The organism is Chryseobacterium pyrolae, from assembly GCF_025153485.1.
Taxonomy (GTDB): Bacteria; Bacteroidota; Bacteroidia; order Flavobacteriales; family Weeksellaceae; genus Chryseobacterium; species Chryseobacterium antibioticum.
Map to the genome: position 1 here is coordinate 1 of NZ_JANZQH010000009.1, position 57,671 is coordinate 57,671.

A 57,671-nucleotide genomic window follows, 5' to 3' on the forward strand; every position below is an offset into this window, starting at 1 on the left:
AAGCAAAAACAAATTTGCTCTGGTTTAATTATTTATTTTTGTCCTGTAATATGTATCGGATTTTCAGGACTAGTCAACTGACCCCATGAAATAGCAGACTTTTGGCCGAAACAGTATCTTTTTTGTCATTGCGGACGAATGGCTTTATCTGTACATTTGTACCCTACAGAATCAGGGATGAAGACAGAACGTAATACAGGAACGAAAAATATAGTGCTTTTGGTACTGCCGCAGGTACAGCTGCTGGACATTGCAGGCCCCTGTGATGTATTTACGTCAGCCAATCGTTTTATGATGAATGAAGATCCTGATTCTGGTTACAGGATTCATTTGGTTTCGGGAACTTCAGACAAAATACTGTATTCAAGTTCCGGAATGCCAATGGTGTGCAGTCATACGATCTACGATATTGATTTTCCCGTAGATACCCTGTTGGTAGGAGGTACCGATCTTACCGTTCTGGATGATATTAATGCTGATATCTACACTTTTCTCCAGAATATAACCACAAAAGTAAGGCGTATGGGATCAGTCTGTACGGGTGCATTTGTACTGGCAGAAGCAGGTCTGCTTAATGGAAAGCAAGTAACCACCCATTGGAAATTTGCAGATATTTTACAGAAGTCTTATCCTGAACTTGAAGTGAATGTCAATCCGTTTTTTATCCGTGATCAGCAGATATACACTTCAGGGGGTGTCACTTCCGGAATGGATCTCGCATTAGCTCTATTAGAGGAGGACTTTGGTAAACCTGTTGCATCAGAAGTGGCCCGTCATCTGGTTTTGCATTTACACAGGCCGGGAATTCAGACCCAGTTTGGAAATGCCCTGCCGGATTACGATATGATGAGTCCATTCATAAAAGAAGTACGCAATCTGCTTAAGCATAGGCTTGGAGAAAGCATTTCAATAGAAAATATAGCTGAAGCGGTGAATATGAGTGTGCGGAACTTTTCCCGGGTGTTTGTGAAAGAATCCGGAGACACTCCCGGTCGGTTTCTCGAAAAAATGAGGCTGGATCAGGCGAAAAATATGCTGGAATATACCGATATGAGTCTTGATATGATCGCTGCTCAATGCGGTTTCGGGAGTGCTATGTCTTTGCGAAGGTTGTTTCTGAAACACATTTCCCTTTCTCCGGCGCAGTACAGAAAAGCGTTTAAAGGAACAGAGTAATCATTTTTACTTTTTTGATATACAATGGCTGCTCATCACAAATGATCGGTGTGGAAGAACCTTGTCTTTATTTTAAACATAAATTTTAACTATAAATATCACATTATGAAAGATGTAGAAAACGTGAAGGCAATGAATATTGCATTTTTAGTGTATGATCAGGTAGAAGTTCTTGATCTGAATGGTCCGCTGGATGTTTTTGTGAAAGCTAATGCTTTATACCCCGGAAGTTACCATTGCTATACAGTTGGGAAAACTAAAGATCCTGTATATGTGGAAGCCAATACCATGGCTATTGTTCCAACTTATGACCTGCAAAATTGCCTTAAACCTGATATGATTGTCGTTCCCGGAACCAATCCGGAATATATTATGAAATATCTTCAGGATAACGATTTCCAGAATACAGTATTGAAATGGGTAAAAGAGGCGTATGACAGCGGAGCGGTAGTCTTTACAGTGTGTACAGGATGTATGTTATTGTCAAACACAGGTATACTTAACAATCATGATATTACGACGCACAGTATGCTGCTGGATGCGCTGGAAAAGCACAACCCGGAAAGCACCGTTAAAAGGGGAGTACGTTATGTAGATCAGGGGCAACTCATTACTACGGCCGGAATCACAGCCGGAATAGATGCTGCATTATACCTGATCGGAAAGCATCAGGGGCAGGAAGCTGTAGATACGATCGTGGAACTTTTTGAATATCAGTACACGGATTCGGATAAATAATTTCAATTAAGCAAGAAACATGAATGAAAAGCCGATTATCATAGTTGTTTAGATTTATTATTATTCTGGGAGCGCTTGTAATTCCTGTAGTACACTCTTTAAGCACTCAGATTGTTGAGAGCTGATTATAATATTCGGAAGACTATGGATGATTCCAGAGATGAGATCCTTGGTAATTCCAGCTAGTAATATTGATATAGGAAATGATGATCCATGGCCATTAGCTACGGAAACTTTGATTTTTGTAATTATTACAGTGTACATGGGCTTAAGAATGACCAAAATGGAAGCAATGCTCTGACTTATAAGAGCTTGATTCCCTGAACTCTTTAAGCATATATTTGCATTGTTTACGATACTTAATAATTGCGCATACTTGTCAGAAGGTAATAGAGTAAGTATGCCTAAATCAATTAAGATAGAGCTTAAATCAATCGGATCATTTACGTAGGTAAACGTATTGAAGAGAGCAGATGCTTCGTGCATATTACCGGAAGGTTGGCTAACAAAAATAAAAGGGGAGATATTTTTGTCATTAATCGTTTTGTTTACTGATGCTATATCTTTTCCAAAATACATTGAGAAAATAAATAATGCAACGAAAAAATAAAATTTGGTTATAAAGTTTGTTTTCATAAGATTTCATGGTTTTTTGTGATTAAAATAAAGGTATGATGATCTGCGTTGAGTACAGAACTGTAAATAATCGGCTGTTATTTATGATAAAATAGTCATAAGCTTTATTTATATAAGAGATTTATAATTGTATTTCTTATATTAATTAGTTTTTTATTGTTGATAGTTGTGTCATAATGTAATATGTTTTTGGATTTAATTCTAAATATAGTGAATTTTATAGTTTAAAATTTTTTTTTAAATGCTAAAATTGTTTTAAATGTATTTAAAGAAAAATGCATTTAGTCTAAAAGCAAAAGATTGTGAAGGATTTTAACATAAAATAAGTTCCCGAAATAAGTAAGTTTCGAAACGATCTCGAAATGAGTAAGAATAAAAAACAATTTTATTTCACCAGGTTGAACAGGCTATCTATTTTCTTGTTTTTCCTGATCTCTAGCTGCGCTAAATCGGGTAAAAAATAAAACAACAACGACAAAAGAAATTTCTGTTTATAAATAATTGAAAATGTCTTGGCAAGCGCTCCGCATCACTGGTCAGGAGCGCTTGCTTTTTTAATGAGTCTTCTTGGAAGCCATGTGGTCCGCTGTATGTAGAAAAAGTTGTGTATTGCACCCTGTTTCTTTCTTTTCTGCATTATCAGTTACTTCTACAAACCCGATTTTTCTGTACAGGTTGTATGCTTTTTCATTTTTATCGGTTACTCCAAGGAAAATAGTGATTCCGTCAAATCTTTTATGAGCTTCGTCAATGACAGCCTGAATCAGTCCCAAACCTATATTCTTCCCTTGGAAACTCTCTCTGACATACATCTGATAAATATTTCCGGTATTATTTTCGTCTTTCACAAAAGCACAAATTCCTATAAGCGTATCATCTGCAAATGCTCCCATGGCAAATCTATCTTGAGCCTGGCTTTCGATGTCACTTTCCAGTCTGAATTTTTCAATTTTAAGCGATTCCTGATAATTGGCCCCGAACGATTCCGGAAACTTTTCTAAACTTTCCAGCCGGATGATTCTATAATTCCTGCTTTCGTGGGGTAGAAGTATGCGGTAGTGAATATTCATGATAATGAAATTTTGAATTGGTATTTTTTCGTTATATCCATTAAATTTGTGAAAATGTTTTTTAAATAAACTCTTTTTTTTAATGAAAAATGAATTTTTGTCTTTTTTTATTAAAATAACTAACAAGAATGTTTCTAATTAATATTTTGTTTTTATGTTTTTTATTCAGTTTAACGTTGGAATTTGTGTATATTTATAACAAACTAACAACTATTTCGTTAATGTATTCAATTTTTACTTGTTCTGCTTTGTAAAAAGGAGAAACATAAAAGAGAGTATACAGATCAAAAATAACTGATAAATTATAGATGAATAACATCGTATTATGAAAAAGTTGATAGTCCGTATCATGCGGATGATGATATTGTTTATTATTATTTCATGCAGCCAGACTTCTCCCTATCATCATACAGAAGACTTTGATCAGCCTTTGATTGAACAGAATAATGACATGAATTCTTCAGGGAATTTTGAAGCACTTGTTAAGCTTAATGGAGAATATTTTAAAAAAGCAGGTAAAATTGGATACGAAGAAGGTAAAGGCCTTTGTCTTCTCAATATTGCCAATGTCAATTCTACGGAAGGCGATTACGAGAGGGCACACATTCTTTTAGATAAAGCCGGGGAAAGCCTTAAACATTCAAAAAATAATTTTCACAGGGCTAAATTTTATGACAGCTATGCCCATTATTATTCCCATCTTAAACAGTACGATAAAGCAATCATCTATAGCGATTCGGCATTGCATGCTTTAAAAAAAGCACCGGATTCAGAACTTAAAAAGAAGCTCCTGCCCAGGATTTATACTAACAGAGGTACCTATTTTGCATGGAAAGGGCAATTGGGAAACTCATTGAAAAATTTTCACAAAGGAAATGCCCTAGAGAAATCAGCTTATTCTACCTGTATGATTGCCCAGTATCATCTCTATACCGAAAGGCTGGATTCAGCAGGAATATATGCTTTACGTGCAGAAGAAATGATGAATCATCAGAAAACACCCGATATTGAAAAGCTGTGGATCTATTATACGGTAGGGTACTACAATAACGAAATCGACCATGATGATGAGGCTGAAAAAATGCTTAAAAATGCATTGCAGATGAGTGCTAAAACCAGACTCACCTATTCCTTCCATATAAAAGATATCTATAAAGCTTTGGCGGATCTGTACAAAAAGAAAAAAGATAAAGAAAAATCATTCTACTATTTGTCCAAATATTTGGAGGAAGACAACAGATTGAACGAGTCAAGATTTGCAGCGATCAATAAAACGGCAGATACTTTTATATCAGAAGCTAAAAAGGAAGCGGACCAACGGGAAAATGACTTATGGATTATGGGAATCTTATCTTTTGTCATCCTTTCTGTATCAGGATTATATACCCGGAAAAAAATACATCTTTTAAGACTGAAGAAGAAAAGCATGAAGACAGAAACTGATACATTAAAGAATAGCGTATACGAAAAGAAACTTCAGGAAGTTACTGAACTGGCAAAGAAAAATGATTCGTCATTTCTAATGAAGTTTAAAGAGCTGAACCCTGAGTTTATCAGGAGATTGCTAACCATTAATCCTGATCTTGAGAACTCTGAACTTGCTTTCTGTGGACTGCTGAAACTCCATTTTACTTCCAGGGAAATTGCAGACTATACATTTGTTCAGCATAAATCTATTCAGCAGAAAAAGTACAGAATCAGAAAGAAACTGAATATTGAAGGCGATCAGGATATCTATGAATTCTTTGATCACATAGAAAAAATATCTCATGAAGAATTTCAGAAGAAACCTTACATTTGAAAGTAGGATTTTAGCCTCTCATTCCTCTTGAAAAAATCTAATTAATTATAAAAACGTACATGATACGCTGCTCTATTTTCGCTTTGCTCTTTATTTTGACATCATGCACTAAGGATTTTCATAATGAATATGAGAATGATTTTGACTCTCCTTTACTCACGCAAAATGAAAAACTTCGTCTTTCCGGTGATTATGATGCTCTTGTGAAGCTGAACAAAAAATATTATCAGAAAGCAGAAAAAATAGGATATGAAGACGGAAAAGCCTTGTGCTATCTGAACCTCGCCAATGTCAATCTGCTGCTGGAAAATTATCAGAGGGCAGAATTCTTTCTTAGTAAGGCAGATAAAATTACTAAACGTTCAAAAAATAACATTCATAAAGCCAAATTCAATAATGATTATAGCAATTTTCAGATGCACCTTAAGCGGCTGGATAAGTCATTTGAATACAACGCATTGGCAATGAATTATATAAAGGGTACTCCGGAATCTCCGTTCCGGAATGATGTTCTCTTTAAAATCTATTATAGACAGGGGGATTATTTTTACCGAAAAAATCAGTACACTCCTGCATTGGACTATTTCCGTAAAGCTGAAAAATTAGACCATTCGGGACGCACAGAGTGCGCTATTGGAGATCTCTATTTATATGGATTCAAAAATATGGATTCCGCCCGGATCTATCTGTCAAAAATAGCTGAAGCATGTAACCGGCAGGGCAGAACAGATGGGGTAGCTCTTAATGCAAATACCGTTTTGGGAGAATATTATTTGATCACCAAACAGTATAATAAAGCAGAAGAATCACTGTTAAAGGCATTGGAAATCAATAACAAAACAAAATATGTCTTTGCGCAGTACACCAAATACATTTATACGGACCTTAAATCCCTGTACGAAAGCAAAGGAGATAAAGAGAAAGCACTGATGTATCTCCAGGCCTACACACAGGAAAGGAGCAGATCCGATACCGCTTTACTGGAAGCGATAAATCATGATATGGAAGGCTTTATTGCAGATACAGACACAAATACCCAAAACCACAGGTATAATATCCTGGTCATTGTTATTGTTTCAACATTGGTTTTCGGACTGCTTGGACTGTATGCGTGGAAAATAATAAAACAGCTGCAAAATAGAAGAGAGCAGCTTAAAGATGAGACAGAGGAACTGAAAAATCAGATCCATAATACCAGTCAGGAGAATGTCATTGAACTGGCTAGAAAAAATGACCCCTCATTTTTAGACAATTTTAAGGAGGCTTATCCCGGTTTTATTGAAAAAGTACTGGCTGTGAATCCCGATCTTGAAAATTCTGATCTGGTTTTCTGTGCCATGCTGAAACTTCATTTTACTTCTAAAGAAATTGCCAGCTATACCTTTGTGCAGCCAAGATCCATCCAGCAAAAGAAATACAGGCTCCGCAAAAAGCTCAACATTCCAACGGAGACAGATATCTATCAGTTTTTTGACGGTCTGATGTGATTCGTCCGGGTATTCCATTTTGGTCTATTTGTTGGGAATTCACTTGAGTAAATACAAATTATTTTAAAATAAAAAAACTGCCTGATTACATCAGACAGTCCTCGAAATATTTTTTTTCATCATAACTGAAAACCAATTTCATCAATTGTTGTTATAATTTCAAATTTGCACTTTTTATTGGGAAACGAAAAAAAACAATATACTACACAGGTACTACGGTGCGATTTTTTTTTCATTAATTTTCAATTTCTACTTAATTTTTAATACAACGGTTAAGTCGAATTTTCTAAATATAATCTATTGATTTTCAATATTTTAATTTTGTTTTGGTGTTGTTTTATGCATCATAATTGGATGATTTCAAAAATTAATGAGTCCCATTAATCATTATTTTGCTTTTTACAAATGTTAGGATTTGTATTTCGAGGTAGTACATAAGTAGAATGTCTATTTTTGGTTTTAAATTTTATATGTAAGAATTTTGAAGCGGATAATTTTTCAATTGTTCTCGTTAGTAAAAATTAGGAATAGCTGTCTGACTTTGTCGGGCAGCTTTTTTTATGGCGCTATCTGCAGAGCTTTATATTTAAAGTTGAAAAGATTAAAATCATCAAAATCATTAAAAAGTTCAGGCATTATGATATTCTCATTTATACTATCCTTATTCACAATAATAATAAGTGTTTCCCATAGAAAAATTTCAAATTATGTTAAATAGGTTTGAAGAAATTTGAATTTTAATTATCTGTAAATCAGTTTTTTATATTTAAGAAGTATCTGAGTAGTATCTGATTTTATCTAAGTATTTAGATGATAGTCATAGTTTTATTACCCTAAATGAGTCTTCATTATTCAATGCGTTTATCTCAGATAAAACACTGAAGCACTGAAATTTTGATATGCTTTGAATGTGATGATAATCAACAATGAATGAAGCTTCATTTAAAATTAAATCAACTATTATATTAATCCATTTTATGAAAAAAAGAATTCTATTAGTGAGTGTTTTGGCTGCCGGATTTACAGCTGTTTATGGCCAAAGATGGGAGCCGGTAGGTCAGAAAGGATCCGAAATCAGAAAAGAGGTAGAAGTAAAGCAGGCGTACAGAGTAGATCTTACAACTCTTAGAAACCTTCTGAAGGATGCTGTAGAAACAGGAAAGAACGCAAAACCTGTGATTATCTCTTTGCCAACAGCAGAAGGTAAAATCGAAAGATTTGCCGTATACAGTAATCCAGTGATGGCAAAATCTCTGGCTGAAAAGTATGAATTAGGTTCTTATGTAGGGGCCGGGGTAGATGATCCTTCCAAGTATGTAAGGTTCAGTACTTCTCCTACAGACATGCAATCCATGATTATCAAAGATGGTGTGTTCCAGTTTATAGAGCCTGTTTCTGCAGATAAAAAAACGTATGGGGTATTCTATAAAACAAAGAAGACGGCAGGAGAGCATGGCTTCGAATGTGGAATGGATGAAAAAGAGGTAAAAGAAATAAAATCATTAGAAGCTAACGGAAAAAAAAATCTTTCTAACGTAGGGATTACCAGCAGACCTGCCAGTACAAAATACAGAACATACAGGCTGGCACTATCCGTTACAGGTGAATATACCCAGTTCCATGGTGGAACACCTGCTGGAGCTCTTACGGCAATGAACAATACCATGAGCCGGGTGAACGGGATTTTCGAAAAAGATTTTGGTATTCACTTGACTGTTCAGGATTTACCAGGAATTATTTATACCAACGCAGCAACTGATCCTTATTCAGACTCCGGACCTGGCGTTGATGACGCATTATGGAGTGGTGAATTGATGAATACCCTTAGTACGAATGTAGGAAGTGGGTTATTTGATATCGGTCACCTGTTCGGAGCTTCCGGCGGCGGCGGTATGGCGGGCTGCATTGGTTGTATATGCAGTGACGATACAGCTTTGGATAGTGATGGTATCCCATCAAACTATAAAGGAGCAGGATTTACTTCTCCCGCCAATGCAATTCCTCAGGGAGATTCATTTGATATCGATTATGTTGCCCATGAAATGGGGCACCAGTTCGGCGGTAATCATACATTTTCACACAATTCTGAAAACAGCGGAGCCAATGTTGAACCGGGAGGCGGAACAACCATTATGGCTTACGCAGGAGTTACTAACGATAATGTTCAAATGGTAAGCAATCCTTATTTCCATTATAAAAGCATCGATCAGATTTTGACGAATATGGAGGGAAAAACTGGATGTGGTGCATCAGTAGAGATTGATACAAACACGGCGCCGGTTATTTCTCCGCTTGCCCCTTATACAATTCCAAAAGGAACAGCTTACTATCTGGAAGCTGTAGTAGTAGATGCAGAAAATGATCCTATAAAATATACCTGGGAGCAAAATAATAGCGTCAATACTTTAGCTACTATTTCAGGAGACAGCGGTTGGGGGTATAATCCTCAGGGAGCTCTGACAAGATCTTATACAGGGACAGCCAGTGGTAGAAGATATTTCCCTAAACTGGAGACCGTAATGGGCGGTTCATTGACCAATAAACAAGACTGGGAAACGGTTTCTTATATTCCGAGAACCCTTAATTATGCGGTAACGGTAAGAGATGAAAATCCACAACGTCCTATGCTTTCTTCTTCAGATGTGACAGTGACAGTAGGAAACGACGGACCGTTCAAATTTAATGGACTTACAGCTGCCAGTGTATTGTATAACAATTCAGCCAATACAATCAGTTGGGATGCAGCCAACACCAATAACGCACCTTACAATGTTGCCAATGTAAAAATAGACTATACGGCTGATAACGGAATCACCTGGACAGATCTTGCAGCTTCTGTACCTAATACAGGAAGTTACTCAGTACAGATGCCGGGTAGCCTTTCGGGGACAGTAAAGCTGAGAATATCTGCAGTAGGAAATGTATTTTATGCAGTATCTCCATCTATTACAATCGGAACAGCTCCTGCTTCTGCAGCAGCTGCTCCCACTGGAGTGTCTACCATAGATAAAGAAGTGTTCAAAACAACAGCCAGAATTTCATGGAACAGTATACCGGGTGCCAATACCTATTCTGTTAATTATAGAAAACAGGGTGAAACGAACTGGCAAAACGCTACAAGTACAACGAATTCTGTAGTATTGAGCAGTCTTGAAGATGAAAAGAATTATGAAGTACAGGTAGCAGCGGTTGTTAACAGCGTTCCTGGAAGTTTTTCTACCAATTATGCCTTTAAAACAAAAGGCTTAAAAACAGGGATAGACTATTGTATTCTTAATTCAGGAAAATCAAATTATGCAGCAGTAAGAAGTGTTAAAGTAGCCAATGTTGATTATCAGGATGCTACGTACAGATCGTATAAAGACCTCAGCGAAGATTTTACTAAAACAATTAACCTGACTAAAGGAACACAGTATACTTTAGAAACCAGCCTGCGCTCATCTCCAGGATATACGGGAAGATCTATCAATGCATCTGCATGGATTGATTATAACAGAAATGGAGTGTTTGAAGCCACAGAGAAAGTAGGACAGGTAGCCGGAGGACTTCCCAATGGATCTTCAACGATTACGGGGATCAATATCAACTTTACGGTGCCAGCTGCGGCATATTCCGGAGATAAGTTGTTAAGAATGAGAATTGTAATTAAAAATGGAACAGGGGCTTTAGCTGATCCATGTGGCTCAATTGCTGGAGGCGGAATTATGGATCTGCCTGTAAAAATTACAAGCGGATTGGCCGTAAGAGAAACTGAAAATACAAAATCAGAAATATCTATTTATCCGAATCCTGCCGATACCTATATAGAAGTGAAGAACATCAAAGGGAAAGCAGAGTACAAAATCTATAGTGCAGACGGAAGACTGGCACAGGAAGGAAAACTGGATGAACAGAGAATCAATGTAGCAGCGTTGGTAAAAGGAGTGTACATCATCTCAATTACAAACGAAACTGATACGTACAGCACCAAGCTGATCAAAAAATAAAATGAGATGCTTTAGATTTGGAGACAGATGATTGATCTGTCCTGAAATAGAGACTAATTTCATGGTACCTTTTGTGAGGAAAGAGCCCGGCACAGCCGGGCTCTTTCTGTTTTTTTAATTTTCTAACCAATGGGTTCCCAAAGCTGAATCTTGTTTCCTTCAAGATCCAGAATATGAAGGAACTTTCCATAATCGTAGGTTTCAATTTCGTCAAGAATTGTAACGTTTTCCTTTTTTAATTCCTCTGTCAAAGCCTCTAGATTTTCCACTCTGTAATTGATCATAAAATCCTTAGCGGAGGGCTCAAAATATGTTGTATTTTCAGAAAAAGGAGCCCACTGAGTCAGTCCTTTTTTTGTGGTGTCTTCATTTTCACGCCATTCGAAGCTGGTTCCGTAAGGACTTGTTTCAAGGCCAAGGTGAGTTTTATACCATTCGTTCATGGCGTTTGGATCTTTTGATTTGAAAAGGATACCTCCAATTCCTGTTACTTTTTTCATGTCTATTTTTTTATTGTTAGAATAAGGATCATCGGGAAGCTGATGTATTCTTCCGGTTGCTTTCAAATATATGTAAAACTTTTTCACCGGAATATTCTTTTCATTCCAAATGATAAGCTTTATTATGTGGAATAATGTAAATACCTGTAGCATAAAGGCTGTAGGTTTGTGAAAAATACAATTCCGTGATTTACATACAACATTCGTCATTATGCATACATTGGCTCCATCATTTCTTCTGAATTTTGTACTTATAAAAATCAACAATATGAATTTGAATCAGGTACAATTAGGAAGTCAGGGTTTAACCATACCCAATATAGGTTTAGGGTGCATGGGGATGACAGGTTTTGAAGATGCCCATATGTATGGCGAAGCAGATGAAAGAGAAGCCATTGCAACGATCCATCGTTCTCTGGAACTAGACGGGAATTTTCTGGATACAGCTGATCTTTACGGACCTTTTAAAAATGAACAGCTTATTGCTAAAGCTATTGGGACCAGTCGGGACCAGTATATTATCGCAACAAAATTCGGCTGGGAAATAGATGATAACAACAAGGTGACCTGGGCGATCAACGGAACCAGAGACTATGTGAAAAAAGCAGTAGAACGATCTCTTAAAAATTTAAAAACAAACTATATCGATCTTTACTACATGCATCGCCTCGATAAAAATACTCCAATCGAAGAAACTGTGAGTGCGATGAGCGATCTGGTAAAAGAAGGAAAAGTAGGATATATAGGCTTGTCGGAAGTATCTTCGGAAACAGTTAGAAGAGCACATGCTGTACATCCCGTAACTGCTGTACAGAGCGAATATTCTTTATTTGAAAGAACAGCAGAAGAAAAAGGAGTTGTGGCAACACTGCAGGAACTGGGGATAGGTTTTGTAGCCTATTCACCATTGGGGCGGGGCTTCTTATCAGGTCAGATCCGTTCCATTAATGATCTTCCGGAGACTGATTTTCGAAGAGGAATTCCGCGTTTTCAGGAAGAGTATTTTGATAAGAATATTGAACTGGTAAAAGCCATTGAGCGCATGGCTGCTGAAAAGAATGTAACTTCTTCACAGCTGGCTCTGGCCTGGATCATCAGTAAAGGGATCATTCCTATCCCGGGAACTAAACGTAGAAAATATGTAGAACAGAATATTGATGCCGCTAAAATTCAGCTAAACGAGGCAGATCTTTTAAAACTGGAAAGTATCGTACCTTTAGGAACTGATACAGGTGCTCCATACGATGAGTTCAGTATGGGACTTTTAGATTAATCTGTAAATTATAAGCTATGAATACCATTCAGTCTGTTTCCGCTTTTCACCGTTTACTGTCATTACCTGAACCCAAACATCCGCTGGTAAGTGTGATCAATTTATCCGAAAGTGTATTTCTTGAGGACGAGGTATGGAAAGGTTTTGTGAACAGATTTTACTGTGTCGCTTTAAAAAGAGAGGCAAAAGGCAAAATCAGATACGGGCAGCAGCATTATGATTACGATAAAGGAGTTCTGAGTTTCACTGCACCCAATCAGGTGCAGTATCTCGATCTTCACAATATGGAATGTGGCGCCGCAGGATATCTGCTGATCTTTCATGAAGATTTTATATTGAGGCATCCCTTAGCCCATATTATTTCAGGGTACGGATTTTTTTCTTATGCAGTGAATGAAGCCTTGCATTTATCTGAAGATGAAGAAACTAACCTTATTGATATTCTGCACAAAATAGATAAAGAATGTGAGCATATTGACAAACATACCCAAGAAATTATCCTGTCACAAATTGATCTCCTGCTTCATTATTCCAACCGTTTCTATGAACGGCAGTTTATTACCCGAAAAAGCAATAATCAACAACTGCTGATCAGGTTTGAAAAATTTGTGAATGACTATTTTGATCAGGAACAGTCGGCAGAAAAAGGACTTCTGACGGTTCACCTTATTGCAGAAGCTATGAATCTTTCACCCAACTATTTAAGTGATCTTTTACGGATACAGACAGGCCGGAATACCCAACAGCATATCCATGAAAAGCTGATTACTAAGGCTAAAGAAAAACTTTCCGCCACTGAATTGTCAGTCAGTGAAATTGCCTACAGCTTAGGATTTGAGCATGCGCAGTCTTTCAGCACTTTATTTAAGAAGAAAACTAGGATGGCTCCCCTGGAATTCAGGGCAGGATTTAGGTTTAGCTGATTTAAAATGTATTTTGGATAAATTTTCCCGAAATGCTTACATTTGGGATCTGTCTGCAAGGCAAAACCTTATTACTTTATGAAAAAAAATACATCAGGCATTCTTAAATTTACGTGGCTTCCTTTATCTCTTATCCTGATCTTCGGATGCTCGAAAGAAGACAAAAAACAGATACCCACAGAGAATAGTATCACAAATATCCCGGCAGTCAAAGAGCCGGAAAAAGCTGAACCTGTTGTTGAGACTAAAAAAAATCCCACAGACTTTGTGCCCGAAGGCTATACAATTTTTGAAAAATCGTTCGGAGATTTAAATAAAGATGGAGCAGAAGACTGTATTCTCATCATCAAAAAAGTAGATCCCGGCAATATCATTACCGACGAATACCGTGGGAAACTGGATCGCAACCGCCGCGGACTGATCATTCTTTTTAAGAAAAATGACGGCTATGAACTGGCATCCAAAAACTACAGTTGCTTCTCCTCAGAAAATGAAGATGGAGGTGTTTATTATGCACCTGAACTGGAGGTTTATGCAGAAAAAGGAAAACTATACATTCATTATGCTCATGGCAGGTATGGCTACTGGACCTATACCTTCAGATATGGAAAATCAGATTTTGATCTGATCGGGTATGATGACAGCTCAAATACGGGCCCAAGAGTGAACAGTACAACCAGTATTAATTTTTTAACCGGAAAACAACTTGATAAAACCAATGTTAATGAAGAAGCAGAAAGTGGTGATGAAGTATTTAAAGATTCCTGGAAAAAATTAAAAACAACTAAGTTGCTAACGCTTTCAGAGATCAAAGACTTTGATGAACTGGATCTTTCTTCCTATTAAAATAGCCAAATGTCAGGAAGTTTGAAGAAGGAAGTTATTCAGATCCAAAAGAAAAACCAAATACGGATATATTAAACTACCCCAAGGTAAAATCTGGAGAGTATCCTTGTGAAGGTTTTAAACCTTCACAAGGATATGAATCAACCAAACAGTAACTTCCAACATCCAGCTCCATTACAATTTCACACTCATATTTTGAACTTCCTCCGCTGAAAAACCATAAATCTGCGGAGTTTTCACATCCAGTAAGTTGAGATAAATATATAATTCGCCTCTGTGGTGAATCTCATGTTCTATCATTGCCCTGAGCCATTTCCAGATAGAAATTTCATGACCCGGTGGAGTCAGACATTTGCGGTTGAGATCTTCATCAGAAAGTCCGCTGATGATCTCTATCGACTGTCTGTGCATTTCATTGAAGAAGCTGATGATGTTGTCATAACCGTCAGCAAGTTCCTTTCCACAACCCTGATACGCACTTTTTCTGCCCGAAATGGTTTCACAGTACATATACCTCTCGATAGCAGCAATATGTCTGATCTGGTCACCGATCGTAAATTTACCAGGTTTATAAGAAAAATCAAGATGCTCGGGAGGAACTGTTTCAATGAGCCGAAGCGTTCTTCCCCTTACTTTTTCATAATAATCAATGAATGATTGTACAGATGTGATTTCCATGTGTTGACCTTTTGATCCTGTAAATTATTGAAAATATACCTATTGGCAAAAACTTTTAAGGTTATTTTCCGGTGAAGCTTAATGACCGCTGAAAAACTCAAGCATCGTAGCCAAAGCGGTTTCAGAATGCATCTTACCGCCATTTTCCAAAGACTCTTTTGTGGCTTCGGCAGCTCTTTGACGCATCTGAGTTTCATAATGGGAAATAGCTTCATGTAGCGTACTGAACTGATCGGAAGTCAGACATTGACTGAGCTCCAAAGCATCAAGCATGGCCATATTGGCGCCTTCTCCGGCAAATGGAGGCATCACGTGGGCAGCATCGCCAAGCAGGGTCAGGTTAGACTGAGTTTCCCACACCTGATCCAGAGGCATATAATATATCGGGCGTGGAATAAAAGGGGCAGTGGCATTTTCGAAAAGTTCGTACCAAATGCTGCTCCATTCAGGATATTCTTTTTTGAACCATTCCAGGATCTGTTTTGGGTCAGAAAAATCAAGGCCACTTTCCTGTGCCCAGTTTTCATTGGTTCTGAAACTGGCATAAAATCCAAGTTCACCACTTCCTTTCTGGCCCATAAGAAGATTTTTATGATTTCCAAAAGCCATTATTTTTCCGTCCTTTATCAGTTCTTTGATATGTGGAGCGGATTTTTCTGCATTATATACATTCCCTTCAAGCATTAAAATACCTGAATAGATGGGTTTCAGGTCTGTAAGATAAGGCCGGATCTTTGAATTGGCTCCATCCGCTGCAATCACGATGTCTGCATACGCTGAAGAACTATTCTTGAAATGAAGTATCCAGCCTCCGTTTTGTGCCTCCATCGAAATAAAGTGGCTGTCCCAAACTACTGTTTCAGGTTGTAAAGAATCCAGCAGCATATTTCTCAATGGTCTGCGGTCTATTTCAGGCCGAAAATGCTCGTTACCAAAATCTTCATCAGGCTTTGTTTCATGATCGCTGAATATGATCTCTGCGTGTTCATTTACGATCAGTGCTTTATCTGCGCCGGGGCGGTAATTCTTTTTAAATTCATCCAGAAGATCCGCAGCGCGCAATGCATCCATTCCAGATCCTTCATGCATATCCAGTGGAGAACCCTGTACTCTTGCATTTTTATTAAGATCTCTTTCGTATACTGTTACCTTTGCATGCCGAAGCTGTAAAAGTCTTGCCAGCGTCAATCCTCCGGGACCGCCACCTACTATGGCTATTGATTTATTGTCTGTTAACATTGTAATTCGTTTTACTGATGCAAAATTATTTTTGTTTCAGTACAGATAATAGTATAAATCGGTCATTTTTATTTTTGGATAATTCTTTCGGAGGTACGCCGGAAAATTTTTTGATCTCTTTGATGAAATGCGTCTGGTCTGCAAAATTGAGTTCAGGAAATAACTTGCCTTCTGCAATATGTTCCAAAGATGCCCTGAAACGCAGAATATTAGAATAAGCCTTTAAAGAAAGTCCAAACTGCTGAGTGAAATATCGGTTGATCTGTCTGCTGCTCCAGCCTGTTCTTTCAGAAAGTTCTTTCACGCTCATTTCGCCATTTGAAGAGTAGATGAGGTCAAAAAGCTTTCGTTTTCTTTCATCAACGATATCAGGCAGAAGTTCTGTTATGATTTGTGATACTTTTTGTGCAAATTGTTCAAAATCTGTGAGATCATTCGGAGTGAGATTCCAAAAGTCATCCGGAAGAGTCTTTGCTGTATTGAGAAGGGCTGCAATAGAAGTATGGAGAATGTATTCAACAGCCAAAGGTCTGAAGCTGATTGCAAAAGCAAGCGTGCCGGAAGGAATACTTCTCTGCTCAGGTGCCGTTTCCAATCCAATGAGAAAAACATTGAACGGCTCATTCGTGCCGGACTGCATAAAAAACAGATCCACCCTTCCATCAGGCATTACAACAACTTCCTTTTCTTTATCCGTAGGATTATGAAACATCCCTATGTTTTCTACAAAGCTGTCCAGGGAAGGATCCGGCTTAATAAATTGGCAATAGAATTCGTGTTTCATAAAAATATACTTCTGCTTTTTCAAAATAGGAAATTACAAAAAATTGGAGTGGAATCACAGGACTTCTTTAAGGTGATGAATTTTAATTAAAATTGAATTAAATCTTTATAATGTGAATAATTTAGTCTGAAAATTTGGAAAATATTCAAATAACTGATAATTTAGTAATAAATCACAAGTATGAAATTCTGGCTTTCAGTAAGTTTTCTTCTATTCAGTATGACCAACCTCGCAGGGCAGTTGATCGATAAAGAGAAGCTTCTTGACTATTATGAAACCCAACGCTATGCTGAAGCTGCCCAGTATCTGCAAAACATTTATCCTGAAGATACAAAGAACGTAAAAGCATTAACACAAATGGCGTATTGTTATATGATGTCCGGAAAACTTCCGGAAGCAGAGAAAAATTACCTGAAAGTCAATGCTATTGAATCAAAAAACATCCCTGTTCTCTTCAGTTTAGCCAATATCAATTCCAGACGGGGAAATACTGCCAAATCCAAAATGTATCTCATGGAAATCATTGAGTTGGATAGCCTTAATTTCAGTGCTTATAAACAACTGGCTGGCCTGGGAGATACTCCTGAGGTCAAGCTTAAATATCTTAGAAAAGCAAATTCTTTACATACTACTGATCCTGATGTTGCTTATGATCTTTCGATGGTTTATCGCGAGCAGAAACAGTATCAGAAGGCCTATGATATCCTCCAAAGAGCTATCGCGGCAGACCGAGACAACTTTACACTGCAACAGGCGCAGCTTCCCCTTGCCAATCAGTTAGGTAAGTATAAAGAAGTGATTGAAACCGGAGAAAAGCTGATGAAAGAAAATACGGATGTGAATGTGATCAATGAAATGGGGCAGGCATATTTCTATTTAAAAGACTATCAAAAATGTGCAACGCTTTTCAAAACATTGGAAGATCTAGGCGTTCACAACGAGGGAACTTTGTACTTTATGGCCTTGAGCTACCGTGAACTGAAAGAATATAATAAAGCTGCGGAGTACGCTAAAAAGACCATCGACGAGGGTATATCCGATCATACTGCGCTTTATTATACTGCTCTGGCAGGTATCTACGAACAGAAAAATCAATTTTCAGATGCTTTGGAAGCTTATAAAAGAGGTCTTACTTTTAATACCAGCAGTACTATTTATTACCGTTTGGGTCTTCTTTATGATTTCAATCTGAAACAGCCTAAAAATGCTGTCATTTACTATAATCTTTACCTGAAAAATAAACCGGACCCGGAGAAAGAAAAAGAACAGATCAGCTATGCGAAGACAAGAATTACATCGTTAACAAATCCAAAAGAAGTTTCCCTGAAGTAGAATCTATTTTGGTTAATCAATAAAAAAACAGCCTCAAATATAATTTTTGAGGCGGCTTCATAGAGTTTAGTGACAATCCGTATTGATAGGATTTAGAATATAATCTTTGTCCTGAGGAGGTTTTACAAAATAGGACGTTCCATACACATTTCCGGGCCGGAAAAAATCTGTAGAAACAACCTGTGCACCACTGCTGAAGGCTGCCTTTGATCGGGTATGATCATTGATCTTGGCTTCATACGTTTCAATATCAGCTCTTGTTCGTACCATAAACCCCTGTTTCACCAGGGTCTGAATGTCCTGCTGTCGGACGATTGCATTATCTTTTAAAATAAAGGCTGCAAAACTGTCCTCAGGCTCACTTTCCATAAACATCACTCTTTTTTCCAGAGAACCATCAATAAGATAAGGGTTGTTTTTAGTAGACTGAGTTCCTGCGCTTCCCGGTAACAGCATGAATATAAATTTTCCTCTGCTGTCTTCCGCTTTTGGCCAGTTATTGTGAACGACAGCCTCCCGTAGTGTAGGAAACTTACCCTGTACTTCTTTTGGAGTAATGATTTTATCTTTTCCCAGATACTGTAAAATTTCCTGATCAAGGTCGTCGTAAGCTTTTTGGCTAAAAGGTAAAACCTGGGTAGAATGAGGGAAAATAGGAAACCCTGAATCCTTGGCTTCCACCATAATAAATAGGGTGGTATGCTGAGGATGCTGATCTGACCATTGCCGAAGTTCTTTTAGAGCATCTTTTAATGTCGGATAATGCGATCTGAAATCAATATCAGCCATATGCAGAAGCTTAAATCCGGGTTGGTCCAGGTCTCTGGTATTATGGGGAGCCAGATCTTTTACGCCTTTCTCTTTTAAGATGCGGTAAGATGCAGGATGATTAAAGCGGTTACCGTCCGGATCATAGTAAACATCCAGCTCAAGCCCGCGGAGATTGGCATTAAGCTGCTCTGTAAAACCGGGATGATTATAATTGAGCGCTTCTGTAAAATCCATTCCGTTCGGGTGATATTCCTGGAATTTAGCTTTCTGCTCAGACGACATTCCGGAACTGTATTTTGCCATCAGATTCTTGATAATAGGCGCTGCCAGATCCAATACTTTTGGATCTACAGGTTCTGCATAGGAATTGTGAGTTCCCAGCACCTGTATCTGATTAATTCTGATGTCTTTACATTTTTCCTGGGCATGGAATAGGGAGGCTGCAGCGACTGCAGCAGTGTACATATATTTTTTCATAAAAAGGATGGTTATTTTGTAAGATTAAAAATTGAAGTTAACACCAAGCTGGCCTCTTATTCCGGAATAGGAGAGGTTTTCCACTCTGGATTTATCTCCCATATAATACCGGTTGGGCTCGTTAAAAATATTATTCAGTTCTACAAATAGTCTGATATTTTTATTGATGCTGTACGACGTAGAGGCATCTACCGTAAAGTTTTTATCAAAATGCTGATAATGATCGGGACCGGCAGCTGTTCTTATTTCACTGACGTAATCTCCCTTGTAATTTCCAGCCAGACGAAGCATGAGCTTACTGGTTTCGAAAAATAATATGGTATTAAAAATATGCCTGGCCTGATTGGGAATGGTGGTTTTCATCGTTCCGGTCTGTTTTCCGTTTTCATAGACAGGCATTTTCATTTCGGAATTGATATAGGTGTAATTTCCTTCAAAACCAAGATGTTTCAGAAATCCCGGAAGCCTTTCAAATCGTTTGGAAATTCCGATTTCGAAACCGTAGAGTTTTGCCCCTTCTAAATTTTTAGGTGTGGTAAAGGTGTACGGAAGTCCGTTGATATTAAGGATAGACTGGTCTTTGTAGATAAGATCGGTAATGTCTTTATAAAAAGCTCCGGCGGTGACAAGATCCAGTTTTCCAAAATAGTTTTCAAACATCACATCAAAATTATTGGAAAAAGTAGGATTCAGCTGTGTATTTCCCTGAGTGACCGTATTAGACAGATCATTGACAATAGTTCCTGGGTTGAGGTCATTAAAATCAGGTCTGGCAAAAGATCTGGTGTACGCAGCTCTCAGTATTCGGTCTTTGGTCAGTTTCCATTTCATATTGATCATAGGCAGAAATATATTGTACTTTTTCCCGTCTTTAATATCTTCTGTCGTAGTTCCGGTCTTATCGGAAACTACTTTCTTGCCGTAGAAGGAAATATCATTGTATTCATTTCTTACCCCACCTACCAGTTGAAAGTTCTCATTGATCCGCCACGTGCCCATTACGTAGGTTGCCCATACATTTTCTGTTCCTCTGTAGGAGCTGGTCATATTGGAATTGCTGTTCTTTCCGCTTACCTGCTGCAGCCCCAGATTATTTTGAGTATCAGTATTGTAAAATTGATCGATCTGTCCGTTAGTGATCTGGTTGATCATGACTGACTGATAAGGATTACCGACAGGATTCATGAAACCTCCTTTAAAAGGAAAAGGTATTTGTTCAAACTGGCTCATATAGCTTACCGGAGATCCCGGAATGCCCAGTGCTGATTTCGGCATCCAAACCAATACAGCGGCATCAACTACTTTTTCTTTATTATTGAATTTTGATCCGAACTGGAGTTTAAAATTCTCTGAAACGGTATATTTCAAATCCACCTGACCCCGCAGATCCGTTTCGCTGTTACGATTCTGGCTGAGGATCACCTGATTCAGTTTTAGCTGATTGGCAGAAATCGGGCTCTGATTATGAGGTAAGGTAAAGTCTGCCGGATCACCCGTTCCACCCGGAGCATCCATCGCAAAATACTTTCTACCATCGGAAGCCAGATTCCCATAGGTCATAGGCTGTACAAAATTCACAATGGGGTAGCCTCTGTCGTGGTCTTCTAAATTTTCCGGAGAATTAAATTTAAAACTTGATCTGGCTTTAGATAAAGACCAGTCTATTTCTAACCGTTGACCTACCTGATGATTCCCACCCACCTGCATGGAATACAGATCGGTAAGATAATCCGCATGTCTTGCCTGTAAAGTAACATTCTTAGAGTCAAAATTAAAATAGGTTTCCCGGACAGACTGTCCGTCTTTGTATTGACTATACAGCCCTTTGAAGTACAATTTATTTTTACTGTTGATATCATAATCCATCGCGTAATTGAACCCTAAAGTTCTTCTTTCCGCCAGATAATCGCGAAGCTGTAATTGATTAATGGAGTAGGATGCCGTCTGATCTGCTAAACCATAATTGAAAATATTCCGCATTTGGTCTATAGCACTTGACCGCTGCCATATCACCGCAGAAGAAATGAATTTCAGTTTTTCCGTAATTTTATTTCCATAAACGATAGAAGAATTAAACGTCGGGGACTTAGACATATTTACATATCCGGTAGCGGTACTTATGGCCAGTGTTTCTTTGTTGGGGGACGTTTTTGTGATAAAATCTACATTTCCGCCAATAGCATCGCCATCAAGATCAGGAGTCAGTGCTTTCGATAAACGTACACTTTGTATAAGTTCAGAAGGGAAGATATCCATCTGGACTCCTCTGTTGGCATTGTCACCGCTGGCACTGGGCATTCTGCTGCCATTTAATGTGGAAGAGGTCCACTGGACCGGAGTTCCTCTTACAGCTACAAAACGTCCTTCTCCCATATCCCTTTCAATGGAGACTCCCTGCATACGCTGTACGGCATCTGCGGCATTACGGTCAGGTAATTTACCGATAGCATCTGCACTCAGCACTTCCGTAATGGTATTGGAGTTTTTCTTCATGGTAATAGCCCGGGCCTGTGATGCTTTGTAAACACTGGTTACCACGACTTCCTGAATGGCATTCTCTTTTGTCTTTTTTTCGCCTACGCTGATTAAGCCCAGATCAACCGCTTTCTTATCCGCAATTGTAAAAGGGAAATAGATCGTTTCGTAGCCAGTATATTCAATGATCAGTCTGTAATTTCCATCAGGAATATTGCTTAATACAAAAGATCCGTCTGTATTGGACGTTATTTTTTCGGCTTTATTTTCTAGATACACTAAAGCGTTAGGCAGGTTCCCCTGCTGGTCAATCACAACGCCATGAACTGTGGTTTGGGCCATCGCAAGGCCACCCAGAAAAAAGCCTGCTGCAGTGGTTAAAAAAAATCTTCTTCGTAACATTTTATAAATTTTGCACAAAGATGTTTTCCCTGAGAAAGAATTCAGTTCATTTAAATTTTAACAGACTTGTTTAGATTCGAACATTATTTAATGTATTTATTTTCAATTGTTTATGTTTGTTAAATAATTGTAATATAGCATTTGAGTATTATAAAACATGATCTGTTGGCAGGCAGTTGAATTCTTTTTTAAAATATTTGTAAAAGGTAGATTTGGACTTAAATCCGCATTGGTAGGCGAGGTCTGTCACATTGGAATCAGGCTCTTCTTCCTGCATACGTTTGAACTGTAAAACCCTGTTGCGGTTGGTATATTCATGAAAATTGGAAGCCAGATACTGACTGAATGTAATCGTAAGATCGGTTCTGGAAATAGATAAATACTGCGAAAGCTGCTCCAGGGTAAAGTCTTCATCCAGATAGATGATGCTTTTGCCATAAAATTCCTCTATGGAGGATTTTATTTTTTCAAAGTCTATTTTAGAAAGATCTTTGTACTGATATTTTTCCTTAAAAACGGGCTCTTCAGGGACTATAAGTGTGTCTTTCTTCTGCTGTTCGTGGTACGTTAAAACATAAACGTACAATATCCAGGCGAACTGAATTAAAAAAGAAAGATTATACATTTTTTGAAACAGAAGAATATCCAGGCCTAATTTGTAGCCGCCCCAGAAAGTCAATACACTCAGTAATACGAAAGTTAAAAACAGCCGGAACTTTTTTATAAAAGGATTTTCGATCTTTTTTTGATGCAGGGACAACAAAACAATACAGATGATCAGACTTCCTGTCCAATAATGAATATAATAATTAGCAAAATACTTTGAATATAAACCTATAATCAGATCCCCTTCTTTGTAACCAAATAACTTTGCTGACAATCCAAAGGTATGGATGAGAACGATCAGAGAGAAAGGGTAAAGCAGGTACTTCAGTTTATCCCGGTGTTTAAAATTGATCAGATAAAAAGTAATGTATAGAAATATCAGACCTTTAAAAACTCTCAGACTGCCCGGTATTTCATAAAGAATAGATTCATAGCCGAATCTTTGGATGATAAAATATTCATAGCCCATATCCACTACTACGGTTACAATATAGAGCAATAGCATATTGTGAAAAGACTTTCTGTTCTTGGCAAGACAGAGTAAGACAGCCAGCGTAATTACAGCCTGCAGGATGACAACCATTAAAATGTACAACATAGCCAGTTTAAATCTGCCCAAAATTATCAATAAACAGGAAGTATGCTTTTAACGGATCATTAAATTTTTGGTATTTTTATAAAAAGTTTTCAGGGACCAATGCTCATTTTCAAAAGTATAAGTGTTCAATCAGTAAATATTTAGTTTTAAATTAAAAGTAAACAGCAGGTATGAAATTGAAATTAGGGATCCTGGACCAATCTCCGACCATTGAAGGGGGAAGTTCATTACAGGCATTGAAGAACAGCATTGATCTGGCACTTTTTGCTGATAAAGCAGGATTTCATAGGGTGATCTATTCTGAACATCACGGGGTGGAAGCATACGGAAGTTCAAGTCCTGAAATTCTGTCTGCCATCGTATTAAGCAAAACCCAACGCATCAAAGTAGGAACGGGAGGGATCATGATGAAAAATTATTCGGCTTATAAGATCGCAGAATGGGCCAAAATGCTGGGAAGCCTTTATCCGGACCGTTTTATCCTGGGTTTAGGGAAAGCTCCGGGAGGTTTAAAAGATGCCGTATCCGCATTGAATAACCACCGACCCGTTGTTTTATCCAGTCAGGAAACAAAACTTGAAGAGATTATACGATATATTAAAGAAGAAAAAGCAATCTATGATGGACTTATTGCCCAGCCAAAAGGCCTTATTCATCTGCCTGAAATCCTATGGCTTGGCTCTGGAATTCAATCTGCCAGAGAAGCAGCTCAACATGGCGTAGGCTATTCGTATGCTGATTTTATGAGAAATGATCTGGGAACGGAAAGTACTGAAACTTATTTAAGAGAATTTGACAGAAACCAGTACAGTCCGGTTCCTTCGCTTCAGGTAGCTGTTGCGGTATCTGTAGCAGAAGATTTGAAATCAGCTCAATATAATGCCTATGGAATGGCTTATCAGTTTTTGCAGGCAAGGCATATTCAGGCGCCGGAAGGACTTCTTCCCTCGAAAACAGTTGAACAGAGAATATTAGGAAGCAAAGATGAAGAAGAATTCTTTAAGATCCTTGAACATATCATCATAGACACTCCGGGAAATATTTCAGCGAGGCTCCAGGAAAAAGCTGAGGAGTATGATACGGATGAATTAATCATCCTCTGTAATATGTTTAGAGAAACAGACCGCTTAGATACCTATAAAAGTATTATATTGGCGAACTGATAATCACATATCCCTCATGAGCTATAATATCCAGTTATTCAGCATTGAAACAAAAGAAAAAGAGAAGGCCGCCGATGATGACAGCTTTTTTGACCGTGAAGAAAATCTTGTCCCATTCACCGGAGAGCAAATGGCGGGATTGAAAGAACGCCTTTTACAATATAAATATGTATTGGTAAGAGAGGATGAAACGGGAATTCATTTCAGTCATCCTGATGAAGATTTTGGAAGCGCCTTACTTACCGATACAAGCCTTTATTTCAATGCAAATTTGAGTGAAAGTTCTATCTTTGAAGTAGGAATGACTGCGTCTGAGTTTACAGATACGGGTGAATTTGCAAAATATGACCCACAGAATGAAGGCTGGGAAGAGTTCTAGAGCTGATGCTTCAAAATAAGACTTTAATCAACATTAATTTACAAAAATGAAAAAACACCTGACTCTGATTTTCATTTTAGTTGGCCTTAATTCAACTTTTGCACAATTATTGTCCGACAGTATTAAAATATTGATTAAAGAAGCGGTTAACAGCAAAAGAAGCAAAAGTATTATTGTAGGAATTATCGATGCTAATGGCAGGCGGATATTCAGTGAAGGAATAATCAGTGATGACGAACCGAGGAAGCCAGATGAAAATACCATCTATGAAATTGGGTCCATTACCAAAGTATTCACCGCGTTGGCATTGGCGGATATGAGTTTAAAGCATCAGGTAAATCTTGATGATCCTCTTTCAAAATTTTTACCTAAAAATGTCAAAAGTCCTGTGCGTAACGGAAAAGAAATTTCGCTGTTGAACTTATCTACTCACAGAGGTACATTTCCCCGCTTTCCCTATAATACAGACCCGAAAGATTGGGATAAACCCTATGTTGATTACAGCGAAAAGCAGCTGTTTGAATACGTCTCAAACTATAAACCTGATATCGATATTGATTCGAAATGGAGATATTCTAATGTAGGATACGGGATATTAGGGTCTATTCTAACGTCAGTTGCTGAGAAAAAGAACTACGAAACACTGATGAAACAGGAGATATGTAAGCCGCTGCATATGAACAGCACGGTCATTACCCTGACACCAAAGCTTAAAAAAAATATAGCGACAGGACATGCGGAAAACGGACAGCCTGTAGATCTGATAGACCTGTCCGCCATAGAAGCGGGAGGCGCACTACGATCCAACGTAGATGATATGCTTACTTTTGCAGCTGCCAATTTAGGGTTTATCAAATCCGATCTATTGACGGCTATGGAACTTACTCATCAGAAACAAGCTAAAAAAGAAAACCATTTTACCTATTCAACAATGGGCTGGACTCTTTGGGAAGATGACGGACGGAATATACTTTTCAAAGATGGTGGAACACCCGGTTTCAGAACTTTTATTGGAATTGATAAGAATAAAAAATTCGGTGTTGTTGTTTTATCCAGTTCAAATAACGGAATTACGGATATCGGGGCACATATTATGGATTCGGCTTATAAACTGGAGCCATATGACTATTCCTGGAAATTATTAGATACACTCAGAGCAAGTGTAAAAAAGGATGGAATTACTGAGACTATTCAGCTATACAAAAAACTGAAGAAGCTTAAAGATCCCAAATTGAGTTTTAATGAATACCAGCTTAATTATTTGGGACATGAGCTGAGAAGAATGAATAGAACAGAGGATGCTCTTACAATATTTGAACTGAACAGAAGTGAATATCCGGGAAATGTGCTCGTTTACGAAAGTCTGGGCGAAATGTATAAAAGAAATTCAGATCAGCAACAGGCTATCGAATATTTCAAAAAAGCCCAGGAACTTGAACCAGAGAATCTTCACTGGAAATTTATATTAGATAAATTAAAAAATCGCTGATTACTTTTTGTCAGATAATTTTTTAAAATTCTGTAGCGTTTCTATAACTCCTTCAGGTTTTTCATTTTCAAAAATACCAGATTCTAAAACCCTTTCGAAGGTTTGGGCAGTTCCGGAAGCAATGATGTTAGGGAGGTTTTCGCTTTCCAGCATTTCGGCCAGACCTTTCATTTCATCGATTCTTCTCACAATATGCTGTGGATAGGTAGGCGTTGTTTTAATGAGGTCCTGATAGGTTCCGGGAAGAAATTCCTGAAGACTTTCATTCAGCTCATCCAGGATTCCGAAATGGGCTGCTGCAGTCATGGTTTCAAAAAATAGAGCGTTCATCCCTTTATTCACCATAGAAAATAGGAGTTTGTACGCTGATGCCGCCTCTGTTTTTTCACCGGCATCTTTTATTTTAAAAACAGAAGCAAACAGATTGATAAACAAATGTCTGTAAATACCGCTCACCACCAACACAGCATGGTCAGGAACATCTTTGGAAGCTCCCATTACTGCTCCGTTCACAAAAGGAACATCTACAGCCGAAAATAGGTCTTCAATTGATGAGGCAAGGGCCGGAGTATTGGAATTTAAATCTACATAAAGAGGACGGTTTGAAGTTGCTTTCAGACAGGAAATAATACGTACTGCCATTTTCAGGCTTCCTTCCGGGCTGGTAAGAGAAAGGATAACATCTGCCTGTTCAATAGTGTCCTGAAGATAATGGGTATTTGTAATGCCGGATTTTTGTATATTTTCCAATGTCTTTGCCGATCTTCCTTCGCCTGCAGTAATGACTTTAAAATTATGGTCTATAAGTGCTTTGGCTATTTGGGTTCCCATATCTCCGGGAAAAAGAACTGCAATGACGGGCTGAGTTTTCAATATAGATAATTTTTGAAATGATGACTTGTTTGAAAATACAAATCTCCTCATTTTTTTTAAGCGGTTGCGCATATTGTTTCGATGGTAATTATTGATAAAACCGATTAATAAAGGAAGTGTTCGGGATTTTGCTTAATTTTGATTTTTGTTGCGACACTTTATGATCATGAATAAGTCCTCAATTAATAACTATTTCCATTCTTTATTTGACATCAAAGAAGAAGTGGTTGGAAAAATCACAGAGACCTTCAGTCACTTTGAACTCAAAGCTAATGAAGTTGTCCTTCATAAAGATGAGATCAGTACCAAGACCTATTTCCTGGAAAAAGGCTATGTCCGTTCCTTTATTCTGAATGAGGACAATGAAGAAATCACAACTAATATTTACGTGGCACCCTGTTTTGTCAATGACTTTCTGTCGTTTTTCAGACAGCAGTCTGCCAAGGAAACTTACCAAACCATTACGGCCTGTTCTTTCTGGGAAACGGGGTTAGAAAATGTACAGCATAATTTTCATAACATTCCGGAATTCAGAGAATTCAGCAGGCTTCTTTTTGTTCTTAATTATTACAGCATTCATGACCGCTTGATCGAAATGGCCAGCCAGAAAGCTTCTACGAGATATTTTAATCTGATGAAAAAACATCCGGATATCTTCCAGCATGTTCCTCTGAAGGTTATTGCTTCATATTTAGGGATTAAAGACAGTTCATTGAGCCGCATCAGAAGAGACATTCATAAAATGTAACCGTACGAGTTTTAGAGTTGGAGGGTTTTTGGGTTTGAGAGTATAGGAGTGTATTGAGTTGCTGGTTGCTAATGATTGAGTTAATGAGTTGCCGGTTGGTATCTGATGTCTTGCATCGTGACTTTATCATTTACTATTCACTTACAAAGCAAAATTAACGATTGACATTTTCTAATATTAATAAAAGTCTCAAGTCTCAAGTCTCGTGTCTGAAATCTGAAATCTGAAATCTGGCATCTGAAATCTAATTTCTTTTCATTTGTCAAGTGATATATTAGAATTTGGACCTCATCTTTGTTAAAAATAAATTTATGACTAAGAAACATATTGCAGTGGTTGGATTGGGTGGAGTAGGCGGATATTTCGGTTTCAAAATCAGCCAGGAAAATGAGTCCTCCAAAAAATATAAAGTCAGTTTTGTAGCCAGAGGAGAAACCTATCAGAAGGTAAAAGAAAACGGACTGGTTCTGATCTCACCTGAGCATCCTGTAGATCATACCCGTCCTGATGCTGTAGAACTGAATATCAGTGACGTGGAGAATGCAGACTTAATATTGATTTGTGTTAAAGAATATGATCTTGAAAATATCTGCCGCCAGCTTAAAGAGGTGATTAGCAGCGAAACGGTACTGCTTCCCATGATGAACGGCGCGGATATTTATGAAAGAATAAGAAAAATAATTCCCGATAACATCATTCTGCCGACCTGTCTGTATGTCGCTTCCCATATCAAAGAAAAAGGGATTGTAGGACATAAAGGAAAGGCAGGGAAAATGATCGTTGGCAGAGATCCACAACACTTTTCTGCTGATGTGAACTGGATAGTGGACCTACTGAAGGAAAGTAAAATTGACTTCGATTTTAAAGACAATTCACTGACGGATATCTGGACTAAATATATTTTCATCGCCAGTTTCGGATTGGTAACAGCGAAACATAATTCTTCCATCGGAACAGTATGCGCAGATGATGAACAGAAGCAGGAAGCATCAGAAATCATGAAAGAAATAAAAATGATCGCTGATAAAAAAGAGATCGCTTTAGACGAAGATATCATTCAGAAAACCTTTGAAAAAGCAGCTGGATTTCCCTTCGAAACGCCTACATCTCTGCAGTTGGATGTCAATTCCGGAAAAGGAAATAACGAACTCGAATTATTGGGTGGTGCCGTTTTGAATTTTGGAAAGGAATTGGGTATCGAAACACCTTTCACACAAAAAATTTATAATGAGGTTAAGAAAAAATAGGTTTTGGCTAAAGCCAGAGGAAAAATTTTACAGGAAAGGCGGGTTAAAACCCGCCTCTATTGATTTTTAACTATGACCAGCAAAAAATTCTCACAGATTTTTGCAGGCCAATTTGTGATCATTTGTGCAAAATATTGGTGGGATTAGTGTTTAAAAACAAAGATTCGTTTAGCGATGTAAAAACTCCTGCCGTCTAAATAAGATTTCATCAGTTTCACGGTACTCCGGATCATCTACACAACAGTCTACCGGACAAACCGTTTTGCACTGAGGTTCTTCATGGAAACCTTTACATTCCGTACATTTTCCGGGGACAATATAATAGACATCGTCAGCGTAGGCCTGTTGATAGGCTCCTGCATCAGCTTCAGTACCGTCCGGAAAGACCACTTTTCCGGAAAGTTTGGTTTTATCCTGCCAACGCCAGTCAATAGCACCTTCATAGATCGCTGAATTAGGACATTCAGGTTCACATGCTCCACAGTTGATGCAGTCATCTGTTATTGTAATAGCCATATATATTTTAGTTTACAGGTTGGTTTTAAAAAAGGGATTTCTTTCCACCTTTGATGGTTTCGGAAATCCCTTCGTCTAAACATAACTTAAATGAAAAAAAACAGTGGGCTGCAGGCATTGATCGGTTCATTGCCCAGGCAGCTTTCTTTTATTTTTAGGAATTAATTGTGTGCAATTTCTATGAAAAGACCATCCATTGCTGCCGTAAGCTGAATTTGGCAAGCCAGTCTGCTGGAAGGTAAAGTCGTAAAAAGTTCAGATAAGAGTGCTTTTTCAATATCTCCTTTTTCTGGCAGCATTGAAGTTTCATTCAGAATGTAGCAATGGCAGGTCGCGCACATCGCCATTCCTCCGCACATCGCTTCCATTGGCAGTTCGTAAGCTTTACATAGATCTTTAAGGCTTAGCCCCATTTCCAGCGGGCAGATCAGTTCATGGATATTTCCGTCCTGATCCTTTACCGTAATCGTAATTTCGTCCTTCATGATAATCAGTCAAGTGTTGATCCTGGTAGTTTTAATGATGGTGTTGTACTTTTTCTATCCTTTTTGTTGTAGCAATATTGATCAGCTTATCAAATTTATCAGAATACAGGGAAGATATTTTTGTTGGATCTTCATGGTCGAATAATGCCGCTCTGATCACAGGAATACTGAAAGGAATAGGCCATGCCCGAAGAGATTTTGCGACCGCATCCATTGTATTGATACCCTGCATGGCGTGAAGTCCATCTGCCCAGCACACGAGTCCAACCGTTTTATCTGTAAGGTAAGGCTGATAATGACCGGAAGTCACTTCAAGCCAATCCAGGCAGTTTTTCATCACTCCCGGAATGCTTCCGTGGTAAAGCGGGGCAAGCCAGAAATGAATGTCTGCTTCCAGAAACAGTTGGGTCATACGCTCTACAGCTAGAGGTGTTTTCGTAAGCGTCACATCAAAAAGAGGAATCCCTGAATCTGCCAGTGTAAAGACCTCCGTTTGGAATCCAGATTTCTCTATTCTTTCTGCAAAGTATTGGGAAATCCGTCCAGAGGTAGATTCCGGTCTTTGTTCTAATGAACCGTTAAATATAATTGCTTTCATTGTTTTTTAAGTTTTAAAAATGACTTTAGGCAAGCCAATTTCACCATACATCAGACTTTTAACGATAGGTTTCAGGAGCCCGGCTGCTAATAAATAAAGTGCAGGATCATGATCAGTGCTTGCCCGGACGACCACTTTCTGATTTTTATAGCATTTCAGGTCTGCATACATGAGACGGCGTTTCCAGAGATCCAGCAGAACCGTTTCAGCATTATTTAAATCGGCATACACAGCATAAGGGGATAATTTTTCCATTAACATCATAAATGCCCACGGTGGAATGATGGCATCGGTAGAACAGATGATCCCTACAGCTTTTTCGTTGTACACAGAAAAATCTACGGCAGCAATGGATTCTTTAAATTCTTTCTCCTTTACAATCATGCCCATAAAAAGATGGTCTTTGATATCCAGCTCTACAATTTCTGTAGTAGGTTTGTAGTTTAAAAGATCAAGGGCAATAATTCCCGAAGCTTCTGCTTTATTGATGAAAATTTTCTGATTCATAATTGATTTTTAATCAATGTTTAATAGGACTATCTGATTTTTGATAAAGCTTCTTCATATTTTTTTTCTACGGCCGACCAATCCAAAACAGACCAGAATGAATCCAGATAATCTGCTCTTTTATTCTGATAAGCCAGGTAATAAGCGTGCTCCCAGACATCTATTCCAAGGATAGGAAAACCTCTGCTGACAGATTGGGTATCCATCATGGGATTGTCCTGATTGGGTGTAGAAGTAATAGCCAGCGAGCCACTGAATTTTACCAATAGCCATACCCATCCGGAACCGAACTGTCCGAGACCGGCTTTTTTCATTTCAGCTTTAAAATCTTCAAGACTTCCAAAACTGGCCTTGATGGCTTCTGCCAGTTTTCCATCAGGATTTAATTTCGGTTGTGGAGAAAGAATTTCCCAGAATAAAGAGTGGTTGAAGTGTCCGCCACCGTTATTCCTTACGGCAGGGCTGTATTCACTGATTCTTTGAAGGATGGAATCCAGATCGGTAGAAGTTTCTCCAGCTGTCTGTAAAGCTGCATTCAAATTATCAACATAGGCCTTATGGTGACGTTGATGATGAATGGTCATTGTTTCTTTATCTATAAACGGTTCCAGAGCATCATAAGCATAAGGAAGCTGAGGTAATGTAAATGAGTTCATTATTTTATTTTTTTTGATTAATGTGTTTCAAAGGTAACAATATATTTTAATAAAACAACTTTATGGTTGTTTTATAGGGCGGATCAATTTAAATGCAATAAATTGATTATGATTGAATTAATCATTAAAATTGGAAATTATAGAAAATGACTATATTTGTTGTAGGAAATAAAACAACTTAAATATTGTCAAATGAAGAAGCCGGCAGCAGACCGAATCCTGATGTTTTTAAAAATGAGAGGAGAAGCCACCTCACTTTTGATCTCTAAAGAACTCTCTATTACAAAAGAGGGTGCGCGGAAGCATTTACTCAATCTTGCTGAAGAAGGGCTCATCACCTCCATTTCAAAAAGCGAAGGAGTAGGGCGGCCCTCTACCTATTATACCCTTACAGAAAAAGGTTTAGCCCAGTTTCCAGATTCCCATGCTGATGTAACGGTACAGATTCTGCGCTCGGTAAAAAATCTCCTGGGAGAAAATGCATTGGATCTATTAATCAATGACCGGGAAAAGAATACGTACGAGCGGTATGAAAAAGCCCTGATAAAAGCAGAATCTCTGGAGCAGCGTTTGGACGTCCTGGTAAAAGCCCGCAGTGAAGAAGGGTATATGGCAGAATGGACAAAAGAAGGCAATGATTATTTCCTCATAGAGAATCACTGCCCAATCTGTGCTGCTGCCGCTGAATGCCAGGGTTTTTGCCGCGCCGAACTGTCTAATTTCCGGAACCTCATCGGGAAAGACTATCAGGTAGAAAGGGTAAACCATATTTTGTCTGGCGGGCAGCGGTGTGTGTATAAAATTAGTGGGTGATTTTTTTAGATAAAAGATAAAAGATAAAAGATAAAAGATAAAAGATAAAAGATAAAAGATAAAAGATAAAAGATAAAAGATAAAAGATTTTTTGACTAAACATCAATAGGAGCGGGTTTTAACCCGCTTGTAAAATGGAATTATATTCATCCGGCTTTAGCCAAATTTCTATGATAAAATTTCAAACCGGTTTTTCTGAAATATATAAAATCACCCAATTAAAATTCAATAGGAGCGGGCTTTAGCCCGCTTTTAATTTACAAATATTACCAATGGCTTTAGCCAAAACCTAAATTGCAATTTCACAATATTATTAAATCCACTTCTCAATAAGTTGAAGCCAGAATGCCCTTTCCTCGTCAACCACAAATATCGCAGATGATTTACGACGTGTCACCGTACTTCCTGTCGTCTGAATTTCAATATAAGAAGCCAATCCATGATTTTCGGTAGCGCGCACCTCAATATTTTCAAGGACGATCTTTCGGTCAGGAAATTGACCATAGGCTCCCGGAAGCCATTCTGAAAATGCAGCTAAAGTGATGGTATCACTATTACCAGTGATCATTTTAAAATCTTCATGAAAACCGGACAGAAGCTTTTCGTAAAGGCTCTCCTGATCCTCTTTTCCACGAAACCAAGCTTCAATATCGATATGGAATTCTTTGATTTCTCTAATGATTTTCTCTGTGTTATTCATAAGTTTAAATATATAATGTTTTGCATTAAAAAGGAATGAAATTTAGTTTTCGCGATATTTCAACAGCTTTCTATTGATGAAAATCCCTACGGTCTGAACTACAGCAATTAATAAGACTGCCAGAGCAAAAGCTTTTGGAAATCCTACATATTCTATAGCACTGAAAAAGACAGTTCCAATAATGGTCCCACCGGTTACACTACCAATCTGTATGCTGATACTAATCAAACCAGAGGCCTGACCTGCTTTTTCTTTACTGACCAACGCTATGGTTTTCCGCATCATCACAGGCATAATAATACCATGACCCAATCCTGCCAAAAACAGACTGATATCCATTATAGGGGATGGTTTCTCATAAAAAACAATGAATAATGAAGTCAGGGTAAATCCAACAATTAGCAGACCCAAACTTGCATAGATCAGAGTATGTGAAGACAGCTTTATCCTCGCAACAAGCAGCGGTCCAAGAAAGAAAGCTATCCCGTATGGAATAATAGCCAGGCCTGTTTCTATCGGATTCTGGTGCAAAAACTGCTGCAAATAGTACGGATAACAGATAAACAGCCCCGACGTAAAATTATAAAAGAAAATAATCAGAAGGCAAAGAACAAATGGGCGGTGCCCCAAAAGAGTTGGATCTATCAATACAGGCTTAGCCTCACGCAATGATTTGACCTCATATTTATAGAACATTACCAACACGAAAATCCCCGATAACAGAATGGCAAATATCCACCATGCCCAATCGTATTTCCTGCCGAAAATAATGGGACATATGATCATCAGCAGCGAAATGATGAGCAGGAATGCTCCGGTAAAATCAATATTTTGTCTTCTCTCTTCCCGGTTATTGTCCATTGTAAAATGAATACCGATCATACAGAGCAAGGTAACCGGTACATTCACCAGGAATACCATTTCCCATGAAAATGCAGTCCAATGGAGATTGAGCAGAAAGCCCCCCAGCAATTGTCCCGCCACAGAAGCCAGTCCGAATACAGAACTGAAGATACTTACTGCTCTGGGCTGTTCATTGTTGTCGAACAGAACTCTGATGGAGGCCAGAACCTGCGGCGCCAGAAAAGATGCCCCAACTCCCTGAAACAGGCGGGCGATAATCAGAAATGTGATATCAGGAGAAAAAGCACAGGCAAGCGATGAAAATAGAAAGATGTATAATCCCAGGATAAATATTTTCTTTCGGCCATATAAATCTCCTAAACGACCGCCACAGACCACAAGGGCTGCGTAAGTGAGTCCATAAATGGCAACGACCATCTGCAGCTGATGATCACTGGCATTAAAAGCTTTTTTGATAGAAGGAAGGGCCATATTGACGATAAAATAATCCAATGGAGAAAGAAAAGCTCCGGCGGTCAGATATCCAAGAGCCTGCCATCGTTTAGGATAAATATTCATATTTTTTTTGCAAAATTAACCCCTTATTGTACCTGTAAAATTGTATTTTTGGAGGAAAAAAAAGTACTGAAACATGAAGTTGTTATCCGTTGAGCGCATTGATGTGAAGGAAATCAAGATTTGCCATGAAGAAATCACTCTCAAAACCCAAACCTTTCTTTCACTGGTTTATGTTCTAAGGGGGCAGGGAATGCTTACTTATGACGAACGTACCATTACATTCAAAGCATCTAAGCTTTTTATCATTCCCCAACACCAGCTGTATCGTTTTAAAAGCGAAGATGCAGAACTGGCCGTCATCCAGTGCCCCATTGAATTCATTGATAAAATAAGACTGGAAGCAGACCGTATAGAAAGCTGTGAAAACCTCCATAAATTGCAGTATATCAGCACTAATTATCATGCAAGAGCTGGCTGTGTATTCCGTAATAAGGATGACGAACGATTTGCTGAAGTCCTTATTGTACAGATTGCAAGGGAGTATAAGAATAAAACGAATGATTATCTGATCATCCGGAACGCGATCTCTATTCTGCTGAATCTTATTGCCAGAAATATCATATACAGTGAAACTTCCGATCTGCAGCAGAACACAAAAGCTTTCTCTGTCATGAAGATCATCACTTATATCCAGGAGCATGTAAAAGATAAGGAGAAAACCAGGATTCATGCAATAGCAGATCATTTCGGGATTTCCAAAAATTATTTCGGAGAATATTTTAAGCAACATACCGGTGTCTCTTATCAGGACTATCTGCTGGATTACCGCCTGAAACTGGTTGAAACCTACCTGAAGTACAGCAGTGTCCGACTCAGTGAAATCGCATATGAACTTCAGTTCAGTGATGAAAGTCACCTGTCCAAACTTTTTAAAAAGCACAGGAATATGACGCCTAAAGAATTCAGAAAGAGTGCTTTAATTAAACCAGATCACGAAGGAATTTAGGGGTAGTTTGTTTTTCCCGACTTTATAACTTCCCTCTTCAGACACCCAGCTTCCTTTCCTGAAATTCAATACTTCGTCAATATCTCCATCAGCATAAGTATAGATACCAGTTTTTTAGAAGACTGGTATTCCGGATTCAGCTGGTCCCGTATTTCCCCTAAAGCTTTGCTTAATTTATTACTTACGGTTTTGTTGCTGATGCCTAAAGCTTCTGCCGTTTCATCAACTGACATATTTCTTCTGATTCTCATGTCATACACACTTTGCTCCGTGGAAGGAAGCTGTGAAACCACCTCGTCAATCATAGACAGTAAAGCAGAGACCTCATTTTCTTCCAGGATTTCAAAATATTCTGTATCTGAAATGTTCATTTCTCCGGAAGGATCAAATTCGTCAATACTGATGGTAGACGGTATCTTTTTAGAGCTGTTATAATGGTCGATGATCCGGTAATGGAGGTATCGCAGCAGGTATCCTTTTGCACTTTCAGATTCATCGGTATGTATGGAAGCCGTATCCTCAAGAATCTTGATCCAAAGGTTCTGAAGCAGTTCCTCCGACATTTCTTTGTCTCTCGTTCTCATAAAAACAAAACGGTAAAGACTATCCCAATACCGCTCATAAAGCAGCATGAATGCAGGACGGTCCCCTGATTTTATTCTCTTTAATATTATATGGTCTGTAGGCTTCATATTGGTACCGCAAAATTACCTAAAGGAAAATTAACTTTTTATGAACTTTGGGGATCCTAAGATTAATTATTTCTGAAAAACATCCCCGAAATGTGAATCAAATGTTGAGAAAACATGAAATCTGCTTAAAATTATTAACAGGTTGGTTGTAATGTGAATACAATATTAAGAACCGCCTGGGGAAGTTTTTCATTTTCACAGTCTTATAGATAGAAGTATCTGTGAATACCATGAAATATTTTATGAAAAGCCAACCATATAAGAATACTGCAGCTTTCGTTTTTAAGCTCTGGCAAAGGGAAGTTTCCGAAGAGAAAATCTCAGAAAAAGAAGATGAATTATTAAGTCAATGGAAAAATAAGGCGGAAGAAGATCTGGATAAGATTCATATGAAAGAATCTAAAGAAAGAGTTTTATCTGCATTGGAACTGTATTTTATCAAACCTGTAAAAAATGCCCCGGTTTATCAATTAAAAAAATACGCTTACGCTGCTGCGGCTGTAGTGATACTTCTGTTGTCAATAGGAGGAATCCTTACTTATCATACTTTTTCTAAACCGGATACCTATACTGCTGCCTCCGGAAACCGTACCATCTATCTGAAAGATGGTTCCGTAGTGACTTTATTAAAAGGAGCAGAACTTACCGTTGATAAATCGTTTCCTGCTTCCACAAGGATTGTAGATCTGAAAGGAGATGCTGTTTTTTCTGTAGCCAAATCAAAAACACATCCATTCATTGTACAGGCGGACGGTTTCAGTACCAAAGTATTGGGGACTGTTTTTAAAATCTCCCAGTCCGGGAAAGATAAATCCGTACACCTTTATGAAGGAAAAGTGGCTGTATCCTCGGTTGGAACGGAAGTTTCCTACCTGAAACCCAATCAGAAGTGGACGAATTTCGGGATCGCGCATACCACAGCAGTGATATCCATTACTACAGAAAAGAAATCAGGGATACAGAAAGCAGAATTGCTGTCATTAAGCTTCAATGATGTTTCATTTAAAGAAGTTGCAGATGTGATGCAGGCCAACTATAAAATCAAGATTATATACCCAAAGGAGACTGCCGAGAAAAGGATTACAGCAGACTTTACAGGAGGCGCGGCTGATGAAAATATGGAAGCACTGGCCTTTATACTGGGACTGGAAGTACATAAAGAAGATCATATCTACACCTTGAAAAAATAGAAATCAACCTCGGGAATTAACATTAAAAAATAAACTTTTAATCAAAAGAGAATTTGAACATATGAAAAGATTGAAATGCGGTCTTACCGTTGTGGCAGTATTTTTTACGGTAGCAGCCGAAGCACAGGAACTGGTCCAGAAAGTATCATTCACTGTCCCGGCAAGCAGGCCTCTTATTGAGGTGCTGGAAGATTTTGCCGGAAAAACGGGAATGCGGTTGGCTTATTCTAAAATGGATATCAAAGAACTAAAAGTGAAAGGCGTAAAATGTGAAAATACTTCTGTCAACAACTGTCTTAAAGATATTACAAGCGGACTTCCGGTAGCATTCCGTCTCCGCGGAGATCTGATTTCAATAAAATATGAAGGCACAGGTATTTCTGTAACAGGAGACGGCCGGATTTCCGGTAAAATAGTCGACGAAATAGGAAATCCCGTTACCGGAGCCGAAGTTACCGTTGCAAAGAAGACCATCCTAACCGATAACAACGGCGATTTTGTAGTGGATCTTCCTTCAGGAATCTATACACTTACTGTAAAAGCTTCAAAATACAGCCCACTGAGGGTAGAAAAACTTTCAGTCAGCAATAATGAAACCAGTATGGTATCATTTGCGATGAAACAGGCATCGGATAAAATAACAGATATTAAAGAAGTGGTCATTACGGCCACCCGAAAAGCAGATACCCAGGCAGGACTTCTCGCCCAACAGAAAAAAGCGGCTCAGATGAGTGACGGAATCTCTGCTGAACAGATCGCAAAAACTCCCGATAATGACGTTGGCGGAACATTGAAAAGAGTAACGGGAATCACGACGATCGATAATAAATATGTAGTGGTACGTTCCATGGGAGAACGTTGGAATACAGCAGCGATGGACGGGATCAACCTTCCAAGTACCGAGGCATATAACCAGAACTTTTCATTTGATATTATTCCTACTTCGATGGTGGAAAGCATTGTGGTGAGCAAAACCGCAACACCGGATATGAATGCCAGCTTTGCAGGCGGTTACGTAGAAGTAAGAACGAAAGATATTCCCAATGAAAACTTTACGACAGTAAGCGTAGGAACTTCCTATAATGACCAGTCGGCCTTTAAAGAATTTCTGACCCGTAAGCAGGGAAAATATGATTATTTCGGATATGATGACGGAACAAGAGATTTTCCTAAAGGTCTGGAAGCTACAGACTGGAACAATCCTCTGTTTTTTGAACAGTCTAAAAGATTTACCAATGACAACTTCAGCACCTTCAGGACCAAAGCTGATATGGGATCAAACTTGCAGGTGGCTCTGGGAAGAACTTTTGCCCTTAACAATAGCAATAAATGGGGATTTGCCGGAGCATTTACTGTCAGGAATGAACAGAATAAACTGGATATTGACCACACAGGAAGAGGAAACTGGCTGGACACCACAGTACCTTATGATCCGGACTGGCAGGCGAATGGGACAGATCCTATCGTGTTTTACAATTTCAAAAATAAAGGAGCCTCCTATAATTATAATTCTACGTTAGCAGGAATGTTGAATTTCGGGTTACAACTAGGAAAAAACAGAATTTCCTTCCGTAATTCTTACACCCATATCTACGATAATACATTGACCCGAGTGACAGGCTGGAATGAATATACAGGAGGTAGCGGAATGGCTGCCAATGCTGAAGCCTCCTATAATTATCTGTATCACGGAATTATTCCTAATAATGATCCCGCACAGATCAAAGGTTTAGACAAACCCTATACAGACAATACCAATTATCCTATTTACCAGACGCTTTTGCAGAATAAACTGGAAGGAAATCATAAAATAGGAAATGCAGAAATCAACTGGTTTGCTGCAAGGACAGGCGTGAAATCTGATACTAAAGATTATACACAATACCTGAGTCTTTATGATTTTATAGGAAGTGAGATCCTTACCTATCACAGGATCTATAATTCCGGGTCCAATTTTTACAGAGGATACATCGCCAATAAAGAGACGGATTATAACTATGGAACTTCCGTCAAATGGAATATGGATGCAGGAAACTTTAAAAATGATATTAAAGCAGGCTATGCCGGTGTTATAAAAAACAATACCAACCAGCAGGAGAAGTTTTTTTTAAGAGTGGATGAAAACAGGGACGTTCCGAGCAGCGAAAAAAACTTTATCACCATGTATGGCTCTTTAGCGCAATGGTTTGACGGTTCTAAATATGCGCCGGGAGGCATAGGCTGGCAAACCAGACCCATGTATAAAAATGATAAGTATGAAGGGAAAGTAACCCAAAATGCATTCTATGTGATGTTTGACAACAGATGGAAGAATAAATTAAGGTTGGTTTGGGGACTTCGTGCTGAATATTTTAAGTATGACCTTATTTCTCAACAGTTGGACACGTCAGATAATCAGACGATTACAAAAGCTCCTGTAGATGATAAGCCATGGCAATGGATGCCTTCCGCGAACTTCACTTACAGCCCTACCAATAAGATCAATCTAAGGCTTGCCTACAACAAAACGGTTATTCGCCCTCAGTTCAATGAGAGAACAGGACTGCCGTATTTTGATCCGGTAGCCAACGGTTTGATTTATAATACAGAAATGACCTCAGCGGTAGTCAATAATTATGATTTTAAATTTGAATGGTTTCCGGGTCTGGGTGAAATATTCTCTGCAGGATTATATTATAAGGATATCGACAGGCCTATTGAGCGTGAAGGACGTCTTTCTAACGAAGGAAACCTGTTTCTGTACAACGGAAATTCTAAAAATGCAAAACTGAAAGGAGTAGAAGTGGAAGTACGGAAAAATCTGGGCTTTATCGCAGAGGGATCTCTTTTAGAGAAACTGTATATCAATGGAAATTTCACGTATAACACAACCAAAGTAATCGCTTTTAAAGACCAGTATAAAACGGGTGATAATGATCCAACCTACGAAGTGGAAAGACCTCTTTACGGACAGACCCCATATGCCTATAATTTAGGAGTGACCTACGATGGAACCCGTTTAAATGCCAGTTTTTTATACAATGCTAAAGGCGATCAGTATATCACTGTAGGATATGCCTATAACGGTGAAGAAATACAGCGTCCGTATGCAGTAGCAGATGCCCAGGTTTCCTATAAATTCTTAAGGAATAGAAATCTGGAAGTTAAATTCAATGTCAGGAACCTTTTCAACAGGGTGAAAGAGTTTTATAACAATTTCAACTCCTATTCGGTGCCAAACGGATCTGCGGGAAGTACGATATCAACAGATCGTGAGGCGTGGCAGCTTCTCCCCGGAGCTACGGACAAATATGACAAAAATATCGATAAGATTACATTCCGTGCTTACAGTGGAAGGGTATTCGGGGTAAGCGTGAACTATACCTTTTAAAAGATTATAAAAAACAGAATAAAGAGCTCATTAATGCAATGTACAGGTTTCGGAAACCTGAGGACGATCCGGATCAATACTGATGATGCGCACAGCAGTACCGGATCAGATAAAAACCGGACGCTGCTATTGTTCCCGGATAGCAGTGGATAAGCAGGGAACCCCGGCAGGACAGCTCCTCCTGAAATGCAGGGTGAAGATAAAACCAAATCGCAGGAATATAGAGGCGGATGTTCCTAAATATTAAAATTTCGGTCATAAAAATAATATAACCGGATCTAGTAAAAATTATAACAATGAAAAAACTAACTTTAATTGCTGTTGCAGCATTATCTCTTACTGCTTGTCAAAATGATCACCTTGCAGATTCTTCTACTCCGTTTGAAATGCAGTCTGCTTCTGCGGAATATATTACAGCTTCTTCACTTCCTGTAACAAGTGTAAGCGGTGATATTACTTCAAATACAACATGGAGTGGTGTAGTAGAACTTGATGGTATCGTAACGGTAAAGAACGGTGCTAAATTAACAATCCAGCCAGGAACTTTCATTAAAGCAAAACCAAATGCATCGAATACGGCTACAGGAGTTCTTGTGATTTCTAAAGCAGGTTCTATTGATGCTACAGGTACAGAATCTCAGCCAATTATTTTTACAAGTTATAAACTGTTAGACGGAGATGAAAATACAACGGCTGCTCCTGGTGACTTCGGGGGTGTGATTATGTTAGGTAATGCACCTACCAATACACCTGATACTAAAACGATTGAAGGATTAACAGGTTCAGATTTTTATTACGGAGGTACCAATGCATCTCACAACGGTGGAACATTGAAATATGTTCGTATTGAATTTGCAGGATTTGATCTTTTCGCTCCAAACTCAGGAAACGAAATCAACGGACTTACTTTAGGAGGTGTTGGAAACGGAACTACTTTAGATCATATCCAGGTTTCTTACGGTAAAGATGACTCTTTCGAATTCTTCGGAGGTACCGTTAATGCTTCTAACCTGGTTTCTTTTGCTGCGGATGATGATAATTTTGACTTCGACAACGGATATACAGGAACCATCACATGTGCACTGGCTTTAGCTGATTACAATTCTACACACAGTCTTAGCGGATCAAGCCCGGACTCAAACGGTATTGAGCTTGATAACAATGCAGACGGTTCTGTTACCCCGCTTATTACCAATCCTGTCATCAACAATCTTACGATAATAGGTGCTAAAAGTGGTATCTCTGGTCAGGGATCAGCATACGAAAACGGAATCCACATCAGAAGAAGAGGTAAATTAACATTAAACAACGTAGTTGTGTCAGGATATCCTGTAGGAATCAAAGTAGAAGGTACAGGTTCTGAACTTTCTTCAGCTTCCAACCTAAACTCGATCCAGGTACACGGATTTACAACTTCTGTTACAGGTACAGGTACATCAGGAATTCCTGCTGCTAACCTATTAACAGGAACTACTGCTTCATCTTGGGGTATGAGCCAGCCGTTCTTCAACGAAGGACCATGGAACGTATCTCCTAGAAACTGTGGAAACTTCCAGGGAACTTGGACAAAATATAACTTCTCTATTCAGGAATAAAAACCTTACATGCAGGGGAAGCTTCCCATGTCTTTCCCTGCTTTTTATTTTTCAAAAATCTCTAATAATCTGTATTATGAAAAAACTATTTTTATTATCTATTGTATTGGTATCACAGGCTGCCGTAGCACAGTTTCAGGTATGGAGCAATTCTTTTGATACCCCCGCTGATCTTCAGGGATGGACTACCCATGACCTTAACAACAACGGAAACGGATGGGTACAGGGACAAAATATCTACTTCAATGGTACCGCTCTTACTTATGGTACTTCGGGAGTTCTCCGGTATTCAGTAAGTTTGGTTCCTACAGGTAATACTGCCGGTTTCGGTACCGAAAACGACTGGATTATTTCTCCGCAGATCAATCTGGAAGGAGCAGCCGGGACCATCAGTCTGGCCGCCTATATCGGAAGACAGAGAACCACACACCTTAATTTTGGACGTGATCTGTTTATTTATGTAAGCACCCCTCAGAAGCCGGTTCCTGAATTGTCAGATTTCCAGGCAATGACCGTAGATGCAAGCGGAAATGATATTCCAAGTCCATACCGAATCATAGCCGGAACTTCCAGCAACCCTTTCCCAAGTGATCTTACTCAGTTTAAAGAAAATCTTATTGATATTTCTGCTTTTGCCGGTAAAAAGATCTACATCGGGATGTGGTCTAACAGAAAACCGAGCGGAAACAATCTGCAGAATATTAACATCGATGAAATGGCTATTTATGCATCAACATTCCTGGGTACAAAGGATGTAAAGAAGAAAGAAAATGTAACTCAAATAATGGAAAACCCGGTAAAGGAATTCCTTCAGCTTAAGTTAAATCCAGCCTTTAAAGACAATATAACTCAGGTTACTATTTACAATGGAGCCGGACAGAAGATACTTTCAGCACCATACAGCAAATCCGTCTCTGTAGCATCATTGCAAGCGGGAATGTATATAGCGGAAGTTTCTGACGGAAAAACAATCGAAAGACTGAAGTTTATCAAAAAATAAGCAAACAGTCATGATCCACCAACCTACAGATGATTTCTGGAGGAATTGACCATGAAAACTTTAATCGATCAAAACAGATTTGAAGCTTCCCCGCAGAGAATTTTTGATTATCAACATATCCAACTTAGTTTTTTTATAATTATTCTATTGTCCCGTTGACCAAGGGCGGGACAATATTTCTAAGTTAGATTTTATAATTTAAAACAATATAAATGAATAAGTTCATTGCACTTTTATTTTTTACTCTATTGGTTTCCTGTGCGGACAGCAGCGTTATGCAGCCGTTTGATAAATCGCAGAAACCTGCTGAAGTTAATATCAAAGGATATTCAAAACCGGATGTATTACAGCTGAGGCTGAACGGGGTTCCGGTATCCATCAACGGAAGCACTTCCTACACCAATAAAATAGAAACCAAACTTGATTTCGTCCTGGATGAAGGCGAAACAGACCGATTGGGAATCTACAACAATGAAACGGGTACTGAGGTAGCCCATTATAACATTACCTACGATAATATCAATGACTATAGAACCCTGAATTTCTTCAATCTTCCGGGCATTTTTCTTCAGGCTTCTGCCGTAAAACCGCAAGTGAATCTGGGGAAAGTAGGATTTGAATTTATTTTCCCGAATCTTGGGGAATATTCCAATACCCCATTGACGAATGTGAAAGGAATTCTGAAAAGAGAGAATGGAGTAGTACTGGCAGAATTCGACAACATTGGAAAGAAGAGCTTTACAGAGGTAAAAATATATAACTATTTCAGCAATACGGCTCCTGTTTATCTGGAATTGTATAAACCTGGAACCTCCACTCCCTATACCGGATCTGAAATCATTAAAGTAAAAATAAAACAGGATATGGGAGCCAATCTGATCGTTATTCAGGAAAAAATGGAAAATGGCATCCTTACGGTCAAAGGAGAGATCGATGTAGCAGATTACCTGTAAAACCAGTCTGTCTCTATGAAGAAATATATTTGTTTTCAGCTCATACTGCTTGTTGCAGTTTCCCTATTGATCTTCTCATGCAATAATAATGATGATGAGGGTGGTCCCCGTTTCCCGGAAGGAAGTACAGAATCTGTGAATCTTTGGGTACAGGACAGTATGAAACGGTATTATTACTGGGCAGAACAGATGCCCGCCAAACCGGATTACCATCTTCCGGTGAAAGACTTTTTTAAAAGTCTGCTATCCTCTCAGGACCGTTTTTCATTTGCAGTGGATACTCAGGATCCTTCTTCCTATCCGCGTTCTGTCCGGAATATGTATGGTTTTGATTACGCCGTCATACAGCTACCTAATGGAAATGTAGTGACCACCGTTAAACTGGTTATGAAAAATTCTCCGGCATTCAATTCTGGGCTGCAGAGAGGGATGATGATCACCAAGATCAACGGTAAAGCGATTACTGCATCCAACGCAGAAGCATTAACCTCATCGATTAAAGATCAGACTGTGATAGATCTTACGGTAGGAAACTGGAAAAATGGAGCAGTTGCTGATGAAAAGAACGTCAAAGTCTATTATGGATACTCCTTTGAACAGCCGTTAGAGTCTAAAATATTTGAAAAAAACGGTAAAAAGACCGGGTATCTCTACATTTACGATTTTCCGGATGGAATGACACCAGCCCTGAGCCAGAAATTTGCTGAATTCAAAGCTGCCGGAGTACAGGAACTGATTTTGGATCTCCGTTACAATTACGGTGGTTCAGTATCTTCAGCTGCAGCACTTTGTTTATTAATTCCGCCGGGAATTACGTCCTCCTCACCATTCATTGTCTATAAAGGAAACAAAAACGGAGGAGAAGTAAAAAGAACCTTTGCCCAGCAGATCACTTACGATAATCATGCCCTTGATTTCAATACCCTTCGTGCCCATTCTTTAGGTTTGAATAAAGTATACATTCTCACCTCGAACAGTACGGCATCTGCGTCGGAGATTGTGATCAATAACCTTAAGCCTTATCTACAGGTGGTTCAGGTAGGAGATGTGACGTTGGGGAAAGATATGGCAGGATTTATGGTCGAAGATAAAAGAAAGCCTAAAAAGATCTCATGGCAGCTGCATCCTGTTATCTATAAAGTTTTCAACGCGAATGGGGAAGGAGCCTACAGCAATGGAATTGTTCCAGAGGTTGCAGCCAGTGAATATGGAACATTACCTTTACTTCCGTTGGGAGATTCAGAAGAAGCCTTAATTTCGTCTGCTTTGAACAGTATTTATTCAAAATCAGCAGGTAAAAATGCCTTAGATCAGAGTGTTAAGATTTTATTTCAAAGCGATACGCCTTCTGCAGCCATAGGAAAATGATGTCTTTTAAGCTTTACTACATAAACCAACAGCCATGCAGGGAATAGAACCTAAATTTCACAGCAGCCTTACGGACCGGATGGAGTATTACCGCGGTCTGCTGAAAAAAACAGCCGTGGATCCCGATATCCAGCCTTCTGATATGATTTCGAGAATTTCAGAATTAAGCAAGTTATATGAAGATTATCTGGCCAATAAAAAGCAATTGGAAAGGAGTATCAAAAATTACAGACAGTATCATAATGATCTGCGTAAGCAACTCACTTTACGGGTTCGTGAATTAAGGCGAAAAACTAGGCAGAAGTGATTTTAATTTAACTACAAAAGGTGCAAAAGTTTTAACACTTTAGTTGTTTTTAAGTTGAATGCTTTGAGAGTAAGAAGCTCACCTAAGTTTAAAAAAATCAGAGATTTTTATATTCACAACACTGAAATCTGTGTTATCTGAAAAATCTGTGGGAATGTTTTAACCACAAAGCACTTTAGTTATTTATAAGTTGAAAGTTTGATGTATAAAAAGTTCACCTAAGTTTTTAGAAAATCAAAGATTTCTTCATACTCTTAAAACCTTATCAGTTCGTAATGGTTTAAAAGGATTCACTATCATCAGAATCTGTAAAGGTTTGATTTTTTGGGATGAAATCCATACATTTATCAAGTTAAGTGGACAGATAACGAGTGTATGGATCCTGATTGGTTTAGTTTTTCTGATTATGTAAAGATATTCTGGCAGTTCTCCTGGCCGCGGTGGATCGTATTCAGCCTTTTATCGAATATTTTTTTGTGTTTATTTTCAATAGGTCTGTATCAGTTGATTGAAAAAACATGCCGTAAGGAGTTGTTGCAGAAACAAAATCATCCCGTTTCCCAATCCGATGTCTACCTCTGCTTTCTCACTGTCTTATGCAATAGTATAATGATGTTGTTAGGTGTATTTCTATGGAAAAATCACTGGATCATTTTAGATCAAAATCCTTCTGTCCTCTCAATTTTGTTTGAAACTGTTGCTTTAATTCTTCTGATGGATCTCCTGATGTATTTTTTCCATTATGCTGCGCATTTACCTTTTGTATATAAAGTGTTGCACGGCAGGCATCATGAGCATGTGAGCACCAATTTTCTAAGCCTTTTTGTATTGCATCCTTTTGAAACCATTGGTTTTGGATTAATGATTTTAGCTTTATTAATGGGCTATGATTTTTCTATAATCTCAATAAGCCTTTATCTATTGATCAATCTTATCTGGGGAACGATAGGACATCTGAATAGGGAATTTTTTCCGGCGTCATTTGATCAGTTTTTCGTAGGAACGACCAAGTTTCACAATAAGCACCACTTGGATGAAAGTAAAAACTTTGGTTTTTATACCTCTATCTGGGACAGGCTGTTCGGGTCGTATCGATCATGAAAATAGAAATGTTTTCTGTTATATCTCATCAACTTTACTCATGAAAGATTTGTAGCTGATCAATTCTTTATACTTTCTATTCTGCACCCGTTTTGTTAGTTCACAAAGTACACTAAAGTCTGATTATATTCATTGATATTTTTATATACGTCAAGTTTTGTCGCATTACCGACTAATTTTGTGATTCCATTGCACAGATTAGATTAAAAATATATTATCATATGGAAATTTACATTAAATCTTATATTAGGGACTTGTGGGTGTGTTAAAAAATGTTAAATTTACTTCAAAATTTTACAAAAACTAATATTAACTTAAAATACACAAATAGATGAAGAAATTCTACGCTGGTGCATGTACTTTATGCACTATCCTAGGGCTGTCTGCCCAGGAAGTACTGTGGCAGAAAGATATCAAATCCTCTACTCAGGATTTCTTAAGCCAGGTGACGACCACTATTGATCAGCAATATCTTATTTCGGGAAGCTCAATTCAGAGTAATAAACTTCAAACAAAAGAAAGTAAACAAAATAATGGCTACGATTTCCATTTAGTCAAATTAAACCAACAGGGTCAGGAGGTCTGGGAAAAGTACTTTTCAGGCCAAAATCATGATTATCTATCAGCTTCGGTTTCCACTCAGGAAGGGGGCTTTCTTATAGCAGGAACTTCATATTCAGGTAAAGGATTGGATAAAAAAGATGATTCCAAAGGCGGATCCGATATTTGGTTGATAAGATTGAATGAATTCGGGGATGAACTTTGGCAGAAAACACTAGGATTAGCATCTGATGAAGAAGCCCGGGCAGTTGTCCAGACTACCGATCAGGGATTTGTTGTTGCTGGAAATGTCCAAAACTCACCCAAAGGTTACGGTTCAAAAGATGTTCTGGTTATAAAACTCGATAAGAACGGAAAAGAACTGTCTCAATCGATTTTAGGAGGGAAAGGTTTAGATGAGGTGGAAAAGATGATTCCAACGAAAGATGGAGGTGCCTTGTTAGGAATCTATTCGAGAAGCAACATGGGAGGATCAAAGAAAACTGAAAACTTTGGTGAAGGCGACTACTATATTATTAAACTTTCAAAAGATGGAAAAGTAGAATGGGAAAAGAACTTCGGAGGGAAAGCAGATGATCATTTGAGAACACTGGCTTTAACTTCAACAGGCTATATCATCGGTGGCGAAAGCCGTTCAGAAAGATCAGGAAATAAAACCGTTGGTATTGAAGAAGGAACCGATTTGTGGTTAATCTCGCTTAATGAAAGAGGAGAAGAGATCTGGCAAAAGTCTTATAATTTCAAAAATCGTGATATTTTGATGGGAATGAGTGTGCTTCACTCAGCAGATGACAAATCTTCAAAAGGAATCCTTTTAGGAGGTTATACTCAGGCAGAAGGTCGTATAGAAAATGATGATGAAACTTTTTGGATGTTATACCTAAACCAAGACGGAAATGAGCAATGGAGGAAACACATAAAAGGAGAATCTAGAAAGAGAGAAGAAAGATTATCTGATATAAAGCTGAACAGAGATGGTTCAATCATTCTGGCAGGCACCAGTGCAGAAGAATTAGGAAAAGAAAACTGGAAGATTGTAAAGCTGGGAGATAAGCAACTTGATCAGCTGATCGAAAAACAAGACATCAAAATCTATCCTAACCCGGTATCAGATTATGCTTATGTGGAAATAGGCTTTGACTTTAAAGAGGCTGATATTGTCCTGTACGATATGGGCGGAAGGCAGCTTCAGAGCTTGAAAACGAAGAATAAAGTGACGAAGATTAATACTCAGAATCTGATTCAGGGAGCTTATCTGGTGACGATAAAGACGGATACGAATAAAACGGCGAATGCAAAATTGATAAAAAAATAAAATACAAATCATGAAAAAAATAAAATTAACTCTACTTTTCTTTTTAATATTTTTACAATCTGGACTGCTTTATTCTCAGGAAGCAGGATTCATTCCGCCAAGTCCGCAATCTTTCAACTTTGTAAAAGCTGGTAGTGAAGTTTCTGAGAATGAGCATACAGGATCAGTTAATGTGAATGTTCCCTTGTTTAATTTTACTGCGGGAAAACTTTCCACAGACATCAATCTATTGTATAGCGGGGCTGGGGTAAAAGTAGATGATCTGCCCAATGATACAGGAATGACATGGGTGTTGGATGCAGGTGGAGTAGTTACAAGAACTGTGAACGGGCGTATTGACGAAAAAGCCACAATGAGGCTAAATAAAACCGAAGACCAGATCAAGCAGACCACAATTTCAGATTGTGCTGCGGATAACGATATACTCACTGCATGTTATTCTCCTTCTCAAATTGATACAGAAAGAGATATTTTCGATTTTAGATTTGGAGCTGTCTCTGGTTCTTTTTATCTGGATGAAAACTTTCTTCCTGTCTTTTTAAAGAACGATTCAGATGTAAGAATAAAGAATATTCTTCTTTCTGGCAGTACCAATAATAAACAGTTTATTGGTTTTGAAATTACAACAAAAGAAGGAGCAGTCTATATTTTTGGCAATGGGGACGAATATCAGGAGACCACAGCTTCTAAAGCAATGCCGGACAATCCTCCGGGAGATTATGCTGTATCGTCATATTTTCTTAAGGAGATCCGTCATCAGAATAGTGAAAAAATATTTTTCACTTACAGCAACACAACCTTGGTGAAAAAAGACATTGCTGAAATCCATTACAGATATCTTTACTCAGCAGGTTTAAATTCGGGGATTATGCCAAACCTTGACCCGGAATTAAAAACCAGTATCCAGACTCATTATACACGGAATAAAAAGAGGCTGCAGCAGATCAGCAGCAATACGAATAGAGATATGATTAACTTCATTTATACCCAGAAAGCCAATTCTGATTTTGATACTTATCTCTCGCAGGTTGAATACAGTTCAGGTGGTAGTGTATTGAAAAAAGCTTCATTGGATTATCTTTTTGAAGACCGCAATCGTATTCAGAGATTTTACCTTAGTGCTGTAAATTTTTACAACAAAACTGTTTTTGATAAGAAATACCAGTTCAGGTATGATAATTTTGAGTTATTACCCAACAGACTGGCCTATTCTCAGGATATGTTTGGGTACTATAATGGTAAAGGTGGTGGGTCTTTAATTGCCAAATTCTATGGGACACCTACTCCAGCAGAATTTTCTTTATATCCGAACATTTTATCCAGTTTTGGAGATCGTACACCCGAATTTGGATTTGCATCGAGAGGAACTTTAACAGAAGTCATTTATCCTACAGGTGGAAAAACAACTTTTGAATATGAAATGCCAAAGACTAAAGCTTTACGAACCAAAAAAAAGGTACTTCCCGACGAGTTTGAAACGACCGCAGTTATTGAAGGCCTACCGATGAATCAGACCATAGATTTTGTATTAACCACTTATTCAGGACCTCAAAGTCAGTATCATATGAAGCAGGCTAACTTTAAGGTTGAAGATATGGATACCGGGGCTTTGATTTATACTGGCGGAAAAGTATATGGTTATGCCCCTATGGATTCAATTAATTATATGGTACCTCTTGAAATGAATAAAAGATATCTGGTTACATTCTCAACGACAGGGCTTGCTGCCGATGTAAAGTTTAGCCAGACGTATAGAGAAACTATAGACTGGCTTGGATTGCGTCTTAAAAGCTCTACGACTTCGGAAAACGGTCAGCCTGCTGACTACAAAAGATTCTATTACCGTGGGGCTGATCTGTATAAATTAAAAGAGGAAGATCTTCGTGATATGGATGCTTCTATTACACCTGATGTTCAGGCTGCTACGTTTAGTGAATTTCATACTGATGATTTACTTTCCGGGTCATTTGCAGTTACCTATGCGCTCTATAGTTCCAATAATACCAGTGAGCTTTATAACAGCCGCCGACAGACCCGATACAAAACTGTTAGCTGCAGTGTAGGAGGTGATAATTTTGAAAACGGAGGGTATCAGAAAACATTTCGTAAAGACTCTGAAGATAATTTAGCAAGAATTCGACCTGCATCTGCTGGAGGTGGTGGTACGGGATCTCCTTCTGCCGGTCATGGATATTTTGAGACTACTGCAGGGATGCCGAATTTCTTTGCTTTATTATTAACCAAGGTTTATTTTCCTTCTAAAGGAAACAGAATGTCTTTCAGTGGTGGACTTGAGGGTGTCAAATATTTTGGCAAAAGAAACGGGGAGATCTTTAAAACCAAACAAATCAGTTATCAAAATAGGTATAATATCCTTGGTATCAACCCTAATCTTTTTGTTTCAAAAGTATTTGATGATAATGTACCCGCCACCTGTGGTTCCAATAATAATGTACAGCGGATCGCCAATTTTTATATAGCAACTTACAAAAACTATACAATAGATACTAAACTGGAAAAACAGATCACCACCGAATATATAGATGGGGTCCCATTACATATTTATCCCACCTATACCGATTATTTGAATAACCAGCTATCCCTTGATAGCCTTGAGACTTCGTACAAAAAACTTGTGACCACTGTGGATTACAATTACAGTGGAATGCCGGCCCATAACCAGCTCACTAAGCAGTCTGCAGAGTCACCGGATAAAAGCATTCTTGAAACTACTTATCAATATGCTCATGAGAAAAACAACCAGAAGTTGATAGAAGCGAATATGATTGGAATTCCTCTGGAAACTAAAGTTGTTTCAAAAAAGAATAGTTTAGACGCAGGAAAAATGGTTTCCAGATCCGGAATCGTATATCCAGATCAGAATAACCCTCCAACAACAGACATAGGAAACCTTCTGGTACCAGTTTCCGGAGTCTCTTATGATCTTCAAAATAATATTCTGTCAAAAGATATTACTTACGATTGGTATGATCAGAAAGGTAACCTCATGCAGTATACGGTTAAAAATGGGGTTCCGGTAACGATCATATGGGGTTATAACAAAACTCTGCCTATTATAAAAATAGAGGGAGCTGAGTACAGAGGGGTGATTGAACTTCCGGGTATGGTTGACCTTATTTCGGCTTCTGATAAGGATGCAGATCCAGCTTTGTATAATCTTCAGTCTGAAAATACGGAAACAACACTGATTACTAAGCTGGATCAATTCCGGAATAATATAGAGTTGGCTGGTTATAAGATTACCACCTATACCTATGATCCATTAATTGGAGTAAGAAGTATCACTCCACCATCCGGCATCAGAGAGGTCTATATTTATGATGCTGCCAATAGGCTGAAAGAAATTAGAGAAAACAATCAGAGTGGTAAAATATTGAAAGAATACAAATACAATTACAAAAACTAACACAGACATGAAAAAAATAATCATTCCAATTGGGCTGTTGCTGTTCACTCATTCAGCATACGCCCAACTTACCCAGGGAGAAAACTATGTGTATTCCAAGACTTATCTTGATTACAACGGTACCCAACCTACAAAAACTTCCGAAATCGTCCAATATTTTGATGGCTTAGGAAGACCCAAACAGGTAGTCAATGTGAAAGCATCCCCTCTGGGAAGAGATGTCGTTACCCATATAGAATATGATGCATTCGGAAGACAGGCAAAAGATTACTTACCCGTTCCACAATCTGGAACGCTGAACGGAAGTATTGTACCTTCTTCACTGGCTAATGCTACCCAGCCCGATATTTACGGACAGGAAAAGATCTACGCAGAAAAAGTACTAGAAAACTCTCCATTGGACAGAATCCAGCAGCAGATCCAGGTAGGAAATGACTGGGCCGGAAAACCTGTAAAATTTGATTACGCGACAAATATTGGTGAAGATTACGTAAGAAAATATAAAACCACTACCACATGGATTGATGGAAGAACAGAAACATTGGTAGAGCTTCCTCAGTATTTTGAGCCTTCACAATTGTACAAAAACACCGTCAGTGATGAAGACGGCAACAAAACCATAGAGTTTAAAAATGGTAAGGGACAACTTTTGCTTGTTCGAAAAGTATTAAGTGCTACAGAGAATGCAGATACGTATTATATTTATAATGAATATGATCAGCTGTCATTTGTTATTCCTCCCTTAGCATCAGCTCCTACTGTTGAACCTACGACAGTAGAAAATTTGTACTACCAGTATCGTTACGACGGCAGAAACCGTTTGGTAGAAAAGAAACTTCCCGGTAAAGGCTGGGAATATATGGTGTATGACAAAGCTGATCGTTTGGTAATGAGTCAGGATGCCAATATGCGGCCTTCTGGTAAATGGCTATTCACAAAGTATGATCAATTTTCAAGAGTTTTGTATACCGGAATAGCAGCTATAGGTTCACAATATGTCAGAAGACAGGTGCAGGAATCGTTAGATTATTATGCTAATACAGGAACTCCGATTCATGAAGAACGCAATGCGTCCGGATTTACTAATAGTGCAATGGCCCTTTATTACAGCAATGCTGTCTATCCGTTTGGATTTTTGTATGACAAAATTCTAAGTGTAAATTATTATGATACCCTTCCAGGTTACAGTTTTAATCCCTCTTTTCCATCCACCATTCAGGGAGAATCCATTTTGACTGAAACCCCATCAACTGATGGTAAAAGCACCAAAGGATTACCCGTTATGAGCCTGGTCAAGAATATTGAAGACGATAACTGGACCAAAAACTACACCTATTACGATACCAAAGGTCGTGCAGTAGGAACCTATTCCATCAATTATTTAGGTGGCTATACCAAAACAGAATCCAAGCTGGATTTTGCAGGGATTCCCCAAAAAATGGATACCTATCATCTGAGAAAACCTGGTGAATTTGGAGTAACCGTTAAAGAACGTTTTGTCTATGACCATCAGAACAGGCTGAAGGAACATTACCATCAGGTAGATGACAAGCCAGAGCAACTTCTGGCTGAAAACAGCTATAACGAACTCTCACAGCTTACCAATAAAAAAGTAGGAAATAACCTTCAGAGTATAGATTATGCTTACAATATCAGAGGTTGGATGACTGATATTAATAAAAACCAGATGAGCCTTTCTGATCTTGGAGGAAAGCTGTTCTCCTATAAGATTAAGTATAACCAGAAAGACGGAATCACCAATCCCGATGATCAGGTCCTATTCTCAGGAAAAGATGTAAAGCCCAAATACAACGGCAATATAGCCGAAGTAGATTGGAGAGCAGTGGAAACATTGGGCGTTAATCCATCTTCTACACCCAAAAGATATGGTTATGCGTATGATAATTTGAACAGATTAACAGCTGGATATTACCAGAACCCTAACAATCCGTACAGTAAGGAAAATACGGAATCATTAGCATATGATCTAAACGGAAATATCACTAATCTTTACAGGACCTCCGTAATGGATTACGGAAGCGGTATTGCAACTGTTATCGATAACCTTGCTTATACTTACAATGGCAACCAAGCTATAAAAATCAAAGATAACAGTCAGAACAGCACAGGCTACGAAGGCACTGCAGGCTTTCCTATAGATTACGATGCCAATGGAAACATGAAGAGCATGATGGATAAGCAGATTACAGGGATCAGCTACAACTATTTAAGCCTTCCTAATGTGGTGAACATTGGATTTGACCAGATAACAGCACAGATTAATACAAAATATAGGGCAGATGGAGTAAAGCTCAGAAAAGAGAATGTTAAAAGCTCGATAGGTATTGCAGGAACCGATATTACAACCCAGGTAACGGATTATTTAGATGGTTTTCAGTATTTTAAATCTACCTCTACTGGTACGGGAGGTGGTGGCTCAGAATCATTAGAATCCTTATCCAGAGCGATGGAACCGCAGGCTTTTTCGAGGGGGGTAGATGATTTCTCAGTTTTATCAGCGGCAACACTTGATCTGCAATTTTTTCCTACCGCTGAAGGATTTTATGATTATATAAAAAATCAGTATATTTATCAGTATGAAGACCATTTAGGAAATACAAGGTTAAGTTTCACCAGAAACAGCGCAAGCGTTCTTGAATTAGTTGATAACAATGATTATTATCCTTTCGGAATGAATCATTTAAAATCTGGAAACGCATTCTTCGGGGCAGGTTCTTATAAAAATTATAAGTATAATGGAAAAGAGCTGCAGGAGACAGGTATGTATGATTATGGAGCCAGGATGTATATGGCCGATATTGGTAGATGGGGAGTGGTGGATCCCCTTGCTGAAACTTCCAGAAGATGGAATCCTTATACATATGCCTATGATAATCCAATTATGTTTGTTGATCCCGACGGTAGAGAAGCACAAGGATGTTGTGGAATATGGAATCTTGCTAAAACTTATTATTCTGGAATGTATCAAGGTGCAAAAAGTGTTGCAGCAGGAACTTATCAAGGCGTTAAACAAGTGATAACTCATCCTATAGAATCAGCCAAATCTTTAGCAAGTAATCCAGGTGGAGCTTTAAAATCAGGTATTTCAAAATCTACTAATCTGATGGCATCAGTAGCCGCATTCCCAGCAATTGCTGGAGCAAGTGTAAAAAAAGGAGATGCAACAGTTGCAGGTAAGATTGCAGGAAAAGCACTTGGAACAGCGGTGATAGAAGGAGGAATGGCTGTAGCAACGGAAGGAGTAGGAAGTCTTGTGAGAAATATGGCATCAAAAGCAGGGGGAACGGCAGCTAAAGCTGCCGCAGGAGCTTCTGAAGGTGTAAACTATGGCAAAATGTTAACTTCTACTAGTGAATTTGACCCTTCAAAAACTTTATATAGAGGTTTATCAGGTAAAGAGGCGATTAAAAGTGAAATTTACCTTACAGATAATGTCGAAGTAGCACAAAGCTATGTGAAAAATGGTCAACAAGTGATGCAATATGATTTAAGTAATTCAGGATTGTATATGTTGGAAAAAACAGGAGAACTTGAATTTAAAACAGGAATAAATACAGGTTCTACTACTATTTCGACAGAATACTTATTTAAAGGAAAAGATTTAGTAAAAACAATCAATGGAAAAGCAACTCCTTATAATCCATAAAAATTTAAAATTATGAGTAATAAAAAATTTTGCTGTGAAAAATTTGAATTTCGCTATGATGGTGAAAAAACAATGGGATTAAACTTCAGAATAGTAAAATATAATGAAAAATTTCTTGAAAAAGAAGCTGAATTATATAATAAAAAAATAGAAGATATTTTTGATAAGGCTTACTTTGTTACTGATGGTTATAATGGACTGATTACTGATTTTAGTATTAAAAAAATGGTTATAAATCATTGTCCATTTTGTGGTCAAAAGCTAAGAGACTTTTATAAATCTGATGATTATGTTCAGGAAACTATTGGATAGTTTTCTAACAACAAAGCCACTCAAACGAGTGGCTTTGTTGTTTTATAAAATGCTTTGCAGCTTAGTTTGTTTTAAGAACCCCGCTGCGCAAAGTTTGTAACTTTGAGCTGATAAAAAATAAACCACTGCAATTGCGGTGGTTTACAATTCAAAAGACCATTTGGGAAATACAAGGTTAAGTTTTGCCAGAAACAGCACAGGAGTTCTTGAATTAGTTGATAACAATGATTATTATCCTTTCGGAATGAATCATTTAAAATCTGGAAACGCATTCTTCGGGGCAGGTTCTTATAAAAATTATAAGTACAACGGGAAAGAGTTGCAAGAGATGGGGATGTATGATTACGGAGCGAGGTTTTATATGCCGGATATTGGACGATGGGGTGTCGTAGATCCATTAGCGGAGAAGATGACAAGACATAGTCCTTACAATTATGCGTTTAATAATCCTGTGAAATTTGTAGATCCTGATG

At 38.3% G+C, this 57,671-nt stretch carries 47 protein-coding genes (1 of these 47 running past the window's edge); 29 read left to right on the forward strand and 18 right to left on the reverse strand.

The annotated features are described in order from the left end of the window. The first annotated feature begins 138 nt into the window (after positions 1-138). Together NZD88_RS16940 and NZD88_RS16945 are read left to right on the forward strand one after the other, a co-directional pair. Positions 139-1,176 (forward strand): GlxA family transcriptional regulator, encoded by a 1,038-nt coding sequence (locus NZD88_RS16940; protein WP_259830695.1) that lies wholly within the window; start codon positions 139-141, stop codon positions 1,174-1,176. A gap of 105 nt (positions 1,177-1,281) precedes the next feature. After that, positions 1,282-1,914: a DJ-1/PfpI family protein gene (locus NZD88_RS16945; protein ID WP_259830697.1), complete on the forward strand. Its 633-nt coding sequence runs from the start codon at positions 1,282-1,284 to the stop codon at positions 1,912-1,914. Positions 1,915-1,974: 60 nt separating this feature from the next. Here NZD88_RS16945 and NZD88_RS16950 read toward each other — a convergent pair whose 3' ends face one another. Beyond that, positions 1,975-2,550, reverse strand: a complete 576-nt coding sequence (locus NZD88_RS16950; RefSeq protein WP_259830698.1) for a hypothetical protein — start codon at positions 2,548-2,550, stop codon at positions 1,975-1,977. Positions 2,551-3,104: 554 nt separating this feature from the next. Next, positions 3,105-3,620: a GNAT family N-acetyltransferase gene (locus NZD88_RS16955; RefSeq protein ID WP_259830700.1), complete on the reverse strand. Its 516-nt coding sequence runs from the start codon at positions 3,618-3,620 to the stop codon at positions 3,105-3,107. A gap of 325 nt (positions 3,621-3,945) precedes the next feature. Between NZD88_RS16955 and NZD88_RS16960 the strand changes: the two genes are divergently transcribed. The 3 genes from NZD88_RS16960 to NZD88_RS16970 all read left to right on the forward strand — a co-directional run bounded on the left by NZD88_RS16960 (position 3,946) and on the right by NZD88_RS16970 (position 10,894). Then, positions 3,946-5,421 (forward strand): tetratricopeptide repeat protein, encoded by a 1,476-nt coding sequence (locus NZD88_RS16960; protein ID WP_259830702.1) that lies wholly within the window; start codon positions 3,946-3,948, stop codon positions 5,419-5,421. A gap of 59 nt (positions 5,422-5,480) precedes the next feature. Further along, the gene (locus tag NZD88_RS16965; RefSeq protein WP_259830704.1) at positions 5,481-6,908 is read left to right on the forward strand and encodes a tetratricopeptide repeat protein; all 1,428 of its coding nucleotides are present in this window, start codon (positions 5,481-5,483) and stop codon (positions 6,906-6,908) included. Between the two features lie 977 nt (positions 6,909-7,885). After that, positions 7,886-10,894, forward strand: a complete 3,009-nt coding sequence (locus NZD88_RS16970; RefSeq protein WP_259830705.1) for a reprolysin-like metallopeptidase — start codon at positions 7,886-7,888, stop codon at positions 10,892-10,894. Between the two features lie 122 nt (positions 10,895-11,016). Here NZD88_RS16970 and NZD88_RS16975 read toward each other — a convergent pair whose 3' ends face one another. Then, positions 11,017-11,394 carry a VOC family protein gene (locus tag NZD88_RS16975; protein ID WP_259830706.1) on the reverse strand — a complete coding sequence of 126 codons (378 nt, stop codon included), beginning with the start codon at positions 11,392-11,394 and terminating at the stop codon, positions 11,017-11,019. Between the two features lie 268 nt (positions 11,395-11,662). Between NZD88_RS16975 and NZD88_RS16980 the strand changes: the two genes are divergently transcribed. The 3 genes from NZD88_RS16980 to NZD88_RS16990 all read left to right on the forward strand — a co-directional run bounded on the left by NZD88_RS16980 (position 11,663) and on the right by NZD88_RS16990 (position 14,436). Next, complete coding sequence (locus tag NZD88_RS16980; RefSeq protein WP_259830707.1) at positions 11,663-12,667, forward strand: aldo/keto reductase; 1,005 nt, start codon at positions 11,663-11,665, stop codon at positions 12,665-12,667. Between the two features lie 17 nt (positions 12,668-12,684). Further along, positions 12,685-13,590 carry a helix-turn-helix domain-containing protein gene (locus NZD88_RS16985; protein ID WP_259830708.1) on the forward strand — a complete coding sequence of 302 codons (906 nt, stop codon included), beginning with the start codon at positions 12,685-12,687 and terminating at the stop codon, positions 13,588-13,590. Between the two features lie 78 nt (positions 13,591-13,668). After that, on the forward strand, positions 13,669-14,436 hold the full coding sequence (locus NZD88_RS16990; RefSeq protein ID WP_259830710.1) for a hypothetical protein: 768 nt from the start codon (positions 13,669-13,671) through the stop codon (positions 14,434-14,436). Between the two features lie 174 nt (positions 14,437-14,610). Here the strand turns inward: NZD88_RS16990 and NZD88_RS16995 are convergent, their stop codons facing one another. The 3 genes from NZD88_RS16995 to NZD88_RS17005 all read right to left on the reverse strand — a co-directional run bounded on the left by NZD88_RS16995 (position 14,611) and on the right by NZD88_RS17005 (position 17,137). Next, on the reverse strand, positions 14,611-15,114 hold the full coding sequence (locus NZD88_RS16995) for a DinB family protein (RefSeq protein ID WP_259830712.1): 504 nt from the start codon (positions 15,112-15,114) through the stop codon (positions 14,611-14,613). A 78-nt stretch (positions 15,115-15,192) separates the two neighbouring features. Next, positions 15,193-16,353 carry an FAD-dependent oxidoreductase gene (locus NZD88_RS17000; protein WP_259830713.1) on the reverse strand — a complete coding sequence of 387 codons (1,161 nt, stop codon included), beginning with the start codon at positions 16,351-16,353 and terminating at the stop codon, positions 15,193-15,195. Positions 16,354-16,378: 25 nt separating this feature from the next. Beyond that, the gene (locus NZD88_RS17005) at positions 16,379-17,137 is read right to left on the reverse strand and encodes a helix-turn-helix domain-containing protein (RefSeq protein WP_259830714.1); all 759 of its coding nucleotides are present in this window, start codon (positions 17,135-17,137) and stop codon (positions 16,379-16,381) included. A gap of 180 nt (positions 17,138-17,317) precedes the next feature. On the opposite strand from NZD88_RS17005, the gene NZD88_RS17010 reads away from it, so the two are divergent. Then, positions 17,318-18,469, forward strand: coding sequence for a tetratricopeptide repeat protein (locus NZD88_RS17010; RefSeq protein ID WP_259830715.1), 1,152 nt, complete (start codon positions 17,318-17,320; stop codon positions 18,467-18,469). A 66-nt stretch (positions 18,470-18,535) separates the two neighbouring features. Here the strand turns inward: NZD88_RS17010 and NZD88_RS17015 are convergent, their stop codons facing one another. The 3 genes from NZD88_RS17015 to NZD88_RS17025 form a co-directional block, all read right to left on the reverse strand. Then, entirely contained in the window at positions 18,536-19,717 is a 1,182-nt protein-coding gene (locus tag NZD88_RS17015) for a phosphatidylinositol-specific phospholipase C1-like protein (protein ID WP_259830716.1), read from the reverse strand. Between the two features lie 24 nt (positions 19,718-19,741). Then, on the reverse strand, positions 19,742-22,594 hold the full coding sequence (locus NZD88_RS17020; protein WP_259830717.1) for a TonB-dependent receptor: 2,853 nt from the start codon (positions 22,592-22,594) through the stop codon (positions 19,742-19,744). A 148-nt stretch (positions 22,595-22,742) separates the two neighbouring features. Next, positions 22,743-23,798 carry a helix-turn-helix domain-containing protein gene (locus NZD88_RS17025; RefSeq protein ID WP_259830719.1) on the reverse strand — a complete coding sequence of 352 codons (1,056 nt, stop codon included), beginning with the start codon at positions 23,796-23,798 and terminating at the stop codon, positions 22,743-22,745. 170 nt (positions 23,799-23,968) lie between these two features. Between NZD88_RS17025 and NZD88_RS17030 the strand changes: the two genes are divergently transcribed. Genes NZD88_RS17030 through NZD88_RS17040 form a run of 3 tightly spaced genes read left to right on the forward strand, consistent with a single transcriptional unit; the run spans position 23,969 to position 26,829 of the window. Further along, entirely contained in the window at positions 23,969-24,961 is a 993-nt protein-coding gene (locus tag NZD88_RS17030; protein WP_259830720.1) for an MsnO8 family LLM class oxidoreductase, read from the forward strand. Positions 24,962-24,977: 16 nt separating this feature from the next. Further along, complete coding sequence (locus NZD88_RS17035) at positions 24,978-25,340, forward strand: hypothetical protein (RefSeq protein ID WP_259830721.1); 363 nt, start codon at positions 24,978-24,980, stop codon at positions 25,338-25,340. Positions 25,341-25,386: 46 nt separating this feature from the next. Beyond that, entirely contained in the window at positions 25,387-26,829 is a 1,443-nt protein-coding gene (locus NZD88_RS17040; RefSeq protein WP_259830722.1) for a beta-lactamase family protein, read from the forward strand. Here NZD88_RS17040 and NZD88_RS17045 read toward each other — a convergent pair whose 3' ends face one another. Beyond that, on the reverse strand, positions 26,830-27,702 hold the full coding sequence (locus tag NZD88_RS17045; protein WP_259830723.1) for an NAD(P)-dependent oxidoreductase: 873 nt from the start codon (positions 27,700-27,702) through the stop codon (positions 26,830-26,832). It abuts the gene before it with no gap. Between the two features lie 166 nt (positions 27,703-27,868). On the opposite strand from NZD88_RS17045, the gene NZD88_RS17050 reads away from it, so the two are divergent. Together NZD88_RS17050 and NZD88_RS17055 are read left to right on the forward strand one after the other, a co-directional pair. Then, positions 27,869-28,450: a Crp/Fnr family transcriptional regulator gene (locus NZD88_RS17050; protein ID WP_259830724.1), complete on the forward strand. Its 582-nt coding sequence runs from the start codon at positions 27,869-27,871 to the stop codon at positions 28,448-28,450. Between the two features lie 311 nt (positions 28,451-28,761). After that, on the forward strand, positions 28,762-29,697 hold the full coding sequence (locus NZD88_RS17055; RefSeq protein ID WP_259830725.1) for a ketopantoate reductase family protein: 936 nt from the start codon (positions 28,762-28,764) through the stop codon (positions 29,695-29,697). 168 nt (positions 29,698-29,865) lie between these two features. On the opposite strand, the gene NZD88_RS17060 is transcribed toward NZD88_RS17055, so the two are convergent. The 5 genes from NZD88_RS17060 to NZD88_RS17080 form a co-directional block, all read right to left on the reverse strand. Further along, the gene (locus NZD88_RS17060; protein WP_259830727.1) at positions 29,866-30,213 is read right to left on the reverse strand and encodes a 4Fe-4S dicluster domain-containing protein; all 348 of its coding nucleotides are present in this window, start codon (positions 30,211-30,213) and stop codon (positions 29,866-29,868) included. Between the two features lie 161 nt (positions 30,214-30,374). Then, complete coding sequence (locus NZD88_RS17065) at positions 30,375-30,698, reverse strand: 2Fe-2S iron-sulfur cluster-binding protein (protein WP_259830728.1); 324 nt, start codon at positions 30,696-30,698, stop codon at positions 30,375-30,377. A 31-nt stretch (positions 30,699-30,729) separates the two neighbouring features. After that, a complete protein-coding gene (locus NZD88_RS17070; RefSeq protein WP_259830730.1) occupies positions 30,730-31,296 on the reverse strand; it encodes an NADPH-dependent FMN reductase in 567 nt (188 codons plus the stop codon). 6 nt (positions 31,297-31,302) lie between these two features. After that, a complete protein-coding gene (locus NZD88_RS17075; RefSeq protein WP_259830732.1) occupies positions 31,303-31,803 on the reverse strand; it encodes a DUF2480 family protein in 501 nt (166 codons plus the stop codon). A 29-nt stretch (positions 31,804-31,832) separates the two neighbouring features. Continuing rightward, entirely contained in the window at positions 31,833-32,459 is a 627-nt protein-coding gene (locus tag NZD88_RS17080) for a superoxide dismutase (protein WP_259830734.1), read from the reverse strand. 192 nt (positions 32,460-32,651) lie between these two features. Between NZD88_RS17080 and NZD88_RS17085 the strand changes: the two genes are divergently transcribed. After that, complete coding sequence (locus tag NZD88_RS17085; RefSeq protein WP_259830736.1) at positions 32,652-33,272, forward strand: helix-turn-helix transcriptional regulator; 621 nt, start codon at positions 32,652-32,654, stop codon at positions 33,270-33,272. 313 nt (positions 33,273-33,585) lie between these two features. Here NZD88_RS17085 and NZD88_RS17090 read toward each other — a convergent pair whose 3' ends face one another. Both NZD88_RS17090 and NZD88_RS17095 read right to left on the reverse strand, forming a co-directional pair. Then, positions 33,586-33,972, reverse strand: a complete 387-nt coding sequence (locus NZD88_RS17090; protein WP_259830737.1) for a hypothetical protein — start codon at positions 33,970-33,972, stop codon at positions 33,586-33,588. Between the two features lie 42 nt (positions 33,973-34,014). Then, positions 34,015-35,394 carry an MFS transporter gene (locus NZD88_RS17095; RefSeq protein ID WP_259830738.1) on the reverse strand — a complete coding sequence of 460 codons (1,380 nt, stop codon included), beginning with the start codon at positions 35,392-35,394 and terminating at the stop codon, positions 34,015-34,017. Between the two features lie 73 nt (positions 35,395-35,467). Between NZD88_RS17095 and NZD88_RS17100 the strand changes: the two genes are divergently transcribed. Continuing rightward, a complete protein-coding gene (locus NZD88_RS17100) occupies positions 35,468-36,340 on the forward strand; it encodes an AraC family transcriptional regulator (protein ID WP_259830739.1) in 873 nt (290 codons plus the stop codon). A gap of 65 nt (positions 36,341-36,405) precedes the next feature. On the opposite strand, the gene NZD88_RS17105 is transcribed toward NZD88_RS17100, so the two are convergent. Beyond that, positions 36,406-37,032, reverse strand: a complete 627-nt coding sequence (locus NZD88_RS17105) for an RNA polymerase sigma factor (RefSeq protein ID WP_259830740.1) — start codon at positions 37,030-37,032, stop codon at positions 36,406-36,408. Between the two features lie 242 nt (positions 37,033-37,274). On the opposite strand from NZD88_RS17105, the gene NZD88_RS17110 reads away from it, so the two are divergent. The 13 genes from NZD88_RS17110 to NZD88_RS17170 all read left to right on the forward strand — a co-directional run. Further along, on the forward strand, positions 37,275-38,222 hold the full coding sequence (locus tag NZD88_RS17110) for a FecR family protein (protein ID WP_259830741.1): 948 nt from the start codon (positions 37,275-37,277) through the stop codon (positions 38,220-38,222). Positions 38,223-38,283: 61 nt separating this feature from the next. Further along, positions 38,284-41,592, forward strand: coding sequence for a TonB-dependent receptor (locus NZD88_RS17115; protein WP_259830742.1), 3,309 nt, complete (start codon positions 38,284-38,286; stop codon positions 41,590-41,592). Between the two features lie 296 nt (positions 41,593-41,888). Then, positions 41,889-43,187, forward strand: a complete 1,299-nt coding sequence (locus NZD88_RS17120) for a hypothetical protein (RefSeq protein WP_259830743.1) — start codon at positions 41,889-41,891, stop codon at positions 43,185-43,187. Positions 43,188-43,263: 76 nt separating this feature from the next. Then, positions 43,264-44,187, forward strand: coding sequence for a T9SS-dependent choice-of-anchor J family protein (locus NZD88_RS17125; protein ID WP_259830746.1), 924 nt, complete (start codon positions 43,264-43,266; stop codon positions 44,185-44,187). Between the two features lie 212 nt (positions 44,188-44,399). Continuing rightward, a complete protein-coding gene (locus NZD88_RS17130) occupies positions 44,400-45,140 on the forward strand; it encodes a hypothetical protein (RefSeq protein WP_259830748.1) in 741 nt (246 codons plus the stop codon). A gap of 15 nt (positions 45,141-45,155) precedes the next feature. Then, positions 45,156-46,508, forward strand: a complete 1,353-nt coding sequence (locus NZD88_RS17135) for a S41 family peptidase (RefSeq protein WP_259830750.1) — start codon at positions 45,156-45,158, stop codon at positions 46,506-46,508. A 34-nt stretch (positions 46,509-46,542) separates the two neighbouring features. After that, positions 46,543-46,815: a hypothetical protein gene (locus tag NZD88_RS17140; RefSeq protein WP_259830752.1), complete on the forward strand. Its 273-nt coding sequence runs from the start codon at positions 46,543-46,545 to the stop codon at positions 46,813-46,815. 609 nt (positions 46,816-47,424) lie between these two features. Beyond that, positions 47,425-47,916 (forward strand): sterol desaturase family protein, encoded by a 492-nt coding sequence (locus NZD88_RS17145; RefSeq protein WP_259830753.1) that lies wholly within the window; start codon positions 47,425-47,427, stop codon positions 47,914-47,916. 331 nt (positions 47,917-48,247) lie between these two features. Next, a complete protein-coding gene (locus NZD88_RS17150; RefSeq protein WP_259830754.1) occupies positions 48,248-49,792 on the forward strand; it encodes a T9SS type A sorting domain-containing protein in 1,545 nt (514 codons plus the stop codon). Positions 49,793-49,802: 10 nt separating this feature from the next. Beyond that, the gene (locus NZD88_RS17155) at positions 49,803-53,219 is read left to right on the forward strand and encodes a hypothetical protein (RefSeq protein WP_259830755.1); all 3,417 of its coding nucleotides are present in this window, start codon (positions 49,803-49,805) and stop codon (positions 53,217-53,219) included. Positions 53,220-53,226: 7 nt separating this feature from the next. Continuing rightward, positions 53,227-56,886, forward strand: coding sequence for a DUF6443 domain-containing protein (locus tag NZD88_RS17160; RefSeq protein ID WP_259830756.1), 3,660 nt, complete (start codon positions 53,227-53,229; stop codon positions 56,884-56,886). Positions 56,887-56,898: 12 nt separating this feature from the next. Next, a complete protein-coding gene (locus NZD88_RS17165) occupies positions 56,899-57,198 on the forward strand; it encodes a hypothetical protein (RefSeq protein ID WP_259830757.1) in 300 nt (99 codons plus the stop codon). 160 nt (positions 57,199-57,358) lie between these two features. Continuing rightward, positions 57,359-57,671, forward strand: partial view of an RHS repeat-associated core domain-containing protein gene (locus tag NZD88_RS17170; protein WP_259830758.1) — the 5' portion only. The gene runs 713 nt beyond the window's last position; only the first 313 of its 1,026 coding nucleotides appear in the window; it begins with the start codon at positions 57,359-57,361; its stop codon lies off the right edge, out of view.

Coding starts and splice junctions, on each gene's coding strand:
- NZD88_RS16940 (WP_259830695.1), top strand. CDS start 139: ATGGCTTTATCTGTACATTTGTACCCTACAGAATCAGGGATGAAGACA.
- NZD88_RS16945 (WP_259830697.1), top strand. CDS start 1,282: ATGAAAGATGTAGAAAACGTGAAGGCAATGAATATTGCATTTTTAGTG.
- NZD88_RS16950 (WP_259830698.1), bottom strand. CDS start 2,550: ATGAAAACAAACTTTATAACCAAATTTTATTTTTTCGTTGCATTATTT.
- NZD88_RS16955 (WP_259830700.1), bottom strand. CDS start 3,620: ATGAATATTCACTACCGCATACTTCTACCCCACGAAAGCAGGAATTAT.
- NZD88_RS16960 (WP_259830702.1), top strand. CDS start 3,946: ATGAAAAAGTTGATAGTCCGTATCATGCGGATGATGATATTGTTTATT.
- NZD88_RS16965 (WP_259830704.1), top strand. CDS start 5,481: ATGATACGCTGCTCTATTTTCGCTTTGCTCTTTATTTTGACATCATGC.
- NZD88_RS16970 (WP_259830705.1), top strand. CDS start 7,886: ATGAAAAAAAGAATTCTATTAGTGAGTGTTTTGGCTGCCGGATTTACA.
- NZD88_RS16975 (WP_259830706.1), bottom strand. CDS start 11,394: ATGAAAAAAGTAACAGGAATTGGAGGTATCCTTTTCAAATCAAAAGAT.
- NZD88_RS16980 (WP_259830707.1), top strand. CDS start 11,663: ATGAATTTGAATCAGGTACAATTAGGAAGTCAGGGTTTAACCATACCC.
- NZD88_RS16985 (WP_259830708.1), top strand. CDS start 12,685: ATGAATACCATTCAGTCTGTTTCCGCTTTTCACCGTTTACTGTCATTA.
- NZD88_RS16990 (WP_259830710.1), top strand. CDS start 13,669: ATGAAAAAAAATACATCAGGCATTCTTAAATTTACGTGGCTTCCTTTA.
- NZD88_RS16995 (WP_259830712.1), bottom strand. CDS start 15,114: ATGGAAATCACATCTGTACAATCATTCATTGATTATTATGAAAAAGTA.
- NZD88_RS17000 (WP_259830713.1), bottom strand. CDS start 16,353: ATGTTAACAGACAATAAATCAATAGCCATAGTAGGTGGCGGTCCCGGA.
- NZD88_RS17005 (WP_259830714.1), bottom strand. CDS start 17,137: ATGAAACACGAATTCTATTGCCAATTTATTAAGCCGGATCCTTCCCTG.
- NZD88_RS17010 (WP_259830715.1), top strand. CDS start 17,318: ATGAAATTCTGGCTTTCAGTAAGTTTTCTTCTATTCAGTATGACCAAC.
- NZD88_RS17015 (WP_259830716.1), bottom strand. CDS start 19,717: ATGAAAAAATATATGTACACTGCTGCAGTCGCTGCAGCCTCCCTATTC.
- NZD88_RS17020 (WP_259830717.1), bottom strand. CDS start 22,594: ATGTTACGAAGAAGATTTTTTTTAACCACTGCAGCAGGCTTTTTTCTG.
- NZD88_RS17025 (WP_259830719.1), bottom strand. CDS start 23,798: ATGTTGTACATTTTAATGGTTGTCATCCTGCAGGCTGTAATTACGCTG.
- NZD88_RS17030 (WP_259830720.1), top strand. CDS start 23,969: ATGAAATTGAAATTAGGGATCCTGGACCAATCTCCGACCATTGAAGGG.
- NZD88_RS17035 (WP_259830721.1), top strand. CDS start 24,978: ATGAGCTATAATATCCAGTTATTCAGCATTGAAACAAAAGAAAAAGAG.
- NZD88_RS17040 (WP_259830722.1), top strand. CDS start 25,387: ATGAAAAAACACCTGACTCTGATTTTCATTTTAGTTGGCCTTAATTCA.
- NZD88_RS17050 (WP_259830724.1), top strand. CDS start 27,869: ATGAATAAGTCCTCAATTAATAACTATTTCCATTCTTTATTTGACATC.
- NZD88_RS17055 (WP_259830725.1), top strand. CDS start 28,762: ATGACTAAGAAACATATTGCAGTGGTTGGATTGGGTGGAGTAGGCGGA.
- NZD88_RS17060 (WP_259830727.1), bottom strand. CDS start 30,213: ATGGCTATTACAATAACAGATGACTGCATCAACTGTGGAGCATGTGAA.
- NZD88_RS17065 (WP_259830728.1), bottom strand. CDS start 30,698: ATGAAGGACGAAATTACGATTACGGTAAAGGATCAGGACGGAAATATC.
- NZD88_RS17070 (WP_259830730.1), bottom strand. CDS start 31,296: ATGAAAGCAATTATATTTAACGGTTCATTAGAACAAAGACCGGAATCT.
- NZD88_RS17075 (WP_259830732.1), bottom strand. CDS start 31,803: ATGAATCAGAAAATTTTCATCAATAAAGCAGAAGCTTCGGGAATTATT.
- NZD88_RS17080 (WP_259830734.1), bottom strand. CDS start 32,459: ATGAACTCATTTACATTACCTCAGCTTCCTTATGCTTATGATGCTCTG.
- NZD88_RS17085 (WP_259830736.1), top strand. CDS start 32,652: ATGAAGAAGCCGGCAGCAGACCGAATCCTGATGTTTTTAAAAATGAGA.
- NZD88_RS17090 (WP_259830737.1), bottom strand. CDS start 33,972: ATGAATAACACAGAGAAAATCATTAGAGAAATCAAAGAATTCCATATC.
- NZD88_RS17095 (WP_259830738.1), bottom strand. CDS start 35,394: ATGAATATTTATCCTAAACGATGGCAGGCTCTTGGATATCTGACCGCC.
- NZD88_RS17100 (WP_259830739.1), top strand. CDS start 35,468: ATGAAGTTGTTATCCGTTGAGCGCATTGATGTGAAGGAAATCAAGATT.
- NZD88_RS17105 (WP_259830740.1), bottom strand. CDS start 37,032: ATGAAGCCTACAGACCATATAATATTAAAGAGAATAAAATCAGGGGAC.
- NZD88_RS17110 (WP_259830741.1), top strand. CDS start 37,275: ATGAAAAGCCAACCATATAAGAATACTGCAGCTTTCGTTTTTAAGCTC.
- NZD88_RS17115 (WP_259830742.1), top strand. CDS start 38,284: ATGAAAAGATTGAAATGCGGTCTTACCGTTGTGGCAGTATTTTTTACG.
- NZD88_RS17120 (WP_259830743.1), top strand. CDS start 41,889: ATGAAAAAACTAACTTTAATTGCTGTTGCAGCATTATCTCTTACTGCT.
- NZD88_RS17125 (WP_259830746.1), top strand. CDS start 43,264: ATGAAAAAACTATTTTTATTATCTATTGTATTGGTATCACAGGCTGCC.
- NZD88_RS17130 (WP_259830748.1), top strand. CDS start 44,400: ATGAATAAGTTCATTGCACTTTTATTTTTTACTCTATTGGTTTCCTGT.
- NZD88_RS17135 (WP_259830750.1), top strand. CDS start 45,156: ATGAAGAAATATATTTGTTTTCAGCTCATACTGCTTGTTGCAGTTTCC.
- NZD88_RS17140 (WP_259830752.1), top strand. CDS start 46,543: ATGCAGGGAATAGAACCTAAATTTCACAGCAGCCTTACGGACCGGATG.
- NZD88_RS17145 (WP_259830753.1), top strand. CDS start 47,425: ATGATGTTGTTAGGTGTATTTCTATGGAAAAATCACTGGATCATTTTA.
- NZD88_RS17150 (WP_259830754.1), top strand. CDS start 48,248: ATGAAGAAATTCTACGCTGGTGCATGTACTTTATGCACTATCCTAGGG.
- NZD88_RS17155 (WP_259830755.1), top strand. CDS start 49,803: ATGAAAAAAATAAAATTAACTCTACTTTTCTTTTTAATATTTTTACAA.
- NZD88_RS17160 (WP_259830756.1), top strand. CDS start 53,227: ATGAAAAAAATAATCATTCCAATTGGGCTGTTGCTGTTCACTCATTCA.
- NZD88_RS17165 (WP_259830757.1), top strand. CDS start 56,899: ATGAGTAATAAAAAATTTTGCTGTGAAAAATTTGAATTTCGCTATGAT.